34 protein-coding genes (2 of these 34 running past the window's edge) are annotated in these 57671 nt (G+C 36.6%); 15 read left to right on the top strand and 19 right to left on the bottom strand.

Features of this window, described 5'->3' with window-relative positions:
* Positions 1-3531: the 5' portion of a malectin domain-containing carbohydrate-binding protein gene (locus PLEUR7319_RS0111540; RefSeq protein ID WP_019505381.1), read on the bottom strand. The gene continues 852 nt to the left of window position 1, outside the view; 3531 of the gene's 4383 nt are visible here — the first part of the coding sequence; its start codon is at positions 3529-3531; the stop codon falls past the left edge of the window.
* 950 nt (positions 3532-4481) lie between these two features.
* On the opposite strand from PLEUR7319_RS0111540, the gene PLEUR7319_RS0111535 reads away from it, so the two are divergent.
* A complete protein-coding gene (locus tag PLEUR7319_RS0111535) occupies positions 4482-5816 on the top strand; it encodes a tetratricopeptide repeat protein (RefSeq protein ID WP_019505380.1) in 1335 nt (444 codons plus the stop codon).
* A 95-nt stretch (positions 5817-5911) separates the two neighbouring features.
* Here PLEUR7319_RS0111535 and PLEUR7319_RS0111530 read toward each other — a convergent pair whose 3' ends face one another.
* From PLEUR7319_RS0111530 to PLEUR7319_RS38040, 7 genes are all read right to left on the bottom strand, one after another.
* Positions 5912-8065 carry a tetratricopeptide repeat protein gene (locus PLEUR7319_RS0111530; RefSeq protein ID WP_019505379.1) on the bottom strand — a complete coding sequence of 718 codons (2154 nt, stop codon included), beginning with the start codon at positions 8063-8065 and terminating at the stop codon, positions 5912-5914.
* A gap of 273 nt (positions 8066-8338) precedes the next feature.
* On the bottom strand, positions 8339-9127 hold the full coding sequence (locus PLEUR7319_RS0111525) for a sulfotransferase (RefSeq protein WP_019505378.1): 789 nt from the start codon (positions 9125-9127) through the stop codon (positions 8339-8341).
* 76 nt (positions 9128-9203) lie between these two features.
* Positions 9204-10019: a sulfotransferase gene (locus tag PLEUR7319_RS0111520; RefSeq protein WP_019505377.1), complete on the bottom strand. Its 816-nt coding sequence runs from the start codon at positions 10017-10019 to the stop codon at positions 9204-9206.
* Positions 10020-10071: 52 nt separating this feature from the next.
* Entirely contained in the window at positions 10072-14547 is a 4476-nt protein-coding gene (locus PLEUR7319_RS38050; RefSeq protein WP_019505376.1) for a tetratricopeptide repeat protein, read from the bottom strand.
* Between the two features lie 204 nt (positions 14548-14751).
* The gene (locus tag PLEUR7319_RS0111510) at positions 14752-15678 is read right to left on the bottom strand and encodes a class I SAM-dependent methyltransferase (protein WP_019505375.1); all 927 of its coding nucleotides are present in this window, start codon (positions 15676-15678) and stop codon (positions 14752-14754) included.
* Positions 15679-15760: 82 nt separating this feature from the next.
* A complete protein-coding gene (locus PLEUR7319_RS38045; protein ID WP_019505374.1) occupies positions 15761-17227 on the bottom strand; it encodes a Stf0 family sulfotransferase in 1467 nt (488 codons plus the stop codon).
* Between the two features lie 54 nt (positions 17228-17281).
* The gene (locus PLEUR7319_RS38040; RefSeq protein WP_019505373.1) at positions 17282-21769 is read right to left on the bottom strand and encodes a glycosyltransferase; all 4488 of its coding nucleotides are present in this window, start codon (positions 21767-21769) and stop codon (positions 17282-17284) included.
* Between the two features lie 288 nt (positions 21770-22057).
* On the opposite strand from PLEUR7319_RS38040, the gene PLEUR7319_RS38860 reads away from it, so the two are divergent.
* The 8 genes from PLEUR7319_RS38860 to PLEUR7319_RS0111460 all read left to right on the top strand — a co-directional run bounded on the left by PLEUR7319_RS38860 (position 22058) and on the right by PLEUR7319_RS0111460 (position 30619).
* Positions 22058-25597: a DUF6212 domain-containing protein gene (locus PLEUR7319_RS38860; protein ID WP_019505372.1), complete on the top strand. Its 3540-nt coding sequence runs from the start codon at positions 22058-22060 to the stop codon at positions 25595-25597.
* Positions 25598-25633: 36 nt separating this feature from the next.
* A complete protein-coding gene (locus tag PLEUR7319_RS0111490; protein WP_019505371.1) occupies positions 25634-26479 on the top strand; it encodes a class I SAM-dependent methyltransferase in 846 nt (281 codons plus the stop codon).
* 73 nt (positions 26480-26552) lie between these two features.
* Complete coding sequence (locus PLEUR7319_RS35010; protein ID WP_019505370.1) at positions 26553-27398, top strand: glycosyltransferase family A protein; 846 nt, start codon at positions 26553-26555, stop codon at positions 27396-27398.
* 13 nt (positions 27399-27411) lie between these two features.
* A complete protein-coding gene (locus PLEUR7319_RS38035) occupies positions 27412-28638 on the top strand; it encodes a sulfotransferase domain-containing protein (protein WP_019505369.1) in 1227 nt (408 codons plus the stop codon).
* Between the two features lie 61 nt (positions 28639-28699).
* A complete protein-coding gene (locus PLEUR7319_RS0111475) occupies positions 28700-28963 on the top strand; it encodes a hypothetical protein (protein ID WP_019505368.1) in 264 nt (87 codons plus the stop codon).
* Between the two features lie 60 nt (positions 28964-29023).
* Entirely contained in the window at positions 29024-29743 is a 720-nt protein-coding gene (locus PLEUR7319_RS0111470) for a class I SAM-dependent methyltransferase (RefSeq protein WP_019505367.1), read from the top strand.
* Positions 29744-29845: 102 nt separating this feature from the next.
* On the top strand, positions 29846-29971 hold the full coding sequence (locus tag PLEUR7319_RS43105) for a hypothetical protein (RefSeq protein ID WP_256380631.1): 126 nt from the start codon (positions 29846-29848) through the stop codon (positions 29969-29971).
* A gap of 300 nt (positions 29972-30271) precedes the next feature.
* Positions 30272-30619, top strand: a complete 348-nt coding sequence (locus PLEUR7319_RS0111460; RefSeq protein WP_019505366.1) for a hypothetical protein — start codon at positions 30272-30274, stop codon at positions 30617-30619.
* A 265-nt stretch (positions 30620-30884) separates the two neighbouring features.
* On the opposite strand, the gene PLEUR7319_RS0111455 is transcribed toward PLEUR7319_RS0111460, so the two are convergent.
* From PLEUR7319_RS0111455 to PLEUR7319_RS38025, 8 genes are all read right to left on the bottom strand, one after another.
* Positions 30885-32576, bottom strand: coding sequence for a rhamnan synthesis F family protein (locus PLEUR7319_RS0111455; protein WP_019505365.1), 1692 nt, complete (start codon positions 32574-32576; stop codon positions 30885-30887).
* A gap of 9 nt (positions 32577-32585) precedes the next feature.
* Complete coding sequence (locus tag PLEUR7319_RS0111450) at positions 32586-35216, bottom strand: glycosyltransferase (RefSeq protein ID WP_019505364.1); 2631 nt, start codon at positions 35214-35216, stop codon at positions 32586-32588.
* An 85-nt stretch (positions 35217-35301) separates the two neighbouring features.
* Positions 35302-37119, bottom strand: coding sequence for a DUF6212 domain-containing protein (locus tag PLEUR7319_RS0111445; protein WP_144054290.1), 1818 nt, complete (start codon positions 37117-37119; stop codon positions 35302-35304).
* A 439-nt stretch (positions 37120-37558) separates the two neighbouring features.
* Positions 37559-38368 (bottom strand): sulfotransferase, encoded by an 810-nt coding sequence (locus PLEUR7319_RS0111435; protein ID WP_019505361.1) that lies wholly within the window; start codon positions 38366-38368, stop codon positions 37559-37561.
* A 48-nt stretch (positions 38369-38416) separates the two neighbouring features.
* Complete coding sequence (locus PLEUR7319_RS0111430) at positions 38417-39685, bottom strand: glycosyltransferase family 4 protein (RefSeq protein WP_019505360.1); 1269 nt, start codon at positions 39683-39685, stop codon at positions 38417-38419.
* Between the two features lie 25 nt (positions 39686-39710).
* A complete protein-coding gene (locus PLEUR7319_RS38030; RefSeq protein ID WP_019505359.1) occupies positions 39711-42332 on the bottom strand; it encodes a glycosyltransferase in 2622 nt (873 codons plus the stop codon).
* 590 nt (positions 42333-42922) lie between these two features.
* On the bottom strand, positions 42923-43666 hold the full coding sequence (locus tag PLEUR7319_RS34995) for a calcium-binding protein (protein WP_019505358.1): 744 nt from the start codon (positions 43664-43666) through the stop codon (positions 42923-42925).
* A gap of 186 nt (positions 43667-43852) precedes the next feature.
* On the bottom strand, positions 43853-47875 hold the full coding sequence (locus tag PLEUR7319_RS38025; RefSeq protein WP_019505357.1) for a tetratricopeptide repeat protein: 4023 nt from the start codon (positions 47873-47875) through the stop codon (positions 43853-43855).
* Between the two features lie 455 nt (positions 47876-48330).
* Between PLEUR7319_RS38025 and PLEUR7319_RS0111410 the strand changes: the two genes are divergently transcribed.
* Positions 48331-49851 (top strand): AAA family ATPase, encoded by a 1521-nt coding sequence (locus PLEUR7319_RS0111410; RefSeq protein WP_019505356.1) that lies wholly within the window; start codon positions 48331-48333, stop codon positions 49849-49851.
* Between the two features lie 175 nt (positions 49852-50026).
* A complete protein-coding gene (locus tag PLEUR7319_RS0111405; protein ID WP_019505355.1) occupies positions 50027-50692 on the top strand; it encodes a DUF2301 domain-containing membrane protein in 666 nt (221 codons plus the stop codon).
* A gap of 6 nt (positions 50693-50698) precedes the next feature.
* Here PLEUR7319_RS0111405 and PLEUR7319_RS34985 read toward each other — a convergent pair whose 3' ends face one another.
* Entirely contained in the window at positions 50699-51385 is a 687-nt protein-coding gene (locus PLEUR7319_RS34985; protein WP_019505354.1) for a lysozyme, read from the bottom strand.
* A gap of 300 nt (positions 51386-51685) precedes the next feature.
* On the opposite strand from PLEUR7319_RS34985, the gene PLEUR7319_RS0111395 reads away from it, so the two are divergent.
* The gene (locus tag PLEUR7319_RS0111395; RefSeq protein WP_019505353.1) at positions 51686-52702 is read left to right on the top strand and encodes an NAD(P)/FAD-dependent oxidoreductase; all 1017 of its coding nucleotides are present in this window, start codon (positions 51686-51688) and stop codon (positions 52700-52702) included.
* Positions 52703-52748: 46 nt separating this feature from the next.
* Here PLEUR7319_RS0111395 and PLEUR7319_RS0111390 read toward each other — a convergent pair whose 3' ends face one another.
* Together PLEUR7319_RS0111390 and rsmI are read right to left on the bottom strand one after the other, a co-directional pair.
* A complete protein-coding gene (locus tag PLEUR7319_RS0111390) occupies positions 52749-54050 on the bottom strand; it encodes a cytosine deaminase (RefSeq protein ID WP_019505352.1) in 1302 nt (433 codons plus the stop codon).
* Positions 54051-54056: 6 nt separating this feature from the next.
* Positions 54057-54905: a 16S rRNA (cytidine(1402)-2'-O)-methyltransferase gene (gene rsmI, locus PLEUR7319_RS0111385; protein ID WP_019505351.1), complete on the bottom strand. Its 849-nt coding sequence runs from the start codon at positions 54903-54905 to the stop codon at positions 54057-54059.
* A 185-nt stretch (positions 54906-55090) separates the two neighbouring features.
* On the opposite strand from rsmI, the gene PLEUR7319_RS0111380 reads away from it, so the two are divergent.
* The 3 genes from PLEUR7319_RS0111380 to PLEUR7319_RS0111370 form a co-directional block, all read left to right on the top strand.
* Positions 55091-55858 (top strand): DUF4388 domain-containing protein, encoded by a 768-nt coding sequence (locus PLEUR7319_RS0111380; RefSeq protein ID WP_019505350.1) that lies wholly within the window; start codon positions 55091-55093, stop codon positions 55856-55858.
* Positions 55859-56020: 162 nt separating this feature from the next.
* Positions 56021-57205 (top strand): response regulator, encoded by a 1185-nt coding sequence (locus PLEUR7319_RS34980; RefSeq protein WP_019505349.1) that lies wholly within the window; start codon positions 56021-56023, stop codon positions 57203-57205.
* 447 nt (positions 57206-57652) lie between these two features.
* Positions 57653-57671, top strand: partial view of a response regulator gene (locus PLEUR7319_RS0111370; protein ID WP_019505348.1) — the start only. 347 nt of this gene lie beyond the right edge of the window; 19 of the gene's 366 nt are visible here — the first part of the coding sequence; it begins with the start codon at positions 57653-57655; the stop codon falls past the right edge of the window.

Genomic DNA, 57671 nt, shown 5'->3' with positions numbered 1-57671 from the left:
TACCAGATCTCCAAACACTTGACTTTGTGCGGGGTCAAAATCAAGATCTGTGTTGGGGTCAAAATCATTTGGTAAATCATCATAATTATCTGGATCGATATCAGTCACCAAATTGTATTTAATATTACCGTTGAAATCCGGCTTAGTGATTTCTGCCTTTAATACTGCTGCGGAGAGAGGAGATTCAGGGATACCACCTATTTTGTCGTTGGTGATACCTGCGTTGGTGTTACCTCCAACTGCAATATATAAATTTCCATTGTTATCAAAGATCAGATCGTTGACACCGTGATCGTGATTAGAAACAGGTAATCCAGTGATTAAGGGATCTAGATTAGAGAAGTTATTTCCACTGAGTACTGAAACTTGACCACTGTAGGTAGACAATTCAGTTGTGGGGAAGCCTTTTCCATTATTGTTAGCAAATAGCTGACTATGAGATACATAGATTTGAGGGTTTTCAGAGCTGTCAAAAGGATTAAAAGCAATACCTAAGATGTTGGAATTAGATTGACCAACTAGGGTATCGATTACCTCCGTATCAGTTATGTTGTAATTATCGTCGAAAGTGTAGGCTTTAATAACACCGCTATAAGTACCTACATAAAGACGACCATCAGGACCCCAATTTCCGACTGTTGATCCAGTGTAAGGGCTTGGATCGACATCAGTGGCAATAGTTTTTTGACTGAATTTAACTGGAACAACATCGTCATCACTAATTTCTACCGAGAGTTCCGGTAAGTTATAGCCATCGTAAGTGCTATCCGCGCTGACAACACTGTGACTAATGGATGAAAATTTAGTACCGCTTGCTTGATTATTATTATCAGCACTGACGATAACTGTTTGAGATGTACTCCAATTTTCAGGTGTAAATACAATCTGAGATTTATCGGTTGTCAGTAAGTTATTGGGGTCAATATTAATTACAACATTACTGGTGGGTTGTTCAGTTAAGGTCAAAGAATAGCTATCTCCATTACCATTTTCTTTGACTAATGTGGAACCTTGAGTTTCTTGAATAATAATTTGAGAGCCAGCTAAAGGAATAATTTCAATTCCAGAAATTTTGGCATTATTAATGGTGGCATTTAAATCTAAATCTAAAATACCGTCGATTATCTGAACTGGAGCTATGCTGGCTACATAAGCTTTGTCGTGACCAGGGTCAAAGGCATTTTTAGTTGAGGCATAGATATCTAACCCATCAATTACTTGTTCTCCCTCAATAGATACGTCAAACTTCCTTTGTTGAGAGGCTGTATGGTAAATTTCTGCAAAATGGAGATTAACTGAATACAAACCATTGTTCAAAGGAATATCATAAGCCAGATTTCCTGCCCAACGCTCCGATTGATAAATTGGATCTAATTCAGTTGAGAAAATAGGATCGGAAGTATTGAAAGTACCACCTCCATTGAAATATTGATCGGCTATCCACAAGTTACCAGAAGGATCAATGTAGTCTTCACCTCCTGCATTAATACGAATCGCTTCCATGTTGGTGGCACCGTCAGTGCCACCGTCAGTGCCACCATCAGTGCCATCGTCAGTGCCACCATCGGTATTGGATGTCGGAACAATTTCAATCCCAGAGATTTTAGCGTTTTGAGTTTCGGAAATAAAGTCTAAATTCAGAACTCCATCAGCGACCGTAACATTGAAGGTTTGATCGAGAGCAATATTGTTTCCACCCGCTTGAGCAATAAGATCTAGGTCGTTGATAACTGTTTGTCCCTCGGCAGTAGCATCAAAGACTCTTTTACCTGAGTCCCCAAAGTAAATCTCAGCAAATTTGAGAGTTACTTGATAATCACCATTTTCAATCGGAATATCGTAGGATAATTCACCACTGTTAGGAATGAAACGCTCAGTATTGTAAAGAGAATCGTCGCTAGTATTGACAATATCGGAGCTACTAGTATAAACATTACCATTGGTAAAGTACTGGTCAGCAATCCAAAAATTACCATCAGTGTCCGTGAATGCACCTCCACCAGCATTGATGCGAATTGCTTCAGGGTTGGTGCCGCCATCGGTACCACCGTCAGTACCGCCATCGGTGCCACTGTCAGTACCACCGTCAGTACCGCCATCGGTGCCACCGTCAGTGCCGCCATCGGTATCGGATGTCGGAACAATTTCAATCCCAGAGATTTTAGCGTTTTGAGTTTCGGAAATAAAGTCTAAATTCAGAACTCCATCAGCGACCGTAACATTGAAGGTTTGATCGAGAGCAATATTGTTTCCACCCGCTTGAGCAATAAGATCTAGGTCGTTGATAACTGTTTGTCCCTCGGCAGTAGCATCAAAGACTCTTTTACCTGAGTCCCCAAAGTAAATCTCAGCAAATTTGAGAGTTACTTGATAATCACCATTTTCAATCGGAATATCGTAGGATAATTCACCACTGTTAGGAATGAAACGCTCAGTATTGTAAAGAGAATCGTCGCTAGTATTGACAATATCGGAGCTAGTAGTATAAACATTGCCATTGGTAAAGTACTGGTCAGCAATCCAAAAATTACCATCAGTGTCAGTGAATGCACCTCCACCAGCATTAATGCGAATTGCTTCAGGGTTAGCGCTACCGTCAATTCCTTCAGTGCTTTCCTCAGTAAAAGTTGGATCGTATTCGACTACAGTAACATCGGCAGTATGACTAGTAAGACCATTTTCCCCTTTGATTACTGCGGTGAAAATATTTAACCCTGCTTCTCCGCTATTAACATCTGTACGAGTAAGAGTAACAGGAATATCAACAAAACCTTGATCATTGATAGTAGCGATTTTTTCATCGATTGTAACAGCGGAATTGGCTTCATACGCATCTATGTCAAAGCCAGCGCCATTCTCCGTAAACATTGCACCTTCAGTAATTAAGAGAGAAATATCTGCACCTGGAGTACCAGTTACCCTAACTATTTGTTCAGAATTAGAAGTAATACTTTCGGAGGGTACATCAATAATTTCTAAAGATGGTTTTTCAGGTAAATTAGTTTGAATGATAGTAGTAGAAGCATCATTGCTACCAGGAATATAGTAGGGTTGCCCCATTGCACTTGTATTATCATCAAAATCAACAGTTATAGTTGAACCCACCAACTCCAAACCAGATACGCTGCCAGAATGTTCTGGTCCAGGAGAATTTGTACCTTTAATGCTGGTCGGATCAATATCTAAAGAGAACTGAAATGTCTCATTGGGTTGAAAATCATCGAAAAATATTTCTAAACCGAAGTAGCCACCATCATGGGGAGAGAAGTGGTTAAAAGAAGTATGTCCTGTATTACCTTCTGCATTAACTGTAAAAGCTTTTCCCACAAAATCCCCAGCGGTACCGTCAGGGTCAAATACTATATCTTTGAAGATAGCCGAACTTAGATCGATGACAACTTTATTGATTTTTTGACCGTTTTCCGAGTTATTAGTAATTGTGAATGAATTTGCAATGAAAGTAGAGCTATTGATGGACTCGGATGCAGGATTAATTGTAAAAATAGCAGAAGCTTTGTTAGAAACTAGCATATTATGTATTACTTAAATGAGTTTTTTGAGTAAAGTAATGAGATAGAAAAAGCTGAGACAGCAGATTACGAAAAGTGATGCTGTTTAAAATAAGCATTAGAAAAAAACAAAGTATAAAAAATCAAGCACAATCTATATGTGCAATAAAAAAAGGCTAAAATTTGTATTATCTAATTTTCTAAACAGCTCAGATGTTTTTATTAATATTGATTTTGAGTTGTGAGATAGAGAAGTTTAGTAATCCAAAAACAGTTTGGTAAGCTTGTTATCAATGACTACTAAATTTGAGCAGAGGCTAAAATATGACTTAGTCACTTTTTCTAGCTAACTAAAATTACTTACTTTCTCAGATGAGATTTGTGAGTTTCATACCTTTAGTTTCTCTGATATTTCAACTATATGCGTAAATATTCTGATTTACCGTAAAGCAACAATTAAGAATCAGTATTTTTTTGTAAATGAATTATAAAGTAGCCTTAAATATACGTAAGCACAAGGAAAACACGTAAAAAAAAGTTTCGAGATTGCTAAAACAGGGTTAATCATCAAAAGTATATAGGACAGGAGTTTCAAATAGAGGTTTTGAGCATCTCAAACCCTATTGACAATAGGATTATAGAACAGTCATCTTATAGTAATTACTCCTAGCTGTGTGTTTCATTTTGGGCACAGACTACGCTTCAGAGTGATTTCTAGATACAAGGCATTTAATTCTAGATGTCCAAGGAGAGTGAAGTTACGGAGAGAGTGGCTGAAACGAATGTGACTATGATCCTCGTTAAAAGTTCAATAGACTTGGTTTTAAACAGCGTGATTGGATAAGCCTCTTGGAAACCAAAGCGTCCCTCGCCCTCAATTCCCCAATGGATGCGAATAACATTACCAAGGTCCTGATATCAAATCCAATAAACAAGTAAAGCTGTTATACTACCTAGAATCTTAAAATCCCAATGTTTGTTGCTATCCGTAAGATGAATTTCAATATCAATCAACTCTTAGATAAAGGAATATATCTCAAACAAAAAAAACAATTACAAGAAGCAACCGATGCTTTTGAATTTGCCTTGAAGATTGATCCTCAATGTAGTTCAGCATATCAACAGTTAGGTGATATTTGCTGGAGTCAAGGAAAACTGGTCAAAGCTATTTTATATTATGAAAAAGCTGTTGAAATTGAGCCTAATAATGGAATTTTGTTATACAATATGGCAGAAATTTATAAAAAGCAAGAACGGCTAGAACAAGCAGCAAAACACTACATCAAAGCACTTCAGGTCGAACCATTTAATAACTCTCCATTTATCCAATTAATGTACATGAAGCTCATTCCTACACAATTGGATGAATTAGTTGTTTTTTATCAGCAGTTAAGCCAGAGTAAGCCTAATAATCCTTGGGTTAACGTTAAATTAGGCAATGTTTTTACCAAGCAGGGGAAAATAAAGAAAGCAATTTCTAGCTATCAAATTGCTACTTATAAAATGACTAAAAAGTTCAATCCAGAATATGTAGCAAAATATTGGGAACAGGCAAAGCCAGCTTCACCAAAATTTATCATTATTGGTCCAATGAAGACCGCAACCTCTGCTTTATACAAATATATCAATCAGCATCCTCTAGTCTTGCCTTGTATTGAAAAAGAAGTTCACTTTTTTAACGATCGGTATAAATTTTCCCAAGGTAAAAACTGGTATAAAGCCCATTTTCCCTTGATTCCGCCTGAAGAAAGCTTTATTACAGGGGAAGCTAGTCCTGGATACATTGTTAATAATGTACAAGATAAAGTTTTTCAGATGTTCCCCAAGATTAAAGCGATCGCTTTGATTAGAAATCCAGTTGCTCGTGCTCTGTCTCATTATCATCATAATGTTAAACATGGATTTGAAAGGCGGACATTTCAGGAGGCAATATCTGCTGAGCTAGAAGTTATAAAATCTTTCAATAATCCAAGGGAAGTATTGCAAATCCGAAATTGGCGGGGTAATACTGGCTATGTGTTAATTGGTTTTTATTACTATTTTCTCAAGCAATGGCTTGATGTTTTTCCTCAAGAGCAATTTTTAATTGTGAACAATCAGGATTTATTAGTCAATCCTGAATCTAGCATGAAACAAGTTTTTGAGTTTCTAGGACTAGATAACTATACAGCTCAGGAATATCCTAAATATTATTCTAATTCTTATGATCCAATTGATGAAAATATCCGACTAGAATTAGCCGATGTATTTCGACCTCACAATCAAAAATTAGAGCAGCTTCTTCAGTGTGAATTAAATTGGAATTAAATTATAAAAACTTTATTAGTCAACCATGTCAAGGACTACCCAATTATTAAGAGCAATATGACTAAAGGAAATATTTGTGAACAACTCATTGAAATCTAAATTATTTCAGCAAGTTTCATTAAATCCAATAAAGAATTCAAGTTGACCTTCAGGTGTTGATCTCGTGCCTTATATTTAGACTTAGCATTTTCTATGCCTTCAGCAATAATACAATAATAATTCAGAGTATAATAACTAGAAATTATTTGGTACATAGAAGGAGTATAATCTTTAGAAAAAATTTCTATTATCTTAGTACCTAAACTACAAAAAATAAGATTAGTAAGACCTGCTCCATGAGGAGCAACTATAATTTCAGCTTTTGAAAATAAGTCTACCTGTTCTAAAAATGACATAGATTCTAGGTAAAAGGTTTTAAAACCAAAATTATTCAATAAATTAATCAACTGATTTTCATTAATAACTTTGCGATAGGATGCATTCTTACGAGAAATATATATACGATTTGATTTATTTATACTTTGAAGCGATTTCTTATTAAGATTCTTATTCAGAAATTCAGATCTTACTAGTTCGCAAGCTAATTTTCGAGGAGGTGCAATGTTGATAGGAGATGTAACTATTAATTTTTTTGCTTTTATATGAGGATTTCTAAAGGTTTCTATGATTTTTGATTGGGGAATACCTAACAAACTCAGTGTTTGCATTTTAAAGGGTATATGTATTGGTAGTCGAAAAAAGGCGAATTTTTCAATTGTTTCTGTTTTAATCCCAACACGACGTAATAAACAGAACTGGGGAATTACTTGAAGCATCCAATGGTAATAGTTTGAACCAGCAGCACCTCTAAAATAAGCTAATGTTTCTTCAAATTCAAGAGGCTGGATTAATTTATTTGCATAGAATATTAGTTGAGAATTTGTTCCCGAAACTTCCTGCACAAGTTTATTATTTGAAGTGATTACAGCATCATTCGGATTATTTACTAAGTTTATGTCAGCTCGCCCATTAGTTAATATTACTACAAAGTTATTTTCTATTTTTTGTGGAAGAAAAGGTTCGACTTCTTTAACTTTTATATACCTTAAATCGCTAGCTGTATCTTGAGATGTTATTAAATCTTCTTGTTTAAAAGTATAAATTTTTTTTAAAATTTTTTCAGGAAGTACTCCCTTTTTATAACAATGCCTGATATCTGGAGAATTCTCATTTACTTGCTGTTTTAATGCGTAGGCTAAGCTTTTATAAACTTTATCCCAGTGTGGATTTCTTTTAAGAGTTTCTGTAAAATAGTCTATAGCCTCTTCCCAGTTTTTCTGTGCAAGTAGAATAAGTCCAATCCCAAAGTAGCTTTCAGCTTTATTACAATTAAGTTCAATTACTTCATAGTAGATCTTTAAAATCTTTTCCAAGAGATCGTTGTGATTCAATATCTCTTGAGCTGGCTGAAAATAAAGCTTTTCGTATATTGTAGCCAACTGATTAAGAACAGAAACAGATTCTGGCATTAATAGCAGTACTTGATGGTACTTTTGAATCGCTTCATGCCACTGACCTTTTTTAGAATAGAGTTGAGCTACTCTCAGGTAAGATTTAGGGTTATCAGGACTAAATTTTATTACTCTCTGATAAGCTGTGATTGCTTCGTCTAATTGGCCATTTTGCTTTAAGGCATTCCCCCAGCCTCTATATACCCATGATGGCTGTTCTGGCTGGAGTGAGATAGCTTGTTGATAAGCCCTGATTGCATCCTGAATATTCTTCTGAGTCATCAATGCCTTCGCAAGTTTGGCATGTACAATGCTAATACTTGAATTGATCTTAATCGCTTTCTGATAGGTAGCGACTGCCTCTTCTATCTGTCCATTTTTAGATAAGGCATCTCCCCAGCCAATGTAAACACTTGCTGGCTGCTCTGGCTGAAGCGAGATAGCTTTTTGATAAGCATCGATTGCCTCTCGAATTTTTCCCTGACGCATAAATATAGCAGCAAGTGTCGCACGAATTTGGCAGTTTTCAGGTTTAAGTTTAATTATGCGTTGATAGTAGCTAATAGCTTGGTCAAATTTCTTTTGACTCTTATAAATTTCTGCTAATTGATTTAGAGCAGGAACAAAATTTGGCTCTATCTGAAGAGCGGCAGAGTATTTTTCGATAGCTTTCTCTAGATTTCCTTCTAGATTAAGTTGATCTCCTTCATTAAGGTAATTATTTATGGTCAATATAGTGTCAGATTTGACTTGATGCATAATCACTTATTTAATGTATTAACATTACATGAAAATAGTTAAACATAATTATCTTGAGGTAGTATTTAAATAAGTTAGAAAAAAAGTTTTGGAGATAAACAAAATAGCAGGTGAATGCGAGGCTGTTTTATAATCCCATCAGCTTGTTTATTCCATAAACGGATTCAATAGTTAGTACGAAAAAATACTGATAGAATTTAGATCACACTTTGTAATTATTAGCTTGCATTGAATTATTTTTTCCGAAAATATAAAATTATTCTTAATACTAGTCTAATAGTAAAACCAATCTTCCAATATCTCAAAATCCTTTTGAATCATCGCTATTTGCTCTTTTGTTAGGTTTTCTAAATATTCAAATGGAATACGTGAAGATATTTGAGGCTGTCTTGTATGTTCGTACCTCAAATTCTTGAGCATAAGATATTCAAAATTAAATTCAAAATTAACATGATCGAATATTTTTTCCAGTGTCAATCTGGTATTCAAACAAATACTCTCAAGACTTAGGCAAAGGATATCTCCATTATTACTTTCAGTTTTAGTTTCACTTTGTTTCCATTTTAAATAACTATTCGTGTAAATATTTCGTAAATAACGTAACTTTGGCTTTTTATAATTGTTGTACCATGAATAAAAATCTCGAGACTTTACACTTCGTTTATAATCTGAATAGACTAAAGAACGAGGATCTTTATAAAGCGCAATAAAAGGTACTTTTATCTTTTCGTAACAGCAATATAGATCTAAGAAATATCTAGGAGTTTTATCGAAAATATACTTAGTTTCTAAACTTATTAGCTTAGATTTTAATTTTAAATTATCATAAAAATCTTCAAACTTATTACTATTACATATTTCTTGAAGCACATCAGCTTCTATTTTCCATCCTTCTACCATATTGCTATAAAAGGGTTGAATGTTAGGAAATTCTTTGGGAGTTCGTCCTAAGAGGACTCCTACTTCAAATCCTGAGTCAAGACCACTAACTTGCCTAAATATATCAGAGAGTAATGTAGTTCCACTATGCTCTAGTCCACAAATAACAAACTTGAGAGACATTTTATTTTTTGATTTCCATTTCTCATAAAATTTCTTCTACGCATGATGCATATAAAAAAACTAGTTCACAAATTTATTACTGTTGCCAGAACCAATTTTTATAATTTTTTGTAATTTGTAGCATCTTTTTCTGTATCTTTTCAGGCAATTCATTCTTGTATTTTTCTAGATAATCTGTTGATACTGTTTGACCATGGCATGGCGTATATCGACTATCTTTATTATGAAAAGTAAGATAATCTTTATCAAAATCTAATTCGATAAAATCAAAAATCTTTTTTGTTTCTGCTTCAGGGTTAGTGCAAAGAGATTCGTATTGCACTAATAGAATTCGTGATGCGTATTGACTACTGATTGCTCTTTTATATCCCCTAGCAAATTTGAGATAAGCACTACCTGCTTGTTCAACAGTCTTTTCTGCCCAATCTACTTTTGTCATACCAAGAGGAGCGTTTTTATAAGTTCTTTTGGTCCTAGTCCATAAATATGCTCGCGGATCCCTTACTAATACAATACATGGTACATTTGGGACTTTACTTAAAATGTTGGGTAATTTCTTCATATATAAAGGTGTTTTATCGAATAAATAGACACTTTTATCCTTAATAATTGGGGATATATCTAATAATCTTTGATATACACTAGACCAGGTATCTGCTGCACATATATAATCCATTTCCTCATCAGAAACTTGCCACATTTTTTTTAAACTAGAATAATGAGGTTCGATAGACTTAAATAAGTAGGCATCCTCTGCTAGCAATAATCCCCCTTCAAAACCACTGTCCAATTTAGGGTGCTGCCTCAACATTTCTCCTAGCATTGTTGTTCCACCGCCAGCAAAACCACAAACTATTAATGCTAAGGGTTTATTAGTTTCTAATATTTTCATTTGAGTTTTTTTTCAGTAAATTAATTAAGATTCAACTACCTCTTAGTATTTGTTAAATAATGTTTTGATATATTTTTAACAATTCATCAACTTGCTTTTTTGTAGTTCTAATCGGAATATTTTGATGTAGCAGTTGTTGATATTTTTGAGGTTCTCGATCAATTTTCTGTAAAATACCTATTAATTCCTCAATATTATCTGGATTAAAGACATCTCCATTTTCGCCTGGAATTAAATCTTCAGACAGTGCACCTTTATTCGATGCCACCACCCATACTCCAGCAGCAGCTGCTTCACGAGTAACTAAACCAAAGCTTTCGGGCCACATCGATGGTGCCATTAGCACATCAATAGTACTGTAAAATTCGTATATTTTCGTTTGTGGAATCTTGGCAATAAATTGAACCGGGGTAGTGCACCATAAATCATGATTCACGGAACCTTCAACTTGCCCATGGGAAATGACAACAACTTCACAGTTTTCCAGTTGAGCTGTTTTCACTGCTTTTTGAAATAGAAAGTATCCTTTGTGTGCTGCCATGCCACCAATATGAGCTAAACGTACTTTACCGCTAGGGGATGGTTTTCTGGCTAAACAAGGCTGGGGGATAATACCGTTACGATTTGGTTGGATTTTAACAATCCCATTACGACGATATATTTCAGTGAAGGCTTCAGATACAGCTAATACAGCACTAGCTTGTTCTAAACGCTGTTTAAGATAGCGTTTACGTTTTAAGGAACTTACAATATCCTTCGTATCGTTAGCAGTCACTACAGGATCGTTTTGTTGATAATTGCATTCAATTCCTTTGTCATTGACCAGAAACTGATAATCGCTTATCCACCAGGCATCATGAACGGTCACTAAGTAAGGTACGTTTAAATCTGCTGCTGCTTCGAGTACTGAGCCTGTTAATCTTTGAATACAGTGAAAATGGATCAAATCGGGCTGATTGAACTCCAGATAGTGAGTAAATATTTCATACATTTTGGGGTTTTCACATTGCCAATCCATTCCCTCCATCATCGGAGAACTAACTTTGGTTACATTAACTCCTTCATAACTATACTCAAGAATTTCATAGGGGTGAGGATTGCCATCATCAGTGGTGAAAACAGAAATTTCGTATTCATCGCCATAATTTGCTTTAAGTACGTCAACATTGTCTTTAACAATGCGGGTCGCTCCACCAATACTTTGTGGAGGATAGAAAACATTGACAATTAAAAGCTTTTTCTTGGTAGTACGAGGTTTGAGTTTGCCTGCTTTGGTTTCTAACTCAATACCAGCCATAACTATGCTTTTGATGTTATCTGCCATGACGGGAATATTATACTCACGCCAAACACGATTGTAAGCCGCTTTAGCGATTTTATGGCGCAGCTGGGAATTAGTAACCAATGACTTCAATTTGACATACCATTCGTTAGTATTACTAGCGATTAAAGCATCAACTCCATCAGTGAGTATTTCTTCATAGGTTTGTGTATTACTAACGATCGAAGGAACTCCCAAACAACCTGCTTCAAACCATTTCAATTCACTTTTACAGTTATTGACTGGGGTTGGTAACAAGACAGCAATATTAATGTCTGCCTGTCTCAGAAATTCCCAGTAAACTGCAACATCTCTGATTAGATTAATCCTATCAATTTGCTCTTGGTAGGGAATTAGTATTTTGGGCAAGGTCAAATATCCCATCAACGTTAGTCGAACCTGGGGGTATTGTTCGAGAATTTTGGCGATCGCTGGTGCCACTAATTTTTCAAAATCAGCATTGTGAGCTTTAGTTCCACTACCGTAGAAAATAGAGACATAATCTCTTTTAATCTTAGGAATATTTAATTGAATAAACTCTGAGTTTAAGCTGTCTAGAGCATTGCGATGAACAAAGCAAGTTTTTTTCGCCACAACCTGCTCTATATGCTTAGCTAATGCTGGAGTTGAGGCAATACCATAATCACATAAAGCCATTGCTTCATTAAACAAGGTAGTTCCTCTTAATAAACCCCGATACTGATCTTCGGAAACTTGACCACCATAACTTTCAATCGGATCTGGATACTCTTTTTCATCAAAGATCAAATCATCAATTTCGTAGAAAACCACCTTGTTAATTGCTTTTGCATATTCAATAGTTTCAATCAAATCCGGTAAGGCTGGCACTCTATAGAAAATCACCGCATGACAAAAGTGAAGCGCGCTTTTGGCTAGCTTCACATCTCGCCAAGGAAAATATTGAACAGCAATCCCCGCGTGTTCTAATTGCTCAATTTTTTGCTCAACTCGATAACGAAGACATTGAGATAAGTGATCGTCAACTACCAGAACTACAGAAGGTTTTTGAGGTATCTCTTTCGCTCCATCAAGTTGAGGAACGTAAGAAAATTCTCGAAATAGTCGAATCGCTTGACGAAAAATAGCACTAGCTTCGGCTCGCTCCTTCTGTTTCAGCAAAATATCACCTTGTGCCAACATCCCATTCCATCGCTTTAACAGGCTATCTTTTAAAGCCCTATAGGGCAGATTAAGGCTAGGATTTAGGTCAATGCTCCGACGATACAATGCGATCGCCTCACTCCATCTTCCTGAATTGTTAAAGGCAACTCCCAAATTGTAGTTTGACCAAAAATAATCTGGATTTAGCTCAATTGCCCGTTGATAAGATACAATTGCATCTTCCCATCTACCAAGCTTCAATTGCACATCTCCTAGGTTATGGTAAGACCAGGAATAACCAGGATTACGAATAATTGATTGTTGATAAGCTTCCACAGCTTCTTCTAGCTTTCCTTGGGCCTGCAGTTTATCTCCCAATTTATACTGAGCTAGCCAATTAGATAGAGGAGTCAACACCAGGGAAATTGGTGCATAGGACGAGCCTTCGTTATTTTGACTCTGATTTAAAGAGGGTGATTGCTGAAATATCTGCTCGAGATGATCTCGAAGTTCTTGACGCTCGGGATAAATTAGCAAACCTTTTTGACATACTGATACCGCTTCACCTAATTCATTACTATCTCGTAAGGCTTTGACTAAATTTACAAATAGTAGTAAGTCATTGGGCCTAATTTCTAAGATTTTATGATAACAAGAGCGAAATGAATCGACCTGTTCGGGATAGAGTTTAGTAGCTTGGTTTACCAGCTTAATTGCCAATTCGATCTTGTCTTGTGCCAGTAAACGTTCGATTAAAGTTAGATAAAGATGAACCGGCTGTTGGGGATTAAGCTTTACTGCTTGACAGTAGCTGTCTGTAACTCCTGCAATATCTTTGTTTTTGTCTTGAGCGGCTCCCAGGTGATAGTAGATTTCAGCTTGCTCTGGATATTGTTTCAGTCCTTGCTGACCAACAGCTATGGCTTCTTCTGCTCGATCTAGATGATTTAGGCGTTCAATTAAAGCGCAGTATACCCAAAAAGGCTGTTGAGGATTCAGCTCGATGGCCTTTAAATAGCTATCAATAGTTTCCTCTATATTACCCTGTCGGTCTTGAATCACTCCCAAACAACGATACATATCTGCTTGTTGGGGATAGAGCTTAATTCCTTGAAGAGAAATCAGAGTAGATTCATGTAACTTGCCTTGCAGTTGATAATAATCCGCTAAGACGCAATAGACCCAAAAAGGCTGATTTTGATCTAATTCAATAGCTTTCTGATAATTGACTATGACATCCAAAACGTTACCTTTGCGATCCTGAACAACTCCCAGAAAACGATATAGAGACGCTGCTTCTGGATACATTTTTAGTCCCGCTTGCACAATTTCAATGGCTTGCTCAAAATGACCTTGAGATTCCAGACATTCAGCCAGATTAGAAAACACCCACAGTGGCTGTTGAGGATCGCGATTTAGCGCCTGACGATAATATTGAATCGCTGCTTCAATTTCACCTCGCTCTTGCAAGCCAGCAGCATGAGAAGAATAATCTACTACTGTTTGTTCTTCTATCATCTTTTCTTCCCTTTGTATCGCAGTTACATGTGATTTTTGGGTAACTAATTGAAACTCGCAAACAACATCATTGTTGCGAGCAAAAAAACGTTTAATAAATAATACGAACAAGTCAAGATTTGCTTGTCCTGCAATTACATAAGCATTAGAATCTCCTAACAACTTAGAATTCTGACCATCCTGACCAAAATAAAGTACTGGTATTGCGAGGTCAACAGTATTATTACGCAAAAAATCTGGCGATTGATCGCCAGATAGTATCGTAAATAAGTCTATAAATTGTAAAAAACACTCTACATCGATAGCTCGAGCAATTATATATAGGTTATTTGAACGCTCTAAAATATATTTAGTATCAAATATGTTTTGTCTAAAGGTTAAAAGTAATACAAATTGGAAATTGGGTAGCTTGGTTGCAGCTAAAGCAAATATGTCGATTTCTGTAGTGTTTTTACAGTCTACATAACCGCAGATAATTGGTCGTTCTAAATTGATTAATTCTCCTTGGTTATTTTGGAGAGTAAGTTGTGACAGCTTCGATTGATAATTATCTTGGACAATGTTCATTTCTCAACTAGTCACCTCAGTGATTAACATTAATAATTATTGATGGCTTTAGACTGAGTTTCAATAAACTTATTGCATAAATCAAAATCTCGGTTATGAAAGGAGTTAGGAGTCAGAAGAATAATATAAGTACTTTAATCGTATAATTTAATTATTGTGTCTCTTTTTGACTAACAGAAACCTATAAAGAGCCTTTTTCTATTCTTAGTGTCTACGCAGCATATACACATCTTGGTTGGCCATCAATCTTCCAGGCATATACTCTAAAAACTTCCATTGCTTTGAAAGATGTTTTTCATACCACGTAGTCTCTGCAAATGCGATCCCCCAATCAGAAGTATTCAAATCTTCCATGCCAGGGAGATTATCGGGATATTGATGAAAGTGATATTGCCACTTTTGCAAACTGAGTAATCGTTCATAAGCCTTTTCTCTTGACATTGATTTTTTTACTTCAGCAAAATGTATAACAGATCGGTAACCATGTGTTGTAAAGATCAAGAAACCACCTGGTCTTATGATACGTGCCATTTCATCAAACCAACGTAATGCTAATAGCTCGCTAAAATGTGACCAAACCGAGATTGCATAAGCACCAGTTAGAGTAGAGTCTGCAAAATTATCCAGCGGTGGTTTTTCATTACTACAAAAGAAATGAATGCCTGGAAAATTTTCACTGGCCCAGTTAATTGATGATTCTCGCGGATCGCATCCATACCACCTTGCATCAGGTAAAAAGCTGTGAAGAATTCTTATCACACGCCCGGACGAACAACCGAAATCTAATACTTGATCTCCAGCTATAATCGCAATATCATGGCGTTGCAAACAATCAATAATCATGTCTGGGCAATAAAAATCCCCGAGCTTTGCTTTATCCCCAGAGACAGAATGTACGCCACTAGGCGGTGAAGCAGCTTTCAATCCTATCTGGCTTAATACTTCTTTTGGAAGATCTGCCAAGGCATTCAATGCCGCAACTTTTTTTTGGTAGCTCATGTTAGCTTGGATCGGATCAACTGATAAATAATTATTGGCTTGAACAATATAATAATCTGTGATAGGTGTGTTGCTCGGTGGTATAAAATAATCTGGTGTACTTTTGTTCTGATTAATGCTTGTACTGAACATAGTAAATATTAGCTCCTAGACAATATGAGTTTATAAATAAACTATTCGGTTTAATGAGCAAAACCTGATAAAAATAAGTATTTTACTTAGGTTTCATAATCATTGAAAGACAGTCATGTTCTGGAAAATGCTTATCACCTTTGCCCCATCCAATTACATGAGATTTAACAACTTTTAATCCTGATTTAAATGCATAATGTCTGAAAAGTTTCTCAGTCATAAAATTACGAGCATGAGGTGCGCGACTAAAATCTCCTTCAGGATTTTTATCAAAGTTTGAATGATGGAGAAAACCATAAGCACCAGGTTTTAAAATACGTTTAAACTCATGTAAGTAAATGCGAACTACATCCGAGTCAAAGTGAATCATGGAGTCAAAGCAAATAATAAAAGAAATAGAATTACTAGCTATATCTTTTATAGTTACTCCATTATTTTTTAAGAGTTTAAGATTAGAGCAATTTTGAAATCTTTCACTACAAAAGTCGATATTTTCTTGTAAAACATCTACCCCAATTACTTGCTCCGAAATTTCTAGCAAAATATTAGTAATACGTCCATGACCAACTGCAAGTTCTAGGACATTGCCATAATCAATAGAAAAATCTTTAATAAAAGGATGAATTATATTTTTCCATTGTTGTGTAGCTATATTCTCTACATTATCGTAGTAAGGAGTATCTACCCATCTCTTGGTTACTTCTGTTAAAGTTTCGACAATTTCATTATTATCTTCTAAATAATGTGGCAAGTTGATTTTCGAATTGGCAACCATAGTTTTATCTCTTATAAATTTTTGAATAATTTGCTCTGTTTTTTCATTGGCAAGTTTTACTAAATTACGCTTGTTAATTGGTATTTTATAAGGTAATTCTGCGGCCTCTCGTATCTGAGAAATATAAGAAAGGTTGTCAACAATATCTTCATAATTAATTTTTAGATAATTAATATTGTTTTCTTTAAAAAAGAGTTCCCATAGAAAATTTTCTCTTGCAATATTGATAATGTGCTTGTTTATATCTTCAGAACAATATTGAACATTTTTATTATAATTGTTGTCGTAACCAATCATGGAATTGCCAGGAGTGAATCGCTCAGACTTACTGGATAAAGCATGGTTGATTCCAGTTTTACTAGACATAAAGCGAGAAACTGCCTGTCGTATTGTTGAGCTTCTTTGAATGTAAACCCAAGTTGCATCGCTAAAATAATCAGCGATACCGCTCCAAAAGTTTTCGCTTTTTTTACCATACCCAAGAGCAACTAAAAAGTTATTAATTTTATTGCAATAGTTGCTCATTAGCTTGACTGAAAAAACGCCACTCTCATTCGTTCCTGTTTGAATAACATTATCTAAAACACGTTGAGAGTCAGAAACACATGTGCTATTAACTAACCCTAGAAAAAGTTCTTCTGGTCGTCCAATTCCATTATTAAGAAAATCATTACAGACGAGAGTAGAACCGCACCTCTGCGTTGCACAAATTATTACTTTTTTGGATTCGACTGCTACGTTATCTAATGTTTGTTGTGTGCTTTGGAAAGGCATATTGTTTGGTTTGTTGCTGTTGAATCTAATGTCATTTAGTTTATAAAAAAATAATTACAAGCAAATTTCTTTGCAAGAATCGGCATCTTTTTTTCCTTGCATATAACCAGCTATACCAGCTATATTTAAGGAACATCGTTTTGCTATTTCTTCATCGCTCAATCCTTGATTTTTTCCCCATTCAATATCGTGACGATTTAATTTATCAAGAATAAATTCTGTAGATAAAGCATTACGGTTAACCATTTCATAACCAAAATATTGATTAAAAAAGTGAGCCTCAACACGAGAACGCTCAAAGATTTCTCGTTCATCATAATCATGAGAATGATAAACAACAGCATTTTTAGAATATGCCGTTGAATAACCCCGATTAATGATATGTTTTGCCCAAAGTTGATCTTCACCATAAACGACATCTGGATAGGGAAACTCTTGCCATACGCTTTTACGGAAACAGGAATTGTTATCGCTATAGAAATGTAAAATTCTTTTTAGAGTTGCTTCGTCTAACCCATAATTACTGGCCTTTAATTGCTTATTAAACACCAAGGGCAAATTGTCATATTTAGCAAAATGATTGTGTAAATCTCGCTTCGTATATGTAGAGGCATCTGGATAGGCAAGATGTCGTCCAAATACTCCCGCAACTTGGGGATAACATTCCAAAAAAACAATTAGGTCATACAGCCAGGTATCATTAACCGGTAAAGCGTCTTGAGTGAGAAATGCTACATATTCGCCCTTTGCCATTTCCGCACCAAGGTTACGAGTTTTACCGTGTCCAAAATCTTTTTTATCTATTTGATGCAGTCTAAATTTTGAGAATTTTTTGACAATTTCTATAGTGTCATCATTTGAGCCGCTATCAATGACAATGACTTCATATTCCCAAGGTAGACATTGGGTACTTAATCGCTGTAAGACCTTCTTAAACAGAGAGCCTCCATTATAAGTAGGAATCACAACACTCACTTTTATCTGAGCAGTTGATTTTGTTGTTGGTATTAAGGGTTGATAAGAAAGTTCTTGAAGACGATCTAAAAATGCTTTCTCAACTAATTTGGCTGATTCTTGCCAAGTAAACTTAGATACCCAATCGAGTGCTTTATTTATCTGCTTTTTGCGAATTTCGTCATTTTCCATGAGGCTAATTACCGCATCAGCAATAGAATGTGGTAAGGGTTTTGCCAGGGTGACAACTCCTTTTTCATAGGTGAGTTGAGTGCTTTCAACGTCTAGGTCAATTACGGGTAATCCACAAGCCATCATTTCCTGTGGTACTAAAGAATAGTTAGTAGAGGAAAAAACAAGACCCAGATCGCATTCTCGATACAGTTCTCCTAGTTTTTTCATCGGCAAAATACCGTGAAAAGAACAGGTAAATGGAGCTTCGGTCAAGTTTAGAGGTTCACCAAAAAAATCGACGTGGATATCTATATGGCGACGGGCAAGAACTTCTAACGCCAGGATGGCTAATTCCACTGCCCTCCTAGAGGTAAAGGTGCGAGCGTAAAGTGCAATTCGCAGACGTTGCTTGTTAAACGGCTTTTGATCTTGTCGAGGATAATAGTAAGTACGATCTGGAGCTAACCAAAAATTACGCGCCCATCTTTGATACCTGTCAGCCATCAATGACTTTAACCATTGACTGGCACAGATACAGTTTAGGTCCTCCTTGTAGGTAGCTTCTGCTGCCAAGTAATGCGAACCCATAGGATAAAACATTGGTTCGTAATCTTGTACAAAATAAAATCTTGTCTTAAATTTACTCATACTCAAGACTGGATAAACCGAACCCCAATCAGTTGCGATCGCAATATCTCCTTCTGCTTGCTCGAATTCACTTTCTACCTGAGTTCGATCCATATCTATATATTTCACCTTGGCTCTTAGGGGTAAGAAGTGCTTGAGAATTAAGGTGAATGCCTCTTCAGAGGTACGAAACGGATGAGGGTTGTGAATCCAAATAGTTTGTTGATGTCCAAACAATTCTAAAAAGCGAATAATCCGAAATATGGTCATGTGACCACCTGCCCCTGGAGCAAAATCGGGAATTATCCAATGTAAATTCAAGCCTATAGCTTTAAAATGCTTGTTTTTAGGCGCTAATGGCACTTTTTCAAAATCGATCATTCCTCTGAGAGCGGAATCTTTAACCACCTCACTTCCTTTAGTTTGATGAGGAATGACATAGTAATGAGGATTTTCTAAATCGTATGCTGGTGCATTACCGATGCCCCGCACACCATTGGCTAATAAATGACCTAGAGGTTCTTGACCCTTATGAAAAAGATGAGGATTTTCTGCTAAATAAGCATCTACAGAAAATTTTGGCGAGGGGTCTTTGCTATTCCGCCAACCTGAATCTACATAGTGGAGTAAAGGATTTGATTTGGTTTCGTTGTGGTTATTTTGCTGATAAAATTCAATATCAAAGTAAGGGTTTGGTTGACAATTTTTTTTCCAGCCTTGAGTTAAAAAGTGTTCTAATGGTTCATTAAAACTGTTTGCTTCAGGATATTGATTGACATACCAATCTTTGAGCCATAACTGAGAGTTTTGAATTTTATGTATTTGCCGTTGTAAAGCTAAATCATGCGATTGGTTCCTAGGCTGTTTGTAAGCAACTTGATCTTGATTTAATGAAAAATCTTGGTAATTGATCTGAGATCTGAGCTGATGATAAAGGGCTAAAGTTTCTTCCCCTGCGCTAGCTGCGATCGCTCCTTCTAAAAGAAGAAAGTTATTAATTTGCAATTGAGAATCATCTAGATAACAATCATGGATCTGCCACACTTGTTGATGATGGTCTTCAGTTAATAGACGACTGTTGGGATTTAACCTAATATCTGGTGTAGTAATTTCGATAGCTTGAGCCCAAAAACCTTCTTGGAACAATGATTTTTGAATTTCAGAATTGTTAAGATAGTTTTTAGCTGGCCTCCAAAAAGTTTCACCTTCAGTGCTTTCTAAGCCAAAAAACAAACGAGTAAAGAACAAAAAACTATCTTTGGCGCCAAAAATCGTACATGATTTTTCAATAAAAATTCTGACTTGTTTTGCTCCTGGCGGACAGACAAGTGTAGTTTTTTGTAAGTCGTAGCCTTGTAAATGTTCTCCCCCACGGCTTTCTGGGCGTTCGGGATTTAAAGTGTGGGAACTTATAGTGCGATTATTCTCATCTAGCCATTCTAGACCAATGCAGCCAAGGCAACGATGATAGCCAAAGTAACCGCTTAAAACATAAGGATGATTTGGCAACAATGGGAACGGCGTAACAGCATCTTTATTCGTATAGATGCGAAATCGATCAGTTTTTTTTTCTCTAGTTGCAATACTATATAGATAGGCACAGTTACCATTTTTTAGACGAGTGCTATCACTAAAGTTAAGTCGAGCCTCATTAATTTTGTGCCAACCTTGATATCCATTGGCAAAATCGGAATTAAGTAGTAGATTTTCGCCTTTGAGTAACTTATCTTGCAAAGATTTTAAGTTGCTAATCCTACCAAATCTGCCAGTAATGGTCTGATTATTTTGGTCAATTATTTTTACTCTTCCTGACTGTGGCCAACGCACGATAGCCACAGCCCTATATATATCGAGTGCTAGTATCCTATCTATCGCCTCTTCCTTAACTGTTAACTTACCTGTAATATTTTCCTGTGATTTTAATGCTATTCCTTCAGCTTCAGAGTTTTCAATTGCAAGTGTTATTTCTGGATACTGAGATACCCCTCTTGGAAGAGGAGCGATACCTACAGTAGTGTTGTCACTAGTCCGAGACAAATAGGTACTTAACTTAAATGCATTTGGGGAATAGGGAATATATGCGGAGAAGGAATCACCCAAAACACCAAAATAAAGGTTAGTGAAAAATAAAAAGCTTGAATTTACACTAACATCATGACCATGATACTCTCCCAGACTAATAGTCAACTCAATTTTGATCGTATCGTGGGGTAGGTCGAACGACCATTGATGATAAGCATAATCATTTAATTGAGTGCCGCCACGAAATATATTAGATTGAGGAACAATATAACTAAGAGACTGAGATTTCTGATTTGATTCATTAATCGGTGTTAGTCTCACAATCCCCTGTGTTCTGTGAGTACCAAAAAAACCTGAGAATCTGAAAGGCAGGCTAGCATCAACAATTGGTATGATAGTACTGATACTAATATTGCTAGCATTTGAAACGTGTAAATAAGCAGTGTGACCATCTTCTAACGTCCACTCAGGACGAAAGTCAATTCCAAACGAACCTTTGCCTGGGCCGCTTTTATTTACAGTCCAATATTTACAGTCTGTTTCTGTCTGAAATTCAAAACAGGGATTGGGTAATAAATTACATTCTGCTAATAGTGCTAATAATTCTTCAGCATAAGCTACTTTATCGTCATACCAATTAAGATTAATATTAGAAATTTTTTTTTGCTTATCGGCTATTACAAATCTGGAATTTACGTTTGTTTCTTCATTGTTGGGAATAACCCAAATTTTTCCATTACATACTCCAGACTGAATTGTATTCATACCTATCTTAATCTTGCTTAATGGCACGATTGAATAATGCCGCTCTAATCGCTCAAAATGCTAACACAAGAAAAATAATGTGCCAATATGTAACAGTAATTATCAATTTATAAACAGTTTATCTGACTAGATAGTCTCAGTATATTTACTAGTTGCGAAATAAAAAACTTCCTAATATAATCGGTTTCAAAAAGCATTTTTAAAGAAAAAAAATAGCGTCACCTCGATTTCATCTCTCAACTTTTGGGTTTATTTAGTATCAAATCGAGCCATTAATTCAATCACAATATGGAAATAATTATAGATTCTCAAACAATTCCCATCAGAGATGCAACCTTTTCCGAAAATCAAAACGGCTTAGACAGATTAGTAGAAATAAAAGACGAATCAAAAATACAATTGCATCCTTGTGAAGAAACCGAAACTATTGCTATTTTGCCTTATGCAGTGCCTCAGTATACTACTGTAATCAAAGCTTTAGTTTGTACTGAAAATGAACATGCTTCAGAAATTGAGTACGCCATGGCTGTAATTGAAATTAATAGCGACGTGGAGGCACGATATGCAATTACTCATACTGAATATGCTCTATATCATTCAGGTTGGCACCGGGTAGATAAAAACGAAATTTATGAAATTGTATTAGAGCTGCTAGATGTTGCCAGTCAGAATCACCATTTAGTAATAGCTACTCGTTTGCCCGAGAATAGCCATAGGGAATATGCTTGGGCGAGATGGATAGATTTTCAATTTATCTTTTCTGAGGCAGCAGAGTCCTCGTCATTGACCGCAACTAAAAAATTATTTTTTTCTCATCAAGAAAATCATCAAAATCATTTAGACTCACCACAATTATTTAAAGAAAAAAAGCAAGTTGATACGATCATTAGCTTTGACCGTGACAAATGTAACGGTGTGAATAGTTACGGTCATTCAGACCTATCATTAGAATCCATCAGTAAATTAGAAAAATCTCTAAACAAATCTAAACTCAATCATGAAGTTCGTTTGATTGCTTTTTACCTTCCTCAATTTCATCCAATTCCAGAAAACGATCAGTGGTGGGGGAATGGTTTTACCGAGTGGATCAATGTGACCAAGGCTAAACCTTGGTTTCAAGGTCATTATCAACCTCATCTACCTGCAGACTTAGGATTTTATGATCTGCGACTGGCTGAAGTCAGAGAAGCTCAAGCCAAACTAGCTCAAAACTATGGCATTTATGGATTTTGCTACTATTACTATTGGTTTAATGGAAAACGTCTTTTAGAACGTCCTTTAGACGCAATTTTAGAGAGTCAAAAACCTAATTTTCCCTTCTGTATTTGTTGGGCAAATGAAAACTGGACGAGAAGTTGGGATGGTAAAGAAACCGATATTTTAATGGCTCAAGAATACACTCCAGAAAGTCTAGAAGCTTTTGCTGCGAGTGTAGTTCCCTACCTGTTGGATTCACGTTACATCAAAGTTAACAACAAGCCAATGTTATTAATTTACAGGATTAGTCATATTCCTAATCCGTCCGAAGTAATTGTTAAGTGGCGCCAGATGTTTCGTGATCGCGGTGTGGGCGAAGTTCATATTGCAGGAGTTTTGGGGTTTGGTCTGAAAGATCCAGTGGCTTTGGGTTGCGACTCTGGAGTACAGTTTCCACCGAATAGTTTGTGCGTTAAAGAATTAGAGCCTCCTGGTTTGGAAAATCAGGATTTTCCCGGTCACGCCTATGATTATGAGTATGCTGTTCAGCAATCATTGGAAGAGAGCTTACCTGACAATATTTTTCCTGGGGTGATGCCCTCCTGGGACAATACAGCTCGTAGACAAGAAAAAGGAACAATTTGGCTCAACTCTAGTCCTGATAAGTATAAATTGTGGTTACAAGGAGCAATTAAAAAAGTCAATCGTCGCCAAAAAGATGAACAAATTGTCTTTATCAATGCTTGGAATGAGTGGGCTGAAGGAGCACATTTGGAACCAGACCATTTTTACGGTCACGCTTATCTTAATGCAACTAGGGAAGCTTTACTAAAGCAAAGCGATTGGAAAAGCTTGGTTAATTTACTAAAAACCATGGTCGTAAATGATACTAGCCTCTTAGAAAATCTTCTAGATGAACTCGAACAGGCGATCTCTACAGAAAAACCAAGTTCTCACGATTTAATTCATTTTTTAAAAGATGAAACTATCTATATTGAGGATATCGCTGCGGTTCAATTTAGTGATTCGCCAGAGAGTTCCTTCAAAGTAATTTCTCATTTAGAATTTCCTCAGGCTGGTACCTGTATTTACTCTCAAGGTGCATTGAACGTTAAAGGATGGGTTCAAAGCTTTCCTCATCAGCCTGTTGCCATTGAATTAATTGCTAATGATACTTTACTCAAACAAATTCCAGTTAATTTATTTCGTCAGGACGTTGCTCATTATCATATAGGATATCAGTGCAAATACAACGGATTTAATAGTCATGTAGTTTTAGATCGACAAAAATTATTCAATCTGGCTGACTCTGTAGATATTAGCTTGCGTTTAGTTCTCAGTAATAGCTCTACAGTTTTACTCAATACGATTAAAGTTAAAAATAGTAATGATGTCTTGAAGAAGTGCAGTAAAACCCTGAATATCAGCGATAAAGCTGCAGCAATCATAAGACAACTAGAAAAGAGAATAAATTCGAGACCAAGCTTATTTATCCTTCATGATATAGCTTCTGCAGGAGCACAACTATTTTTAGTCAGGTTGTTAGAGTGGATACAAGCGAATCAACCCGATCTGGAAATCGAAATTTTAATTAATATTGCCCGAGAACAAGTACAGGATTATGGCATTCAAGGCAAATTTGTCTTAGACAGACTCAATGATTGTGGCAAAACTTATTTTATTGATTCTGGGACTAATTTACCAGAAAATATTGCTAATATTCAAAGTGATAAATATAGCTGTATATATGTTAATACCAGCACTTTAGGAGATTTATTAGATGCAGTTGGTTTGATTCCATCTCCCGTAATTGTTCATATTCATGAACTAACTTTTTGGATTAAATATCGTCTTGGTCTAGATAAGTTTAATAAGTTACTGAAATATAATCCGCGTTTTATTGCTTGTTCTAACGCAGTTAAGCATAATTTGATGGAAACCTGTAAAGTGCCGGCTGAACAAATTGAAGTAATCCATGCTTTTGTCCCTACCGATAGCTTGATAAAAAGTAAAGTTAAAACTAAAAAGGAAGCTAGGCGGGAATTGAATATCGATCTTGATACTTTTGTAATTGCCAGTTGTGGAACATTAGATTGGCGCAAGGGAGCGGATTTATTGATTCCTTTAGCGGTTTTACTCAAGGAAAAACTGCCAACGCAAAAATTCGTCTTCTTATGGGTAGGAGATTGGCAAAACGAATTATCTAAAGCGGAAATGGAATTTGTGATCGCCAAAGCCAAACTTCAAGATCATCTATTGCTGACAGGCTATAAAAAAGATCCGATTAACTATCTTGAGGCAGGAAACATATTTTTGCTGCTTTCGAGAGAAGATCCATTTCCTCTAGTTATGTCTGAAGCTGCTATCTGCAAACTGCCCATAGTTGGCTTTGAGGGATCTGGAGGAGTAACAGAATTTGTAGAATCAGAAGCTGGTCTTACAGTACCCTACTTGAACCTTAATTCTATGGCAGATGCCATCTCCTATCTGTTTGACTCTCCCAAACTAGTAGAGAAAATGGGCAACAATGCCTATAAAAAAGTTTTTGAGCTTTACAGCGAAGATGTTTTAGCTCCCAAAATCTTGGCTCTAATTAATCAAATGAGTCAGAAAAACAGCTATACACCTTAATTTTTTACCCTTGAACTAGATCTTAGCTTAAAAATTATGACAAGCAATATCGCAACTGTAACTGATCAAGACTGGTTTGACTTAGTATGTAAAAGCCAACATCAAGAAGTTATCTTTAACGGCTCGAAGATGCCTCAATTTCCTGATGAAGCTTTGCAAATATCTACAACAGGTTCTTCTGGAGAACAAACTTTAAAAAAAGCTTTTGACTTTTATCAAGTATGCAAAGAGAAGTTTTCATCTATGGATATTCCTCTCTCCAGTCAGAGTAAATTGCTCGATTTTGGTGCAGGTTGGGGTCGGATAGCTAGATTTTTTATCCGAGAAGTTCCTTTAGACAAAATTTACGGACTCGATGTTCAACAACAGTTTGTTGATTTGTGTAATAACACTTTTGACAACAATAATTTTGCTAAATCTGCTCCTTTTCCACCATCTTCTCTCTCTGATAGTCAATTTAGCCATATTGTTGGTTATTCTGTATTTTCCCATTTATCAGAAAAAGCTTGTCGTGCCTGGATAGAAGAATTCTACCGTTTGCTTCAACCAGGAGGAGTAATTGCTATGACAACCAGAGCCAAGGTATTTTTGAGTTACTGTGAAAGCCTTAAAACCCAGAATCCCTCAGGTTATGCGAAGGCTTTAAGCTGCTTATTTCCAGATTTTGCTCAGGCAAAAACAGCTTATGACCAAGGCAAATTTTTACATTCTAATAGCCATGATTTGACTGGCGGAGGAGAGTTGACTGGAGACTTTTATGGGGAAACATTTATTCCCCATAAGTATGCTGCTGAAGCTTACTCTGATTTATTTGAACTACACGAATTCTATCTGTCTCAAAGCGATCCCATTGCCATTATATTTTTGAAAAGTAAAAAATAAACTTTGTTAAGTAATGCCACCACTCAAGTCCGACACCCTTAATAATCTTCCTTTCAATTAGGAAATAGTAAACATGGCTAAAGTTTCTGTAATTGTTCCCAATTACAATCACGCTTCTTACTTGAAACAAAGGCTTGATTCTATTTATCAGCAAACATATCAAGATTTTGAAGTTATCTTACTTGATGATTGTTCTAATGATAATAGTCGCGAAATCTTACAGTCTTATGCAGACATGATGCCCAATACTACTTTTGCTCCTAATCAAAGTAATAGTGGATCGGTTTTTCGTCAGTGGCGCAAGGGAGTAGAGCTATCTCAAGGAGAATATATTTGGATTGCCGAATCTGATGACTATGCTTCATCCTTTTTCTTAAAGAGATTAGTGGAGATTATGGAGCGATGGCCCAATGTAGGATTGGCTTATACTCAGTCTTGGATGGTGGATGTTCAAGGTCATATTTTGGGAGATGCTAACTGTTGGACAAATGACCTTCACCATCGGCGTTGGCATCAGGATTTCATTAACTCTGGACGAGATGAAATTGTTAAATACATCACCGTCAAAAATACTATTCCCAATGCCAGTGCGGTACTAATTCGCAAACAAGCATTGAAAGCTAGTGGCGGAATTATTACTCACCCATTTAGATTATGTGGTGACTGGCTGCAATGGATCAAAATATTGGCACAGTCTGATATTGCTTTTATCTCTGACGCGCTCAATTTTTGGCGACAAAAGAGTTCCAATGCACGTATTGCTAGTGCAGGAACTTTAGAGTGGATTGAGGGAGAACAAGTTCTCAGCCAAGGATGCAATTTACTTGGCTTGCCTGAAGCACAGACTAATAAGATTTTGCTTCACTTTCTTAAACAGTGTTGGCAATGGCAAAAAGATTACATAGATCAACTATCATAATGGAGCAAGTTTAATGACAGAGCAACTACTTGATAGTACTGTTCAAAATCGCCAATCATTAGCAGTAGCAGAGATAATTCGTCTGCCGATTAACCAGGATATTTTTCATGGTTACAACATTGGCGAACCTACTAAAGGATTATTTATAGTTAATTCTCGTTTGATGATTTCTGGCTGGGTCGTTGGTAAAACAGCAGTAAAATCTGTTGAAGTAGTTTGCAAGAATCGGGTACTCCAAAAAATACCGACTTCCTATCATCGCGGTGACTTGAGTAAGCTTTATGGTGATTTAGCTAAGGAACAAAAAACAAGTTTTGGTTTTCGTGATGAAATTGTCTTAGACCCAAATCAAATTGAAAATGAATTAACTATCAACGCTGTTTTTGGAGATGGAAAGCGTGTTCCCATCATAATTGTCAAATTAGAAAGAGTTAGCACAGAAGACTTATTAACTTCTAATTTAGCTCCAGATTTTATGGTTATCGGAGCGATGAAAGCAGCCACTTCTGCTATATATAGCTATTTAGTCAAGCATCCTCAGGTTATTCAGCGTGCGCCCAAAGAAATTCATTATTTCTCCTATCACTACGATAAAGGCTTGGAATGGTATCTGTCCCACTTTACGAGAAAAAAAGAAGTCTCTGGAAACAAAAATTACTTAATCGGGGAAGCTAGTCCTAGTTATTTGCATGTAAAGCACGTTCCAAAAAGAGTTAAAGAACATTTTCCATATACAAAACTGATCGTATGTTTGCGTAATCCAACAGAAAGAGCAATCTCTCAGTATTACCATCATGTTAATCGAGTAGGGGATGAAACCAGAACCATTGAAGAAGTTTTTAGTGAAGCAGAAATCAATAGAGTTTTAGATTTACCACCTGATATTAAACATGATACCAAGAAAATAAGTAATCAGATTGAAAAATATGGCAATACTTTGCTATATCTCTGGTTAGGTGAATATGTCGATCAAATTAAAAACTGGCTGGATTTTTTTCCCGCAGAACAGATTTTAGTTTTGCAATATGAAGACTTGCAAAATCAATCTCAGAAGTTTATTGAAAAATTATTTTCATTTCTAGATTTAAATGACAATTTACCTAGAGAAGTGAGCAAAATTTATGCAAGTAAATACCCAGTTGCATCTACATCAGTCGTACAAAGATTAGATAACTATTACGGTTCTTATAATGAAGCCCTTGATGTTCTTCTAAAGAGGAACTCTAGTTTAATTAAATAAGTTAAGTCAAATATTAAATAGGAATTAGCAGTTGTTTTTTAAATAAACAACCTCAATAAAAATGCCTGTAATTGCAATTGAAATTGTTGATTTGATTAGCAAGAAAGTGATGAAAATCATTCCACTTGAAAAGCGTCCAGATGTCGCTCTTGTCTATCCAAATATTGAAAATTCTGAAATGAGTGGCTTTTCAGCGAAATTAACTGAAATCTTAATCGGAATAGAATCAGGTGTTTCTAGTTACAAACTTTTATTACAGTCAATATTGTCAAACCAACAGAAAATACCGATGAAAATATTGGAGTTTAAAAAAATAAATAGTTAATTAATTGCAATCAATTAATTCTATTAGCATCAACCTAATAATCAGTATAATAATCCATAAATGCCTAACATTATCGAAAATAAAGGATACTGCCATACTTGCGATCGCGAAGTAACATTCTCTGCTAAAAGAGACTGGCTAAGAGATTGGTATGTTTGCAGTAACTGCAATTCCATTCCTAGAGAGCGAGCCTTGATGTATTGTATTGAAAAATATTATCCTAATTGGAGACAATTAAGTATTCATGAATCGTCTCCTGGAGGAAGAGGTGCTAGCGTAAAACTACAGGAAAACAATGAAAAATATATTGGTACTCATTATTTTCCTGAGCTTAAGCCTGGAGAGATTCATACTACAGGCTGGAGAAATGAGAATTTAGAAAACCAAACTTTTGCAGACGAGAGTTTCGATCTAGTCATCAGTCAAGACGTCATGGAGCATATTTTCCATCCCGATCAAGCTTTTGCAGAAATTGCACGAACTTTAAAACCAGGAGGGGCTCACATCTTCACAGTACCAATTATCAATAAAAACAATCCCACGGAGGTATGGGCTTGCCTTAACGAGGATGGGACAATTAACCATATTGGGGAACCTGAATATCATGGAAATCCAGTAGATGCTAAGGGAGCGTTAGTAACTATGCACTGGGGTTATGATATCTGTGATTACATTCAAAAACATAGTGGACTATATACTACGATGGTAGATATTGATGATTTGTCTTTAGGTATTAGGGCAGAATATATAGAAGTTTTAGTTAGTAGAAAATCTCCATAATTCATAATTTTCGAAATTAGTCTGGCAAATTTCACTTGATGAGCAAAAAAGCTGACTGGTTAATGAGAAGCTGAAAATAAATATTTTTGAGCTTTCTTGTCCATGTTGATCGTTACCCCTGTTTATAATCAACGGTTAAGTCTGCTGCATCAACATATTCAATATCAAGATTTACGTCATTTGAAAGCATTAGCTTGGATGATTAATGCCTTGCTCTGTAGCGGGTAATAACTTTACTATTCAGTCAAGTGATCGCTTTTCAAGATCAAATGTTTTGCATACCTAATTTCATACCCAATAGATTTTTTACCCTTTAATCCAGCAGTCGTATGGTAGCTTTACAATTTAGTCAGGCGATCGCATTCTCTTTATAAAACATATGAGTAAAGCGATCGGCAAACTATGAGCCAACTTTATCGCACAATAACTTGATTTCCTAAACAAGCAAGCGAATCAATTGGGAATTGCAGTAGGGCGTTCGTATATACGATCAATACTATAATTGAGAAATATAAATACTAATTAAATATGCCTCAAGAACTCAACCCAGAACAAAGATTAACGCAAATCGAAAAGATTTTAGAATCAGCAATCAAACTTAGCCATACCAACACAGCTAACATTAATGCTAATAGTGAAGCGATCAATCGAATCGGTCAAAAAGTTGAAGCGAATACTGAAGTAATTGCTGCCCAAGACACCAAAATAGATCGGTTGACCGAACAAATGGGGCGTGCCACAGAGATGTTTGTTGATTCAATAAGCGTAATACGAACCATGCAAACCAATATCGAAACAATACAAAGCGAAATTAGAGGTTTGCAAGTAGAAAATCGCCGTATTTTGGATCGTCTTTTTGGTGAAGAGAACCCATAATCAAGGGTTTAGAGGGTGTATGGATTCAGTTTAGCTAGCTTCTATCGAGCGATCGCTTTGACAGGTAAAAAACGGACAAGCGCAAGCTCCCCTCATTCATGGAAGATAAGCTAATTCGGCAGATAAATCTGCCAGTAACTAAAGATGCGAGCGACTATTGAATATTGAACAGGGAGTTTTGAAGCAATGTATCAACAAATCTAACAAATGCGATCGCTAATAAAAAATAGAAAAACTGCGGAATTTAAAATGCATTTTCATGAGTTTATTCCTGCCAGAAAAAATCTAGTCCTTGATCGCGAACTAAATTACCAATTAAGCGTTCGATCGCATGGGCAATTTGTCCATCAATATGAAAACTCAAGTCTTTTTCATCTCCATTTTCCAGTTCTACATCGTGAAAATGGTTGTATAGAATTTCCATAATTTGCGGTCGTACAAACATCATTGTGCCAGAAAGATATTCACAGTTTTGGGCTTCTGGCTTGATTTTGAATTCAGTTATCAAGCGGTTATAGTTTTCCCAATTATTGCCCATCATTGTACATCGCCAATACCGCGAACCGATAAAACCAATATAGGGATATTGATTCATAATTGCTATGTTTTGAGCAGCCTTTTCTCTAGTGCCCAAAAGAGCATCATACAAATCCCTGCGCCAGATATCAGAAATTCTTTCATCAATGTGGGGGCTTCTTTTAGTATGCAGTAAACACATGAGATTGTACTGACTAAAATCCAGATGAGCCATTAAAGATAGATGTCCACCAACGTCTTTGCCTCGATTGGGACTGATTAAAATCTTGGCTTGAGGAAAATCTTGGCGAATTTGTTCGTGCATTTGGGATTGCCAAATGGTGGCAACGATATTGATGAATAAATCAAATTCTGAAGGAATATTTTTCAGATAGCTACATATTTCTGACCAAAGCTCAAAATAGTATATATGTACGAGTACTGCTAATTTAGTTGGTTGAGGAAGAACATCAGTTATGGTTCTTTTTGACGGTTGAATCACTGACTGGGGAGCAATATCCGGTCTTTTATTAGGATCGTGAAGATCTTTGAGGGCGTATAGTTTATTTTCCTTTGACCCATAAAGCATGAAATGAGCGATCGCCTGTAATTTTGAAGAGATATTTAACTCAGAATTAAAGGCTAAATATATCTCCCAGTCGAAATCAGGGGGGAGATCGCTAGGGCTAAATTCTTGAGTCTGGTAAAACTCTGCTTCAGCACGTTTTTGAGCTTGAGCAGCTCGATCTAACTGATTTAATTCCAAAAAGACATTTCCTAAAGCTTCATGTGCTTCCCAATAATGGGGCTTAACTTCAACTGCTTTGCTGTAGCTAATTGCTGCATCTTGCCAGAGATTTTGGCTTGCTAAAATTTTGCCATGTTCAAAATGTAATTCGGCACATTGAGGATGAACCTGAATCCCATCTTGGCAGTAGGTCATTACGTCGTTGATTTGATCTTGGGACCACAGCAATTTAATCAGGCTAAAGTAGGTAGATGTTGGAAGTGAGGGCTTCAGCTTCAGGGCTTGCTGAAAATAGGCGATCGCTTGTGCAAACTCTCCCTTGTTTTCGAAATATAGTCCTAGTTGAGCCAAAAACTCTGCTCGCTCGGGTTCCAGCTCTATCGAGCGCAATCCATAGGGAATCGCTTCATCTACATTCCCCTGCCAAAATAAAGCTTGTCCCAGGCAATGGTATGACCAACAATTACTAGGATTGATCGCTATAGCCAGACGATAAAATTTCGTTGCGGTAGTCAATTCATTTTTCTGAACTAGAGTCTCTCCCAGAAAATGATAAGCTTCCCAGGAATTAGAGTTTAATTTAATAGCCTTTTGATACGTAGCGATCGCTTCGTCTAAATTACCTGCCTCTTTTAATTTATGACCCCGAGCAATAAATTCTTGACTGCTGTTGCTAGTATTTGTTGTGTTCATATTGTAGGTTTATATTTCAGAAATTAGATTTTCTAGTTTGGCAATCAGGTCAACACAGGCACGATTCCATGAATGTTCTGCTGCTCTAGAGATAGCTGCTTGACTTATACGTTCTAATTCTGCTGGATGAGTTAATAATCTTTGCAGTAGTGCGATCGCCTTTTGCACATACATTTCATGCTCAATATTGGGTATTACTAAACCTGTTTGCTCATGTTCGAGAACTTCGGTAACTGCTCCTACATCTGAAGCGCAAACTACTACCCCTAGACGCATGGCTTCTAAAATAGTCAATGGCAAACCTTCCCAATAAGAGGGTAAAAACAAAACATCTGTCCAGCCATACAGTTGATTAAGTTCTGCTGTAGTCAATGCGGGAGGCTCAATCAAATCTGCAAGAGACATCAAACCCTCAGCATCTTGTGCAGTCTCCAGAATATTTTTGCCGACTAACTTCCACTCAATGGGTAACTGAAGCTGACGCGATCGCTTCACAACACTAACTAAGCGGTCTAATCCCTTTTGACGATCAAAACGACCTATAAACAAAACTCTCAATTTATTATGAGAATTCCTTCGAACTCTCCGAGCCATAATAAATTGTTTTGCAGTATTTGAATCCAGAGGATAGCCTTCAGCATTGGGAACAATCACTATTTTGTCCTCAGGTATACCCATGGCATGACACCAATCAGCCATGTTTTGGGAACATGGAACAATGAGATCGTAAGCGTGTTCATAACCCAAAGTAAGATATGTATGTCCTGCGGGACGCTGCCAAGGACTAAGATCGTGTACGTGCAAAGACATTATGGTTTTAACTCCCGAGCGTCGCAGTTGCCCCATAATAGTATTGACGGTCGCGTTATGAAAATTAATTGCCACATCCAACCAAGATAAGAGGCCTTTGGCTGTCATTTGCTCTTCTTGAGATGACCAAGCATCTCCTTTGGTTCCCATGTACTTTTCCCCCTGCCAAGGAGACATACCTGGTTCATGATAAAAATTAATGGTAGTAAAAACCTGTGCCCATTCGGGTAACTGTTGCATTCGAGAGCCAAAAACAAACAAATGCACTTCCCATCCTGCCTGATGAAAAACAGTAGCTAGATTTAAAGCAACTTTTTCTACTCCACCAAATTCTAAGATCGAGAGCACAAAACCAATCTGTAAGGGCTTTTTAGCTTCAGCTAGTTTAGGATAGACTGGGGCGCAATCTAACACCATACGAGCATCTTCAAACATCAAAGATTGGTGCGGTAAATAACTACTATGCCAATCCCAAAGAGACTTGTCTGAAGACATACTGCCACGCAAAGCTTTGAAAGTGGAGATTAAATCATCAGCACATCCAGTCAGAAGCATTTTAGCCCAGGGGGAGATGGGAATTTTTAATAGAAGCTGAACCATTTTAGGTAGTGGCTCAGAGCAAATTAAACTATAAAGCCAATCTAGTTGCTTTTCTGATAGACATCTATCCATTACTCCAATGGAAGTCATAATTAGATGTTCGCTTTCTCCCATGTCCAGATTAGAAACTGTATTTAGTTTCTCTATGACCAGGGCTTTGTTTGAACTGGGTTCAATATTCAGAACAGAAAAATCTGCCGTGCCTTGAGTCTGTTCTAAACGCCAAAATAGACCATGAATTAATTTCTGCTGTAGTAGAAAACTCAGAACCGTGCTGTTAGTAAAAACTAAAAAGTAAGAACGATGGTAGCGCACAGGCATACTCCGTCCTCGATGATAATAATCAATAAATTCGTCTCTACTAATTGAACGCTCCTGTTGTGTGGGATCGGAAGTCAAAATAACCTGCTGGGTATCAGATAAAACAATGGCATAACGAGGTGCTGCCTGATGCTCCCAATTCAAAACATTACTGTGAGTCAATAACTCACGATGTTTGCGCCTCATGTAGTTTTTGATTTCTACTTCATCTCGTTCGGCACTACTCAACATACTGGCAAAACGCTTGCGATATTGAAATCCTGATTCTGGAAGATGTTTGCCTTGATATCCTACTGCAATGGCCTGCCACCAAAAATCCCAATCTTCAAAACCGAGTTTCATTGATTCATCATATCGACACCCCCGGTCGAATACTTGCCGACGAATCATACTTCCAGCTTCACAGATATTAAATCTTAGATGACGCAGTATGGAATATGCCCCTCGATAGTCAAAATCTCCTCCTTCTTCCTGACCAAACATATCAATAGTGGGATAAACCCAACCTATTTCTGGCTCGGAAAGTAAAATTTTAAACGAACGTTCAATGGTGTGCGGTGAAATCCGATTATCCGCATCTAGCAAATAAATAGCCTCTACAGAGTTCCAAGTAGTGAGAGCAAAATCAATACCAGTGTTCCTAGCTGCACTTAAACCACCGTTGGAGCGATAAAGATAGAAAACTCGCTCTGGATGAGCTAGAGCAAAATCACGACTTACCCGATCAGTTTCGGAGAATTGACAGCCATCATTAACAACGATGATTACCTGGGGAAACTCTGTGTCTTGTTCCAAAGCACAGGTAATTGCCTCAGCTACCAAAACACTATGTTTAAAAACAGGAATAACTATAGCTATTCTCGGTGCAGAGGCTATTTTATTGGGATGACTTTCTGTAGTAGCCAGCATATATTCTACTATTATTGGTGTCTGGTAAAAGTCTTAATTAGGATGAAGTATCAAGGCAAAAGCAGAAATTTTATTGCCTTTTCTATCAGCCGACTAGCTCTAGACTTTGGTTGGCGACAGCTGAAACATAATTGATTTCTAGCCATCTTGCCCAGGCATGATTCTGGCTACCATCCTCTGGTATACGGGTAGCTAACACTAAATGGCAAGTTTTTTTTGTCGGATAAGCTAGCTCCAGATTGAGGCGATGAGGAGTATTGGCTTTTACACGACGCCATCCCGAAAAACCTAACCCTGATTCGCCAGAGATTACTGCCAGCCTAGCTAGGTCATCATTATCCTGTTCGATAATTGCCATAGCATATTCAATAGCAGATGCTTTTTCATTAGGAGTACATACTACCGTTTTGACTTTGACTGTATTTTGGGGAACAGCTCTAGGTAAAACTGCAACAGTATCAATACCCATAAAAGGATGAACTTGAATTTTCCCCTTAGCGTTGAGTATTTGTACTCTTGGAAAACGCTCTTGTAATGAATCTAAAGACGCATTTCTGATTGTCTCTGTCTTGAGTTGCTCATTCTCTTCGGGATTTTGTAAATGATAATCTAGACGAAAATTAAGCCAGCGACACCAAGCACAATCAGGTTTACTATCAGGAGCTAGTTTTGCTGCTATAACTATGTGACAATTTTCAGGCGGTGGACTGTCTAAGAATACAGAAATTCGTTTTTGAGTATTGGATTCTACTGGTATCCAACCTGAATAAGCGAGGGTAGACTCTGCTGGTAAGTCATTCTCTAGCTTTGTGTCTTTGCTAATTACTGCCATAGCATATTCCATGGTGTCGGCTTCTTCGTGTTCTGTAATGACTGTGGCAGTTAGATAATTAGCCTTTGATGAAAAACTAAAGGGTAATATAGCAATGGTAGAATCTCCATTAACGCGGGGATGGGTCATAATTTTACTCCCGCGATCGATTACCTGTACATGAGCAAAACTATCATCAGGCTGATTTGTAACTTCTTGAACTCCTGCCATTACCCCCTGTCCTAGATAACCTAACTTAATTTCTCTGTCTTGATTTACGGGCTTGAGATGAGGACTAGTAACTTTTCTGGTTCCTGGTAAACCCTGCCAAATGCGAAAGGCCAAGCTGTGTTTTAAAGGGCGTTCATTGCAATAGGCTCTAAGTTCAGGAATTAGCTGAATTGCTCCTAAAACTAAAGCGGGGGCGAAACCAGTCTGAGTATTCCAATCGATGATTAGCTCTACATCTCTTTTCCTACCAATATCGATTCTAGGAAGATCTAAACTTAACCAGCCATCTGACAATTGTTCGTAGGGAATCTGCCACTGAGCAAAACAGGTTTCATCTTCACAAGCTTTCAACTGTACAATCAAGTTACCAACAGCATTTTTATTTTTTCTGACTATTAGTAATTCAATTACTGCTATACCTCTAGAACTTACTGGTAATAATTGTTTGATCCTCACAGAATTTGATTGAGAGATAGTACTGGGTTCGACCAATTTTTGAGTCGGCTGATTCTCAAACGCTAATTGTAATGGTGGTAGTTTTGCCTGACTTAAGTAGTCTTCAACTGCTACAAAAGCATTTTGCATATTCTCGTGCAAGGTCCTCAGTTCTAAATACTGTTTCTGTAAGGTGGAGATTCTTTGGGCTAGAGAATATATTTGTTGTTCTTTTTGCACATACATTTTTTGCCAAAATTCTGCCTGTATCTTGGCTGGTTCTTGCTGTAGATCTAGTTCTATAAAATTGGGAACATAGTTATTATTACTACGAGAAGACCACCATGAGAGCAGCTCATTTAATTCCGCTTTACCTGCCTCAGAAAAAGCTAATAGCCCCAAACAAAAATTAGGAGCTAATTGCATTTTAACTAAATTTTTATTTGATTCATTGTCTGCTAGTAGAATAGTACCTTTCTGCGATTTTTGGTCGTATTTGAATTCATAAATTTCAATTGATCTAGTAATATTCAATAGGGTTAAAAAAAAATTTTGATCTTGAGCAGATCTAATAAGCTTAGATGTAGAAGAGTGAATTTTTTTTAGATTAGACTGATTAGTAAAAATCTGTATTTTTTCAGACCTGTAATTCATTTTTTTACTATTATTCAGAACATAAGATTTTTCTTTATTCAAAGCATACATACTTTAATACTGAAGTCGCTTAAAATATTGTGTTTAGGTTATTATTCAAATAAATATTTTTCATATTTACTACCAGCAATCATTTCAACTAATTCATCGTAATTTTCTACTGCTTCGCATATATTATCTTTGGTTATTTTCACAGTTTCTGCTACAAATTTTATTGCAAATAATAAGATGACGATTCGCAATAACCAAATTTATTGTTTATCAAACCGCAATGTTTTCTGAATATATTAATTTGTTCATTGGTCCAGCCAGTTTCAGTAATTGTGATTGCTTTTAATTCCTCTTTTCCTCCCGTATTTTGAGGTCTTTGAGTAGTAAATATGTGTGCTATTTTTTCGACTTTTGCTTGATCTAAGTCTAAAAAAGTACCAATTGTTTGCGCTGTTTTTTGTGGATTTAAAGCAATTTCTCTTTGTTCTATTTCAATCGAACAATATTGCATTTTATCTTTAATCATCAACCAAGATTCCATGCAATCTTTCCACATAAGACAATGTTTTTCAAAAGGGACATGGGGAAACTTTTTAAGGCGAGAAATTATATTTTCTATACCTCGTCTTTTAGCAAAGATAAAGCGTGATTGTGACCAGATCTTTACAATGTATGGAACTGCTTTAATCATGGCAGAATCTGGAGATTTATCCAACCAAACTTTATCAGTGGCTAAAGATTCACTGGTTTTACGAAAAAACTCAGCTATTTGTTTTTCCACATAATCTTGACTGATATCCGCAATCATATGTCTTTTATCATCAAGTAAGCTACGTTTTGAAAAATAATAGCGTTCTATATCTTGCATGAAAAGCAGAATTAATGGTAAAAAATGACCTTCTAAATATCCTTCAATTTGTCCTCCAGAACGCATTGCACCTGTTAAAATGCTTGTGCCTGATCTTCCTGAGCCAATGATAAATATAGGTCTATGCTGTGATATTTCTTCTTGATTTTTTTCAATATTCATTATGCTAATAAAAATCAAATTTATTTCGATATAGCTTGAAACAATAACTCAAAAATCTGAGTACAAATTTGCATGTTGTTTGGCACTATTTTCTATTGATAAACGTGGAGTAATGCTATTGACTAACTTTTGCCATAAATTCGCATTTGAACAAGATTTTTTGATTACTTGTGCCAAACTATCGGCATTTCTGACTCTAAAATGTAAGCCAGTTACATTGTTCTCTACCTTTTCTGCCATCCCGCCAATATTGCTACAGATAATAGGACGTTTATGCATAAAAACTTCTTGAATTACTAAGGGTGAATTTTCCCACCAAACTGATGGCACAATTACCCAATCTACCAACTGAATTAATTCAGGAATTTCTGATTGTTGATACTTACCATGATGAGTAACTAGATCCTTATATTTATCTAAAAATTCGCTAAATTCTGCCTGAAATTCAGGAAAACCTGTAGCGATATTGCCAAATAAATCTACATGAAAATCTTTAAATCCATTTTTTACTAGATATTCTACTGCCTGTAAAATTAACAACACTCCTTTATAGGGATTTATTTGACCAAAAAAACCAAAATGATTGCGTTTTTCCTCTGGTTCTAACTGTCGATGGGGAGCGGGGTCATAAATCTGACGACCATTCTCTAGCACCGTCATTTTATTGGCGGGCAATCCCCAATCGAGAAAACGTTGAGCTAGAAAATTACTAGGGGAGATAAATCGATCTACTAAATCTAGGTGAGCTTTGAGAAACTCTTCTCGCATCCTAAATTGTTGCGGTGAATATTCTGGAAAGCAACCATAACAGCGATTTGGGGAGGCAGATTCACATAGTTCCTCGTTATCTTTTCGTACCATTTGCCCATCTCGATTGCAAATTAAGATAAATTCGTGAATTGTCAACACAATTTTGACATCAGGTAAAATTTGTCTGGCGATTTGGATTGCTTCGACACCTAACCGAATTGTGTGATGAAAATGAATTACATCAGGCTGTAACTGTTGCAGAAAATTTTTAAAATCGAGATACATAAAACTAAGTATCTGCTGGGATTGGTAGAAATAGTCAAACGCACCACCCCAAAATAAAGCTTCATCCTCTGAGTCGACCAGCATTTGAAACGGTGTTCCTGTATGCACCTCTCTACTATCGGGTCCTGCTGCTGCTAAGAAAAAAGGTTTGTATTCAGTATGAGCGCGAATTGCTTTAAAAAGATCGTAAGCAAAGATTTCTGCCCCTCCAGGAAAAAAATGAGGATGATTATGAACAATAATTAAAAGCTTTTTAGTTTTTGGCGGTGCGGTTATGGTCATAAGGATACGCTCAATTGCCCAATTACTATTGATGAATGCTCATTAACCGAGCTATTTGTTCTCCCCAACGCTGATGATGGAGATTTCCGTTTAATCGCCAAGCTAAACTATTGTTGTAGGAACTGTTGAGAGGAACCGACTGCCGTTCTAAATGATACAAAGTGGTATCTGCAAAATACCAACTTTCATAACCTAATTCCCGACATTTTAGACACAGGTCTGAATCCTCAAAATCTCCAATAATGTAGTCCGTAGTTAAACCTCCTACCCGGTCATAAAGCTCTTGGCGAATCATTAAACATGCGCCCGTAACCGTAGGCACTGCTCTTGATTTCTGGGCAGGCGAATAATTGCCAGGTAAGCCTTTGTAATAGTGAAGAGTTATCCAAAAAGGAAATATTGTTTGTGCAAAAAACATTCCTGCATGTTGTAGAGAACCATCTTCATAAATTAGTTTGGTGCCCAAAGTACCAATTTTAGGTGAACTCTGATAAAACTTAGCCATTTCTAACATCCATCCTTTAGCTTTAGGAAAAACGTCAGAGTTTAATAGCACCAAATATTCACCAGCAGCTTGACATACTCCAGCATTATTAGCTGCTGCATAACCACTATTCCTCTCCATGACGACTAATTTAATTGGCAATTGATAAAGGATGCAATGATTTAAGAGCAAGGTTCTCAATTCTTCCTCTTGCTCAGGGGAGTCAAGGACATAAATTATTTCACACTGCTTAATAGCAGGATCGTTTGCCATAGTTGCCAACTGTACTTTGATAAAATCGAGTCGGCGATATAAAGGAATAACAATTGAAACTAAAGGTTGTGCTATAGGTTTACCAATAACTGTTACATCTCTAATTCTTACTTGCTCGATACATAGCTGTTGTAATTTATATCCTGCTGGAGCTATGCAGTTAGTCAACATCTGCTCAGATACTTTATTGGGGTTAGCAATTTGCATTAATTGCTTGCGAGCATTATAAAAATCACTGTATTTAACATCGGGAACTATTTCGACTTCAATATTACCTCTAAGCCTAATTAAAAAGCGAAAACTGTGTAAATCGGCAAAATCTTGAATTGATTGACGAATTGACTCTGATACTGTGATGTATGAACAAAAACCCAACTTTTCCTCAAAGTCACCGTAACGGGTATTTTGTACAAACGTATTGACATCTTGTCGCTCTAAACGATAGATATCTTGACTAGGTATATCAAAAGAAAAGCCTAAAGCAGAAATAGCCGTAATTTTCTCCAGCATTTGATAAGGATCGTGCAACCATCCACTGATAAATAAACCATCATATTTAAGAGGGATGATATAGTCGATAAAAATTTTGAATGGTAAATTAGGCTCAACATAATTAGAAGCAGGAATATCTATAAAGTGTTGCAGTTTTCTTAATAAATTTCCTGCCTCTAGTTTATGATTCTGAGGAATGAGCTTGATTACCGAATTGCTTAAAGACTCTCGAATTAGGTTTTGCTGCTCATTAGGCTTGATTTTGAGATGTTCTATAAATTCTAAGCTATAAGACTTTTGAGAAACTTTTCCTTCAATTACTATAGGAGAATTACGATCGTCAATACAAATACGATAACTATCCTCATTCTCTAAATATAGATTTTTGGCAAAACATGCTACACCAGCAACTTGTCGGTCAGTAATTTGGAAAAAGTTAGCTTGTGCCACTGCATATTTTCGCTCAGAACAAACTAAGATTGTAGTTTTGTTGAATACCAAGCAGCTATCTACAGTAACTTCCAAATATAAAATGCTAGGAGATAGCCAACAACCATAATTGAGAATTGATTTATTGTCTAGAAAATTATCTCGAAAACTATCTAATAGTAGATTACAAGAAATAACATCTAGCTCTTCTTTTCTTAATTCAGCAAATAGTAAGTTGACATCTAGATCCTTAAAGATTTCTAGATGATTATTTGTATTATTGATTTTTTTATCAATTATGTTTGCAGCAAAATTTTCCAAGAGTAATTTGATTTTATTGTTTTGATGATTGATAAATCTTTCTGTTTGACTTTTTTTATAAATGAGTTGATTGATTTTTTGTTCTACCTCTAACCAATCAGGATATAATTCTTGAACTCGTCGATACGATAATATAGCCCGCTCCCATTTTTCCTGTAGGGCATAAGTTTTACCTAATACGTAATGTAAAGGATAAAAATTAGAATATAATTCTAGACCTTGGTAGCAGACATCAACTACCTCTTCAAGCTGTTCTTGTTTTAGTAATTGTTTGGCTAAATTACAATACAGCCAATCAGGTTGCTTGGGCTCCAAGCTAATTGCTTTTCGATACTTTTCAATACAGTTTATGGTATTTTGTTGTTTTTCATATACCAAACCAATTGCACGGTGTAATTCTTCTGATTCTGGATGTCTAATTAAAGCTTTGTTTCCTTGTTCTAGTCCTTCTTTAAAACGCTCAAGCTGTGCCAATAGATGAATTACATTGCTATATAACCAAGTAGGCTGATTATCATCTAATTTAATAACTTCTAAATAATAAGCGATCGCCTCTTTTAGATTGCCTTCTTTCTGATTAGCTATAGCTTTATTTTGTAGGTATCCAATTTTTTGATGAATATTATCTTCCTGAGCATTTATTATCATTAAAATTGTTGATCTTAATATATTTAATTAAGGATCTAATTTGAGTGCTAATTTAACATTATTTATTTTTATTGTCATTGGTATAATTACGGATTCTGACAGATATTTGCAACTTTTTAGAGAGCAAAATACTCAACTAATAGACATCTCTAAAACCTAATCAACAGATAAATGTAATAAGTATAGTTACAATTAGTATGAGGAGTATCCTTTAGAAGACCTGTCTTAAAAATAGAAGCCAAAACAAGGTAAATTCGTATATAGCGTTTTTCAAATAAGTGAGGTACAAATTATAAACTTAGTCAAAAATCTTAAAACCTCTATTCCCTATTCCCTATTCCCTGTTCCCTATTCCCTGACTCCACCAAGGTGTATCTCATTAATACGAGAAACGCTATATCATTCTATTTTTATCCCTGAGTTGTGAACGATAGTTCATGGCATCTCTTGCATCAATAGCTTGCTATTATTTTTTCCCTTTTACCTTTACCCTTTTACCTCTTTCTCAATTAGTTCATTATGATTCGTGCCAGAAATCTAGTGTGTGAGAGTAAATTTGGCAATATTCATTCTCAATTTTCAATTGCTGACTAGGGAGATCTTAGTATGATTTTCGACTCAACAAAGGTATCGTCAAGATCTTCAAAAATAATAGTAGATATTTCAAATTCATTGTGAGTGATGCTTAAAATAGCATCTCCAATTCCATTGCTGGTGACTTGATAATTCAAAATTTTGTCTCCTCCAATTTCACGCAAAACAATTCGATCTTCATCGGTAAAACCCTTAACCGAAGATATACCAGAAGAATTGAAACCATCTTCAATAAAGAGTAAATAGTCTGTAGCGTTGTCAGTGTCAGAAAAGTCCAAAATATCAAAATCATTGGCTTGAGAACGCCGCTTAATCAAGAAGTCAATACCATTACCACCAATTAAAGTATCACTGCCGTAGTCTCCATGAAGACGGTCGTCACCACCTGCTCCATAGAGGATGTCGTTTCCTGAACCTCCATGAAGACGGTCAAAACCATCTTCTCCATAAAGTATGTCGTTTCCTAAACCTCCATAGAGAAGATCGTTACCACCTTCTCCATAAAGTATATCGTCTCCACTGCCACCAGCTAGAGTATCAGTTCCGTCACGACCTCTAAGATCGTCATTGCCATCACCACCATCAATCTTAGTTTTGGTGTGGGTGGTATCTTCTGAATATGTGGGTGAATAAATTAAGTCATCGCCTTCTTTACCATCTATAACTAAATTCTCTTGGAGAAGATATCTGATGATATTAGACTCGGAATCACCAACTATAGTTTCTTCAATGATAGACATAATTACATGATTAAATTCCAATTTCTTGATTCCTTTTTTTAGTAGAAAATCAATGTGACCTATACTTGTAATATTTAATTTCTAAGTGCTTCAAATGAGCCAAATAGAGATTTTCATTAAAACGGCAAAGATCACTTATAGCTGTGATTTCGATCAAATACTTCTACAAAAAAAACTCTATTGAATCTAGTCAATTAACTGCTGCATCATTTTGTCAATATTTTGCTTAACTTTTTCCGGGCTATAAGCAGCGATCGCCTTATGAGCATTTGTGGATAAATAACTCCAAAGATTTTCATTTTCGTGAAGACGCAATATTTGCTGAGCAAAATCCTGAGTATTATTGGCTTCTAGAATATCTTGTTCCGGTACTAAATTCATCCCTTCAGTACCGATCTTAGTAGAAACTACAGGCAGAGCATACTCCAAACTATGACCAATTTTTCCTTTCATTCCTGCGCCATATCTTAATGGGGAAACCGATAATCTATGACTTAAAAAATAAGGACTGACATCGTCAATATATCCCATAACTTGAATGCGATCGCTAGCTAAATTTGTCACCTCTGAGTTGGAGTTACTACCTAGTAAGGTAACTTGAATATTGGGTTGTTGTTGCCATACCAAAGGCATGATTTCTTGGCATAACCATAACACTGCATCAACATTGGGTGGATGATTATAGTTCCCAATAAATAGAAGTCCTGAGCGTTTATCAAAACTGGGGATACTACCTTGATAAGGAATATGAATATTAGGAACGACTGCTACTCGATTTGCCAATTGATCCTGTAAAATTTCTTTTTCTATTGAAGTAACAGTAATCGTTAAATCGGACTGATGGGCTATTCTTAATTCTCTTGTATGCATATCAATCCAGTCTGGTACGGCTGTGGAGTTGGGATTTGGTGCTAATTCCCAAGCTCTTTTTAAGCGTAAATAGTGTAAATCAATAGTGTCATAGATGATTTTAATTTCTCTTCTTTGTTGAATTAAAGATACATATTTTTCATTGAGTTCGGGACGGCAAATCCAGGCAATATCGATTAGAGATAATCGAGCATTTATTTGCTTCTCGATAACTTTGCTATAACCTTGCTGAATATATAAAACTTCTACTTGCAAATTTTCTAGTATCGAAGTGTAGGGTTGAGCCTTAACGCCATTATCAGCGGCAAAAATTACATGAAAATTTAGTGATTTAAATATTTTTATGAGTTCAAATAACCGACGTGAACCTGATTCTTGATCATAGCAGGGCATATAGCTATCGATCACTAAAATTGTTTTGTGTCCCAAATATTTTCGGGTGGCTTTAGCTACATTGGCAATACCAATATTGGGTAAATAATTATTTTTGTTGAGAACAGTATGCCATTTTTGCTGAAATTTAGTGGCATTAACTACTTGATATTGCTTGGCACCACTATCAGTCGAAGTACCGGAGCTAACTCCTTCATAGTGAATTACTTCTGAATGGGGTTGATACATAACCTTTAACCCCAATTGATGACGAATAGCAAAGCAAAGATCAGTATCTTCATAGTAAGCGGGCGCAAAATCTCTTTCAAACCCATTTAAACGCTCAAAAATTTCTTTTCTAACCATTAAACTGGCTGCCGAACAGTAATCTACGGGACGCAAAAAATTATACTCAGGAGCATTGGGATTATCTTTTCTGCCATAGTTCCACCCCGAAGCATCTTGCCAAATAATTCCCCCTGCTTCTTGCAGAGCACCGTCAGGATAGATTAGTTTTGAGCCAACCGCACCTACTTGCGCATCTTCTTTTAGAACTTCAATCAGACTTTCAATACAGTTGGGTTGGATTTCAGTATCGTTATTGAGGAAATAAAGATACTTCCCTCTAGCCATAGATGCACCCAAATTACAAGAGTGAATAAAACCCTGGTTAGATTGATTGTTTACTAAATTGATGGCGGGAACTGTTTCTAAGATCTCTTTTGTCTGATCTGAAGAGCAATCATTAATCAGAATGATTTCTACTGCCGTAGAATCAGCTACATTTAAGGCGATCGCCTTAAGGCACTGTAGACTATAGCCTAGCTGATTGTAAACAGGAATGATGATTGAAACTTCGGGATATTCACTATGAGTTAAGAGCTGTCGTAATTCAGCAGCCAAAGTTGGAAAATCAGCTTGATTAATCTTTAATTCCCCTGAAGATTGCCTGGCATAACTCTGGAGAATCTTGTCAACATCGCAGTCAGGATCTTGTTTCAGCAAAGCTTCCTGCAAGCGAGTCATAACTTCAATGTTTTTAGGCTGCACTTGCAGTGCCATTTGATAGGTGACGATCGCCTGCTCTAGTTGTTCTTTACTCGCTAAAATGTTTCCTAATTGGAGATAAAGTTCAATATTTGCTTTATCGATCGCTAGGGCTTGATGATATATTTCGGGGTTATTTGGGTCTTGTTTTAAAGCCAGCTGAAAATGCTTTAAAGCTTGCTCTCGATCTTGTTGACTTCTCTGATATAAAGCCTCACCTAGCCTTTGCTGAATATTAGGTAAATCTGACTGTATCTGAGCCGCTTTCTGTAAGCAAGTGACTGCTCGATCCCATTTATTTTCCTTGGCTAAAGCTTCAGCCAAATTATAGTAGGACCAAGGAAAATCAGGATTGAGTTTGATCGCATTTTGATAGATTGGGATGGCTTCTGCCCATCGCTTTAACTGAATTAGGGCATAGCCCAAATTATTATAAGACCAGGAAAAATCAGGATTAAACTGTATCGCATCTTGATATGCTGATATTGCTTCGGACCATTTTTTTAAATTACTTAAAACATCGCCCAGGTGATGATAAGCTCCAGCATGATCGCTCTTATATTGAGTTGTTTTCTGATAACAAAGAGCAGCTTTGGACCATTCCTGCTTCTGACTGTAAATATCGCCTAAACGATAATATAATTCAGGAGCATCTTGCTTGTACTTAAGACCCTGCAAATAACAAGCGATCGCTTGCTCTATAGCTCCAGATTTAGTTAATGACTCTCCTAAACCAAGATAAGCACTAATCAAGTCGGGTTGTTTTTCGATTGCTCGACGATAACAATTAATGGCTGACTCATATTTTTTCCAGCTAGCTAGATTTTTGCCTAGTTCTAACAACTCTGTTGCTGTAACTCCCTTACTTTCTAGAGCGATCGCCTGGAACAAATAGTCTGTGGATTTTTCTTGTTCTCCCACTTGAGCTAAAGCTCGAGCTAAAGCACGATATGCTTTCGCCATCTGAGGATTGAAGGTGATCGCCTGTTGATAGTGCTGAATTGCCTCTGACCACTGTTGTTGTTCAGTAGCTAAAATACCCAAATCATAATATTTTTCAGCGGAATTGGGCTTTGATTCAACCAGATTTGACTTGGTCTCAATCGATTGAGGTGTTTTTAGTAATGAATTTTGATGACGTACGGAAGATAATTGCGTTGTTTTTGATAACGAACTTGTTTCAGGGTTGGTTGAATGGGAACTAGCTTGAGTTGAGTTAGTTAACTGAAGAATGAGTCGAAAATATTTAGCAGCTTCCTCCCATAATTCTAGCTGCTCGCAAAGAGAGACAATTTCTTGATAAATTTCTATCCTTTGAGAGTCAGAGATTACTCCGCCGTACAACGACGGACACATGCGGCGAACCGAATCGCCTTTGTGCTCTGACCGTTGGTCAATTTTCGTGGCTTCAAGATATTGTTGTAGGGCGGCTTTTAGATCCCCCTGTTGTTGTAATGTTTTTGCTCTGTACAGATAGTCATCGATAGATTGTTTAGACGGCGTTTCTAACTCTTGAGCTTTAGCTAGACAGGCTTGGGCTTTTTGTGGTTGTTGCTGCACTTGCCAAACTTTAGCTAAATGTCGATATACTCCTAAAAATTTAGGGTCAATATTAAGTGCTTGCTGATAATAAGCTATGGATTGTTGCCATTGTTGTTGCTGGGCGTAGAGAGTACCCAAGTTTGCGTATGCTTCGGCAAAATCTGGCTCTATGGCGATCGCCTGACGATAGTAACCAATGGCTTCTTTTGCTTGACCGGTTTTTTGGAGAGCATCCCCCATGAGCTTATGAGCTTTGGCTAATTTCTGATTAATCGCGATCGCTTTCGCACAGGCTTGAATTGTTTCTTGCCAATGTTGCATCTGCCAGTGAGCTTGTGCCTGATTTAGGCAAACTTGTGCCTCATCTACTTTGATCATCTTTACAGATTAGATATTAGAAAAATTTTAGTTATCAGTTTTAAGTAGGTGGGTGAAATTAAATATAAAAAGGTTTTTGCCGGGGTTAGGGGTTAGGGGATGGGTGATAGGGAAAAGATTAACTACCTGGGTTTTATAAATTATTATGCCTACCTACTTAGTAACTAACTAACCGCAAAATTTAACACTTAAAACTACTGATTGCCCAGTGAATCTTAATATTTACAGCTTAGTAAAAATTTTTTTTTAATTGCCGTTACTCGTTACTTTTTACTCGTTACTTAAAGCGTCTCTATTATTTAACTCCCACACCTTTTTTCCTTCATCCAATTGATGCTCGATATTTAGGCAATTTCGCGAGTTTACGTTTTTGATAGTGGACAGTTATATTCGAGAAAACACGGTATTTTAAATAGGGCGATTGGCTTCGCCAGTGCGCTTTGCAGAAATAAACCATGGCGTTTGAGCAAAAATTAGACATTTACTTGAGATCGCGTTTTACTCTAATAGTATTAGTCTCAACAGAAGAAGAACGCGCATTACATAGCGTTAAACAAGTTTGCGATCGCGCTAAACGTCCTTGTCTTGGTTGGGATGTTGCTGATGGCTTTCAAGCAATCACTAATTGGTCTGTTTCAATACCGACCGCCCACGATCCTTTTTCCGCTTTAAAACAGATAGAGCAAGCTGATAGTGATGGTTTATTTGTCCTCAAGGATTTTCATGATTGCTGGAGTAACCCCCAATTTAAGCGCAAACTCCGCAGCGTTGCCCAAAAGCTTAAATTTAGTAAGAAATCGATTCTAATTACTGTACCTTCGGTAAAAATTCCTCTGGAGTTGAGAGATGAAACGGTAATCATTGAGTTTCCTTTACCCGAAACTAATGAGCTAGAAACCGTACTACAAAGATTAAGTCAGACTCCAGGAGTGCGAGTAAACTTAACTAAGTTAGGCAGAGAAAAACTGGTACAGGCAGCTTTAGGATTGACCGCAGCCCAGGCACAACGAGTATTTACCAAAGCTATTGTGAGCGATGGGGTCTTAGATGACCGCGATATTAATTTAGTTATTGAAGAGAAGAAACAAATTATTCGCGAGAGTCAGGCGTTAGAATTCTATACCATTCATGAAACTCCAAGAGATGTGGGCGGTTTAGCAGTTTTAAAGGAATGGTTGCGGTTGCGCAAATGTGTCTTTTCCCAGGCAGCTCGTAACTATGGCTTACCAGCCCCCAAAGGTATCGCTCTGATTGGTATTTCTGGTACGGGTAAAAGTCTCGCCGTCAAGATGATTAGTAGTATATGGCGGTTACCTTTACTTCACCTAGAACTGGGTTCGTTATTAGGCTCTTTGATAGGGGAATCAGCAGCAAGAACTCAAAGGGCATTACAGTTAGCCGAGAGGGTTGCCCCCTGTATTCTCTGGATTGATGAGATAGAGAAAGCTTTTGGCGGTCGTGATGACGGAGTCAGCAAACGGTTATTGGGCACAATTCTGATCTGGATGCAGAACAAGACAGCACCTTGTTTTGTAGTTGCTACTGCCAATAATATTTCTAATTTGCCTCCAGAGTTATTACGAAAAGGACGCTTTGATGAGATTTTCTTCCTCGATTTACCCACTGTAACTGAGAGACAGGAGATTCTGAACGCACATTTAAGTAAGCGAAATAGATTACCTAAAGATTTCGATGTTGCCATGTTAGCAAGGCAGTCTGAAGGTTATGTCGGGGCAGAAATAGAACAGGCAATTATTGATGGGATGTATTTCGGATTTAATCAGGGGCGGGAGTTTACAACCAAAGATATTTCTCATGCTCTCAAACGTCAAGTACCTTTATCGGTTTCTCAGCAGGAAACCATTACCGAATTACGGAATTGGTTGAAAGAAGGTAGGGCGCAGTCGGCATCTTTTGAGGAGATAAAGGAAGCCGAACAGCAGTTTGTGCCTTTGCAGTCGAAAATTGGAAGTTGACATCCTCCCGCCACTAAACCATATTCTAAGTTTGTCATTTAAGATAGAGAATATATTGAAAATATATTTGAGAAGTTGAAGCTTCTTTAAACCCTCTTGGTGTTTGACTTCTGAAATTCAGATACGTAAGCTTTGTTATATAAGATAATTTATCATCCCATCTCTAATTAAAATCATGATTGCCATTTTAGATAAAGAACCCCAAACCTATCAAGGGCAATTTGGCGAGTATACAATCACCAAAAAAGATCGCATAGAAGTTATTATCTATCGTGCAGGACTAGTTATTGCCGCAGCTAGTTTTGCGATCGCCAGTAATCTATTCTTTGCCCAAGGAGAAGCAGCTTTACCAGCTATTACCCCCTTATTTGCGCTGTTTACTTTAGGCTTGGGAGTTAGCTTAGTCTATATTCATATATACATGAAGCCTTTACATCGATTACTGCAAGGTTTTTGGATTATTGGGACAGTTGCCACAATTGCGATCGCTACTCAAAGCAATCAACCTTTAGCGCTATATATCTACAATCATCCTCTAACTTTGTTTGGTACAGGCTTTACCTTTGCTGCTTTGACGGGAATTTATTTCAAAGAAGCTGCCTGTTTTAATCGTATGGAAACCAAAATCCTGACTCCCATCGTCCCATTACTATTATTAGGGCACATGACAGGAATCATTCCTGTGGCAATGGAACAAGCATTATTGGGAATTTGGTCAATTGGCTTTAGTGTCTTTGCAATTAGAAAAATGATCCAGATGATTGATCCAGATATCGGCGATAAGTCCGTATTTGCTTATTTGAAAGAGCAAGAAAACAAGAAGCTCAAATTAAATAACTAACAATATCTAATTACTTGCTATGTGGTTGTAAGGAGTTAAAAATAACTTTTTCTCCTCTAGTCTGCGTCTAGTCAAACCAGGAAATACCACCAAGCGACCTCCTTGATGAGCTTTATTCCAACGAGGAAATTCGTTGGCAGCCCCTGCATAATCCCCAGCGTTAAGTTTTCTAATTAAGGTGCTATTGGTTAGTATGCCTGTGCCTGCATTAAAAACTAAGGAAGTTAATGCCCCTAACTGATGAGGATTTACGTCTACTTTTACATGGGACAAGACAATACTTTGAATATGGTACAATTCCTGCTCTAAAGCAACATCAGCCTGAGCTTGGCTAATATACTGTCCCATGGTGACAGTTCTACCGTTAATTCTCGTTTGTCCATAACCAATCACTGGTAAACCACTAGTATCAAAATAAGAATAGGAACGAAAGCCTTCAAACTGTTTTACCAAATTTAGGGTAGCAGGTAGAACTTGAAGATTTGAAGCGATAATTGTCTCCTTTTGAGGAATATTAGGTGTATTATCGCCATGCAGCTTATTCATCTTTGATTGACTACTAGCATTAGTATTTTTGTCAAATTCATCAGCAGCTTGAGAGCTAAGGGTGAATACCCCAGAGAAAGTCAAAGCCAATCCCAAAATTATTGCTGAATGGTGGTATTTTTTGATATTGCTAGTTGTCAAAAACATATTGAATTTTTTATGAGTATTATTGCTTAAGTAAATGTGCAGTTTATATTCATAACTGATTTCTGTAAAAAACTATGTAATCTCAAATTAACCACGATGGTTAAGTTTATAAGAATAGCTCTTTGCTAATACCTTTAAGTACTAAACTGTTGCTCTAGTAGGTGCATGCCACAATTTACCGAGCAAAATAGTATCTGAAATCAACAAAAAGATAATCAGTATATCGCTGAACGTCAATAGCAAATAGTAAATAGCTCAAAAGTAATCGCCAATTTTTTCAATTCAATTTAGAACTTAAATATGCTTAGAAACGAACAGAAACAAGAGCTGAAGCAATTGAAAGACAGTTCTGCGTGTATTATTATTGGCGGCGGAATTTCAGGATTAATTATTGCTACTCTCCTACAACGTAGAGGGATGAAAGTGACAGTGTTAGATAAAGGAAGAGGAATAGGCGGACGTTTGGCTACCCGTCGTATTAACTATTCAGAAGATATTGAAGGAGTATTTGACTATGGTGCGCAATATTTCAGTGTCAAACAGCCAGAGTTTCAGGTTTGGGTTGATGATTGGTTAAAACAGGGAGTAATCAGAGAATGGTGTAGAGGTTTTGGTAAAGTAGATGGCAAATCCCGTTACTGTGGCGTTAAAGGTACTCGTAGTATCGCTAAGTATTTAGCTCAAGATTTAGAGGTTCACACTAGTACTAGAGTAGTTAAACTCAATTACGAAACTCAATGGTTAATAGAAACAGAAGAGAATCAGCAGTTTCGGGGGGATATTCTCGTTATGACACCTCCTGTACCTCAATCTCTAGACTTATTAGACAATTCTCAAATAGATTTAGCAACATCAATTAGAACATCTTTGGAACAAATTAGTTACCATCGGTGCATTGCTGTATTAGCTCTGCTAGAAAAACCCAGTAGTATTCCTACTCCAGGGGGTTTAGCTCTTGAAGATGAATCTTTGGTTTGGCTAGCTTCTAACTCTCAAAAAGGCATTTCCCCCAATGGTTACGCAATCACTCTCCATGCTTATCCACACTTTAGTGATACTTACTGGAATTACAGTGATACAGAAATTGCTCAAAAATTACTTGGGGCTGCATCTTCCTGGATTAACTCGCCCGTAATTAAATATCAAGTACATCGTTGGCGTTATAGTTTGCCGAAAACATTTTATAGTAAACCTTATTTAGCCTTGCCAGAATTACCTTTAGTTATGGCAGGAGATGCTTTTGTTTCTCCTAAAATTGAAGGTGCCGTGTTGTCTGGAATTGCTGCGGCTAGATATATATTACAAGAATCAATCTAATAAGACTTATCTTTAAAGCTAAAAGCTAAAAGCTAACGGCTAAGAGCTATTGAATAATTAGATCGTCTAATTCGCTGTAGTCAGGTAGTTTAGTATCAATCTGCTTTCCGTTGCGAATAACAAGGCGATCGCTTTGTGGACGGGATAATAACTCGCTAAAGTAACGGGCAGAAAAAATAATTAAATCGGCTGAATTCCCTGCTAATATTTTTCCTTGATTGTTTAAACCCATTAAACTTGCGGGAGTCTTGGTCACGCTCTCGATCCAATTAGCATATGGGGTATCTAGATGAGCAATTCTAACTGCTTGTTCAAATACTTCCAACACATCATGATCGCCAAAGCCAAAAAAGGGATCGCGACAATTATCACTGGCAAAAGCCACTGGAATATCATGTTGTTGTAATTCCTTGACTCTGGTTACACCCCGCCAATAAGGAGTTACTGCTGCTTGACGATCCTGCAAATATAGGTTGCACATAGGCAAACTAACAACGGCGATCTTAGCTTGTTTAACTAGGTCAATGGTTTTGTGAAGTACTTCAGGAGACTGTACTGCTAGACTACAGCAATGTCCACAAGTTATATGATTCTGAAAATTATGACGTAGTTTAGCCTGAGCGATCTTTTGCAGACATAAAGAATGTGGATCGCCGTTTTCATCTGCATGAAAATCTAGATCGAGATTTCTCTCTTTGGCTAAGGTAAATATTGTATCTAATTGAGTATTTAAATCGGGATTTTGATAAGCAACCCCGCCTAAGATACCGCCCATGTCAGCAATTTTATCTGCTAGTGCTATTCCTTCAAGAGTTTGATAGTAGTCTAAGCTAACCAGACTCACTGCTTGTAAGGTGATTTTATCCTGCCAAGCTGTCTGTAAGTTTTGGAACACATCTAAGCTAATCTGTGCTTGTTTTCCATAGGAATCTATGTGGGTACGAATTGCTTTTGTACCATGGGCATAGCTACACTTTAAGCCAAATTCCAAGCGACGGTAAACATCTTCAGGTTGCCAATACTTTTCCGCATCGGCGATCGCTCTATCCAAAGCCATATCAAAAGTACCATCAAGATTAGGCGATCGCTCCCAGATATGCCCTTTATCTAAATGAGTATGAACGTCTACAAAGCAGGGTAAAACTATCTGATGTCGTAAATCTAAATAGGGAATTGATTCTGCTTTAACAGTATTGGCGGCTGAAACTTGCTCGATTTTGCCATTACTAATTTTTAAGTCAACTAGATATAAACCTTCTCTTGTCTGATGCCGACAATTATCTGACTCAATGAGACAATTTGGAACATGAGCATTTTTTAACCAGTAAGATTTACTTTTAAAAACCATCAATAATTAACTTTCAATGTTTAAATCTAGTTGATAAATTTCTCTTCGAGATAGAGAAGTTAACTTAGCGAGATGACGACTAGCTTGCGATCGCGTCATGCCCTGATCTAATAGCTGTTGTAATTCAATTTTTAGTTCTGCTTCCGACATCATAAGATTATTTTCTGCTGCCCCCCTGAGCACTAAGGTATATTCTCCCTTAGGTTGGCGCAGCTCGGTATATAAAGCGATCGCCTCAGCAATACTTCCGCGCCAGAACTCCTCATGTATTTTAGTTATCTCCCGTCCCAGAACAATTTCTCTTACTCCTAGAGCTATTTCTAAATCTTTCAAAGTTTTAACTAAACGATGGGGTGCTTCGTAAAACACGATAGTACGAGTTTCGTTACGTAATAACTCTAGTCTAGCTTGGCGGTCTTGCTCTTTCTGGGGCAAAAAACCTTCAAAAATAAATCTATCTGTGGGCAAACCCGATGCAGCCAAGGCACTGATAACTGCTGTACCACCAGGAATAGGAATCACTCTAATATTACTGGCGATCGCCTCTCTTACCAATTTATACCCAGGATCAGAAATACTCGGCATTCCCGCATCCGTGACTAGAGCAATATTTTTTCCTTGTTTAAGGTGGGATATCAACTCTGGAATTCGAGAGTTATGATTATGTTCGTGGTAACTAATTTGAGGCTTGTCAATTTGTAAGTGTTGCAATAATTTACCAGTTCGACGAGTATCTTCAGCAGCAATTAAATCTACTTCCCTGAGAATGCGCGTCGCCCTTAGAGTAATATCTTCTAGGTTCCCGATGGGAGTGCCAACAAGATACAGTTTTCCCAAATGTGATTCGTTTGTCATTTTAATTTATGTATCAAGATAGCGATTAGATTAGCCTGATTGCCCAATTTAGCTCACTGACTATACCAACTAATAACTATGAGCAAGCATTTTAACAAAGTGGCAACTTCAACTAATCAACAATAAAATTGCGGTTGTTGTCATCAACTATTGTTCTGTTCACTCTTCACTAAATTAATATTTTAATGAGCGCTAACAGTAAGCTAGGAGAACAGCTTATCTCTCTTAATCGATGTGAATTCACAGGTATTTTGACCATCAGATCTCAGGATGAGAAGCAGTGGGAAATGTTTTTCTACCGAGGTAAGTATTTATGGACAGAAGGAGGTTCTCATGTCAATCGTTCTTTACAGAGAAATCTGACCTACTATTGTCCTGAGGTAAATACTAGTTTACTTGTTTTGAGACATCAAAGTGAAATCAGATCGCTTAATTACTATTTAATTACGGTTTTACTACAAAGAAGAGTAATTAAACGAGAAAAATTAAAAGCTTTGATGGAAACTATTTGTCAAGAAATTTTCTTTGATTTATTACAAAAAGAATATCATAATTCTCTTGAATACAATATTCAAAATACATCAGCTCATTACTTACTAAAGGTTGGATTTAGCTTGTCTTTGGATTTTATCAATCTAGAACAAATGCTATTTCAAGCCCAAACAAATTGGTCTGCATGGGGTAGTAAAGGTTTAGCTTCCTGCTCTCCTCATCATGCTCCTCTCCTCAAACAATATCTAGAGTTAAAACAACAAGTACCAGATATTATTTTTACTAATATGTCTCGATTGCTTAACGGAAAAAGAACTTTAAGAGATTTAGCAATAAAGATGGATAAAAATGTTTTGGACTTAACTTGTGGATTAATCCCTTACTTTTTCAAAGGATATTTACGATTATTAGAAATTTCCGATCTACCTGAATTATATCGAACAGGCAAGGTTGAAAGATAAACAGATCTATTCTTATTGTTAAGTGAAAATATCTGCAAACTTCAACAGCTTGATGTTTTTTTTATTTATTAATACTGATATTTTTACTTATATCCACCGATGCCAAGATACAATTGCAAGACTTATAGTTTTATGTAGATAAATAAACGATTATTCTACAAAATGATATTTGCTTTACTCAATGATTTAAAAAAGCAATCTTTTACAGGTATCGCCCACGTTAGGACTAAATCAGCCGATACTCGTATACATTGGAAAATATATTTTAATAATGGTCAGCTCATTTGGGGAGACGGTGGAACTCATTCTCACCGAGCATGGCAAAGACATCTGAATAAATACTGTTCTCAGATCGACTTAAAGCAAGTTAATTTACGCAATAGTGAGCAATATAGGTGTTCCGAATATCATTGTTTAGGCATCTTACTGCAGCGCAAGCTAACTACGCCAGAGATTATCCAAGAGCTTATTGTCAGTAAAATTATCGAGGTTTTTTTTGAGCTTTTTCAACAGGAAAAGTCAATTGCTTTGGAATTAGAAAGAGAGCCATTATCACTGACTGAGCTAATAGGAGAAACAACTGGATATTCTCCCCTCAGTATTGACATTGAAATTGCTTTCAAAAAGATGCAACAGTATTGGTCTGCCTGGGTAAAAAGTGGCTTTGCCTCTGTCGATCCTAATCATGCCCCACGAATAAAGAGTAAAGAACAGTTGCTAAAAGCAGTTCCAGCAGTAGTTTATCAAAATTTCACCAAATTATTAGATGGGCGAAGAAGTCTCAGAGATTTAGCAATAAGAATGAATAAAGATCTATTGCTACTGACTAAATCAATCTATCCTTATGTATACAAAGGATTACTAGAATTAGTGGAAGTTCCCGATCGAGATACGATTAGTAGTAATGGAGCTATACCAGCTATTCCTAGTCAAGTTCAGACAAATTTGGGGACTAAACCATTAATTGCCTGTATAGATGATAGTCCTCAAGTATGTCAGATTATGAATCAGATAATTACCAAAGCTAATTATCGCTTTTTAGGAATTCAACAACCGATGCAAGCGGTTCCTAAATTAATTAGCGTTAATCCCAAGATGGTATTTTTAGATATAGGAATGCCTATTTTAAATGGTTATGAAGTCTGTACTCAAATTAGAAGAGTTTCTAAATTACAGGATATTCCCATTATCATGTTGACAGGGAATGATGGAGTCTTTGACCGAGTAAAAGCAAAAGTTTGTGGAGCATCAGATTTTCTTTCTAAACCAATTGAAATAGATAAGATTCTGCAAACTATAGAGAAGTTTTCTGAGCCTAACGTACCAATTAGAATGCTGTCCGGTTGATTTCGTTATTTGATTTAAGTTTAGTAATATTGATGAAGTAACTTATTAAATTTTCCTGGAAATTAGATTCGATTAAATCTAAAGATAGATTGCTAATTATTGTTAGTAAAAACTTTGCTGACTTCAGCTATAGTTAATTTGTCGGCTTTTATTTTTTTAAAATAGACACTAGCAAGCTAAGCTTCATTGGTAAACCATCAGTATTTTATCCTAAAGTTTTCAGGTTAATTAAATAGTGTATATGTTTAAGCCCCTGTTAGCTATTTGGGCAAAATTAAATATTGCAAATTTTATGATTTGAATTTAATCCAATAGCAATATTTCAATCAAAAAAATATTTACTTGAGCTGCCATCAATTTTGTGGAATTAAATGTTATTTTAACATTTTTTTTGGGAACTCTTTAATTAATAGTCTTGTTATCTATGTTACGGAGAATATTTAAATTATGAGTAAAGTCTTAGTGG

The sequence above is a fragment of the Pleurocapsa sp. PCC 7319 genome (genome assembly GCF_000332195.1).
Lineage (GTDB): Bacteria > Cyanobacteriota > Cyanobacteriia > Cyanobacteriales > Xenococcaceae > Waterburya.
The sequence above is the reverse complement of the archived record's forward strand: the minus strand, read 5'-3'. Positions and strand labels throughout refer to the sequence as shown.

Coding starts and splice junctions, on each gene's coding strand:
- PLEUR7319_RS0111390 (WP_019505352.1), bottom strand. CDS start 54,050: ATGGTTTTTAAAAGTAAATCTTACTGGTTAAAAAATGCTCATGTTCCA.
- PLEUR7319_RS0111475 (WP_019505368.1), top strand. CDS start 28,700: ATGCCTGTAATTGCAATTGAAATTGTTGATTTGATTAGCAAGAAAGTG.
- PLEUR7319_RS0111490 (WP_019505371.1), top strand. CDS start 25,634: ATGACAAGCAATATCGCAACTGTAACTGATCAAGACTGGTTTGACTTA.
- PLEUR7319_RS34995 (WP_019505358.1), bottom strand. CDS start 43,666: ATGTCTATCATTGAAGAAACTATAGTTGGTGATTCCGAGTCTAATATC.
- PLEUR7319_RS0111510 (WP_019505375.1), bottom strand. CDS start 15,678: ATGTTCAGTACAAGCATTAATCAGAACAAAAGTACACCAGATTATTTT.
- PLEUR7319_RS0111455 (WP_019505365.1), bottom strand. CDS start 32,576: ATGAACACAACAAATACTAGCAACAGCAGTCAAGAATTTATTGCTCGG.
- rsmI (WP_019505351.1), bottom strand. CDS start 54,905: ATGACAAACGAATCACATTTGGGAAAACTGTATCTTGTTGGCACTCCC.
- PLEUR7319_RS0111380 (WP_019505350.1), top strand. CDS start 55,091: ATGAGCGCTAACAGTAAGCTAGGAGAACAGCTTATCTCTCTTAATCGA.
- PLEUR7319_RS38035 (WP_019505369.1), top strand. CDS start 27,412: ATGACAGAGCAACTACTTGATAGTACTGTTCAAAATCGCCAATCATTA.
- PLEUR7319_RS0111525 (WP_019505378.1), bottom strand. CDS start 9,127: ATGTCTCTCAAGTTTGTTATTTGTGGACTAGAGCATAGTGGAACTACA.
- PLEUR7319_RS34985 (WP_019505354.1), bottom strand. CDS start 51,385: ATGTTTTTGACAACTAGCAATATCAAAAAATACCACCATTCAGCAATA.
- PLEUR7319_RS0111470 (WP_019505367.1), top strand. CDS start 29,024: ATGCCTAACATTATCGAAAATAAAGGATACTGCCATACTTGCGATCGC.
- PLEUR7319_RS38030 (WP_019505359.1), bottom strand. CDS start 42,332: ATGATAATAAATGCTCAGGAAGATAATATTCATCAAAAAATTGGATAC.
- PLEUR7319_RS0111405 (WP_019505355.1), top strand. CDS start 50,027: ATGATTGCCATTTTAGATAAAGAACCCCAAACCTATCAAGGGCAATTT.
- PLEUR7319_RS38040 (WP_019505373.1), bottom strand. CDS start 21,769: ATGAATACAATTCAGTCTGGAGTATGTAATGGAAAAATTTGGGTTATT.
- PLEUR7319_RS0111520 (WP_019505377.1), bottom strand. CDS start 10,019: ATGAAAATATTAGAAACTAATAAACCCTTAGCATTAATAGTTTGTGGT.
- PLEUR7319_RS38045 (WP_019505374.1), bottom strand. CDS start 17,227: ATGCCTTTCCAAAGCACACAACAAACATTAGATAACGTAGCAGTCGAA.
- PLEUR7319_RS38025 (WP_019505357.1), bottom strand. CDS start 47,875: ATGATCAAAGTAGATGAGGCACAAGTTTGCCTAAATCAGGCACAAGCT.
- PLEUR7319_RS0111460 (WP_019505366.1), top strand. CDS start 30,272: ATGCCTCAAGAACTCAACCCAGAACAAAGATTAACGCAAATCGAAAAG.
- PLEUR7319_RS0111450 (WP_019505364.1), bottom strand. CDS start 35,216: ATGCTGGCTACTACAGAAAGTCATCCCAATAAAATAGCCTCTGCACCG.
- PLEUR7319_RS0111445 (WP_144054290.1), bottom strand. CDS start 37,119: ATGCAATTAGCTCCTAATTTTTGTTTGGGGCTATTAGCTTTTTCTGAG.
- PLEUR7319_RS0111435 (WP_019505361.1), bottom strand. CDS start 38,368: ATGAATATTGAAAAAAATCAAGAAGAAATATCACAGCATAGACCTATA.
- PLEUR7319_RS34980 (WP_019505349.1), top strand. CDS start 56,021: ATGATATTTGCTTTACTCAATGATTTAAAAAAGCAATCTTTTACAGGT.
- PLEUR7319_RS38860 (WP_019505372.1), top strand. CDS start 22,058: ATGGAAATAATTATAGATTCTCAAACAATTCCCATCAGAGATGCAACC.
- PLEUR7319_RS38050 (WP_019505376.1), bottom strand. CDS start 14,547: ATGAACATTGTCCAAGATAATTATCAATCGAAGCTGTCACAACTTACT.
- PLEUR7319_RS0111430 (WP_019505360.1), bottom strand. CDS start 39,685: ATGACCATAACCGCACCGCCAAAAACTAAAAAGCTTTTAATTATTGTT.
- PLEUR7319_RS0111535 (WP_019505380.1), top strand. CDS start 4,482: ATGTTTGTTGCTATCCGTAAGATGAATTTCAATATCAATCAACTCTTA.
- PLEUR7319_RS0111395 (WP_019505353.1), top strand. CDS start 51,686: ATGCTTAGAAACGAACAGAAACAAGAGCTGAAGCAATTGAAAGACAGT.
- PLEUR7319_RS0111410 (WP_019505356.1), top strand. CDS start 48,331: ATGGCGTTTGAGCAAAAATTAGACATTTACTTGAGATCGCGTTTTACT.
- PLEUR7319_RS35010 (WP_019505370.1), top strand. CDS start 26,553: ATGGCTAAAGTTTCTGTAATTGTTCCCAATTACAATCACGCTTCTTAC.
- PLEUR7319_RS43105 (WP_256380631.1), top strand. CDS start 29,846: ATGTTGATCGTTACCCCTGTTTATAATCAACGGTTAAGTCTGCTGCAT.
- PLEUR7319_RS0111530 (WP_019505379.1), bottom strand. CDS start 8,065: ATGCATCAAGTCAAATCTGACACTATATTGACCATAAATAATTACCTT.